This is a genomic window from Ruegeria sp. ANG-R, assembly GCF_000813985.1.
In the GTDB taxonomy this organism is placed as follows: domain Bacteria; phylum Pseudomonadota; class Alphaproteobacteria; order Rhodobacterales; family Rhodobacteraceae; genus Ruegeria.
Map to the genome: position 1 here is coordinate 168,382 of NZ_JWLJ01000006.1, position 57,671 is coordinate 226,052.

Here is a 57,671-nt window from a genome sequence, read left to right on the forward strand (position 1 = left end):
CATCCATCGCGAACATCGCTATGAAATCCCGCACCTCAAGGGTCAGGAAAGTCAGGCCAAGTATAAGCGTCGCCAGCAACCACAGCACCATGGTCCGCTGGCGCTGATTGTACTTCAAGACCAGCAGCGCCATGCCCGCAGTCAGAGAGCTTAACAGCAATGCACCGGTCTGAAGCGCCAGCGATGTGAAGTCGAACAGCTCTTTCGGTCCCGGCCCGTCCGCCGTTGCCCCGATCATAGTGATGTAGATGGCAAACATGAGCCCAAAGAAGACCATGTCGCTCATCAGGAAGATCCAGAACCCGAAAATGACCGTTGCGTTCTTGGGCACATGCACGTCAGAGTGCTGCGTCAGGTTCAGGCCCGGATGCTGGTTTACTTCAACTGCGTGCATCGTCAGCCCTCCAACTCGGTCTTGGCCAGGCCCTGATTGGATGGGTCCGCTTCGTGATCGCGATCCACCGGCTTGGTCAAACGTATTTGCTCCAGCCAGGCTTCATGGGCTTTGCGCACGTCGGCGGCCGGAATCACGTGTTCATTGTCAATGTCGAACGTCCACAGAATAACCGCCAGGATGATCAGCGCGGTAGCCAGAGCCGCCAGCCACCAGATCCACCAGACCAGCGCGAACATCCAGACCCCGCTGAGCACACATAAGACAAATCCGATGGGTGTGTTTTTAGGTACTTCAATGTCCTCATAATCGCCCTCGGCCGCATAGGCGCGACCTTCGATCTTGGCCATGGCGAACTCGTCGCGTTCGCGCACCTGCGGCAGCAGGGCAAAGTTGTATTCTGGCGGCGGGGCCGGGATCGACCACTCCAGCGTGCGCGCATCCCAAGGGTCTCCAATCGGAACCCGGTTCTGATCCCGTTCTTTGATCGAGACCTTAAGTTGCACGAGAATGGTGATCAGCGCCGAGAAGATGCAGAATGCACCCAAAACCGCGACGATCATATACGGCACGAAGGCCGGATCGGTATAGCTGAACGAGCGGCGCGGCATACCCATCAGGCCCACAAAATACAGCGGGAAGAAGGTCAGTGAGAACCCTGCGATCCACAGGAAAGCGGACCGGCGGCCCAGCCGTTCATTCAACCGGAAGCCGAAGGCTTTGGGGAACCAGTAATTATACCCCGCCAGCAGGCCGAACAGCACACCCGGGATCAACACGTTGTGGAAATGCGCCACCAGGAACAGAGAGTTGTGCACCTGATAGTCAATCGTGGGATTCGCCAGAATAACCCCGGTCAGGCCGCCAATGACGAACAGGACCAGAAAACCGATGCCATAGATCATCGGAACGGATATGCGGATACGCCCCCGATACATCGTCGCCATCCAGTCATAGACCTTCACCCCGGTCGGAATGGCGATCAGCATCGTGGCGATCCCGAAGGCGGCATTGATCAGAGCGCTTTGGCCCATGGTAAAGAAATGGTGCAGCCAAACCGTGAAGGACAGCACCGCAATCGACATCGTCGCAATCACCAACGAGGTGTACCCGTAAAGGCGCTTGGCCGAATAGGTGGCAAAGACTTCCGAGAACATGCCGTAGGCCGGCAACACCAGCAGATAGACCTCAGGGTGGCCAAACAGCCAGAACAGGTTGGCATAGTTCATCATGTTGCCGCCCAGGTCATTGGTGAAGAAGTGGAAGTCCAGATACCGGTCAAGCCCCAACAGCAAAGCCGCAACACTGAGCGGCGGCAGCGCAAAGACCATCAGGATCGACGAACACACAACCGTCCAGGTAAACAGCGGCATTCTGAAGAAGGTCATGCCCGGCGCCCGCATCTTGTAGATCGTCGTGGCAAAGTTGATCCCGCTCAGCGTGGTCCCGAGCCCCGACACGACGATGGCCCATATCCAGTAATCAGGCCCCACTCCGGGATTGAAGGCGGCCCCGGTATAGGGCGGATAAGCCGACCAGCCGCCGGTCGAGAACTTGCCCACCACCAACGACACCATCAGCATGACGCCGCTAGCCACGGTCAGCCCAAGGCTTATCTGGTTCATTACCGGAAAGGCCACATCGCGCGCACCGATCTGCAGGGGCATTACATAATTGATGAAGCCCGCCACAAACGGCATCGCCACAAAGAAGATCATGATCGTGCCATGGGTCGAAAACAGTTGCGCGAAATGATCGGGCTGCAGGAAGCCGCCATCCAGACCAAAGGCCTGTTGGGTCCGCATCACCACGCCTTCAATCACGCCGCGCGTCATCATCACCAACGAGAACACGATATACATGATACCGATCTTCTTGTGGTCCGTGCTGGTCAACCAGTCCCGCCAAAGCGGACCCCAAAGCCGGTACCTCGTCAACAGAAAAAGAACGGTCAAAGCGCCGACCACGACGATGCTGGCAGCTGTGCTGGCAACGGCTTCGTTTACGCTGGGCGCACGGATAAATGCGGTAAACGGCAGGGCATCCAGAGTGAGGCGGCCGAAAATATCCTGATATGTCATTGGGCGGCCTCTTGGGTGGCGGCTGAAAACTCGACCGTGCCGGGCTGTGCGGCCAGCGGCAACGGCTTGCCGGTGTGATACCGACCGACGATTTTATGAAACAGATGTATGTCAGGCAGGGTAAACCAGATTGCATCAGAAGGCATCGCCCCCGAGGCCAGGCCCTTATGCGCCTCTTCCTGGCTGCTTTGACGAGCCAGAACACCATAAGCCGCCTCATCCAGCGCGACGCCGTCCGACTTGACCTTTTGCACCCAGCCGTCAAAATCCGCCGTGTCCATTGCCCTGGTCATGAACTTCTGACCGACGAAGCCATTGCCGTTGTATTGCGTGTTCTCACCTTCGAAAGCACCCACTGTATCTGCCATCACATGCAGCTCTGTGGTCATGCCGGGCATGGCGTAAATCTGTCCAGCCAGAGACGAGATGATGAAGGACTGCATCACCGTATCAGTGGTCAGAGTCATCGCAACCGGCTGATCCACCGGGATCGCCAGTTCTCCAACGGATGCAATCCCCAGATCCGGGTAGATGAACAGCCATTTCCAATCGAGCCCGACCACCTGCACATTCACTGGCGGCCCAGCGCCTTCAATCGGCTTGTATGGGTCAAGTTTGTGTGTCGACTGCCACAGCGCCAGCGACAACACCCCCACCAGAAACAGAGGCACGCCCCACATCGTAATCTCCAGCGGCAGAGAATACTCCCATCTGGGTTTGTAAGTCGCGCCGGAACGACCGCGGCGGTACCGCAAAAGGATCAGTGGCAGCAGAACAAAGACCGGTATGACCGCAATCATCGTGATCCCCGTCACCCAAAGCAGGTGAGACCTCTGATCCGAAGCAATCTGACCTGCAGGTTCCAAGAAAGTATCCGCAAATAACGGGCAAGGTGCGACCATCAAAGCCGCAATGGTTACGCCTGACAAAGCCAGGCTCGAAAACTGTTTTCGGCCTATCACCCTGATTTACCCTCCAAACTCAACCGGTTCAAAACCGGTGCCGTCATGCGCTGGCCGCATCAGCGGACGTGCTGATTTTTGCACACCATTCCACATGACAACTCGGCAAATGATGCATCTTGTTCGGACCACATTGCCTCTGAAAGCCCATAGCGTCTTCAAAGCTATAATTCCACTTTATTTCTCATGCTGTTAGAGTGCTAACAGATAGAAAACAAAAGCTGTGCGTATCTGAGCGCGCTGAAAAAGACGCCCGAGAATACAACCACAATGGACCTAATTTCAAGACTGGCAGTCCGCACCGTTTCTTACAAAAGCGGACGCTTTTTGTTTCTGACCAACGAAGACGGAGCTAACATCTGTTTTATGCTATCGGGCGCGGCACGTGTGTTCCGAATGACGGAAGGCGGAGACGAAGTCACAATCGCCGTCAGGTCCTGCCAAAGTACCCCTATCCTGCTGAGCGCCTGCATCAAAGGTGTTGGCATTGAACTTCTGGAAGACAGCGTTCTGTGTTTCAAAGCGACTGACGACTACATCAAAGCTTCAAGCGATGACATTGAGTTGCGCCAGTATACAATTGCTCAATTCATGGAGTTTTTCGAATGCTGTCATCAGAGGATTGAGGATCTTGTCCTTCGCAGCGTCGAAGAGCGCGTTGCACGCCAACTCGTATTGTTGGCCGAGCGGCCTTCGGAACTCCAATCAAAATCGAGTGCAACAGTTCGGATCACGCAAGGTCAATTGGCAAGCCTCGTCGCAGCTTCCAGACCGAGCGTGAACATTGCGTTGCGAAAGCTACAGCAGCGGGGAATACTGACGACCACCTCCGGATTTATAAAGATCGCTTCAATTGACAAACTCCGAAATATGTCGGCGGTTTCGCTTTGATTAACAACCCGTTGGCGGGGATAGGCAGCAGCTTATCAAGCATCGTTGCTTTGATCATGCAGTTTGACCTCATCGCGCAAAAACTATTTGGGATCACGGCATTTCTCGCATCGGATATTTTGGCGAGCGGTGTTCTGATGGTTCTTTTGGGATTAACGAGGTCACGCAAAGTACAGTTTTCGCTGCGCGACGGCCCAATTCAGACCGCTTTGCAGATTTCTGCACCGGGCCTTTTTCGATTTGGCCCGGTGTTTTAAGTTAGGTGGTTTGGGGTGTCAGAAGTTGTTTGCTGATGCGCGCTCCCAGTCAGCTGCAAATTCTTCGGGGACGTTTTCCCCAAGCAATGCGCCGTCCTCAAGGAAGGTATAAATTTCAGCGATGGATTTCTCCCGTTCGTTCGCGACGCGGCGGCGCACGTCGCCGGGATGCAAATCGCTGACCTTTTCTCGGCCCATCGCGCCGAGGATCTCGCGGAAGCTTTCAAGCGTTGCGTCATGATACCGATGAACACGCTGGCGCTTCTGTGGTACGTTTACGGCGCGCGCGCGCGCTTTGTCCTGCGTCGCGATACCTGTCGGACACATGTTGGTGTTGCAGTGTAGGGATTGGATACACCCAACCGCAAACAGCATCGCCCGCGCCGAGTTGCACATGTCCGCTCCCAGAGCGAATTTCTCGATCATGTCATAGCCAGTCGCGACTTTACCGGAACTGATGATCCGGATCTTGTCGCGCAGGCCGACGCCTTTCAGGCAGTTATGCACAAAGATCAACGCCTCGTTCAGAGGTACGCCCAGCCGGTTGGTGAACTCAACGGGTGCTGCACCCGTACCGCCTTCGGCCCCGTCCACGGTGATGAAGTCGGGCAGAATACCTGTCTCAAGCATTGCCTTGCAGATCGCCATGAACTCGTGCCGGTTGCCGATACAAAGCTTGAAACCGATGGGTTTGCCGCCCGACATCTCACGCAGGTGCTGAACGTAATGCATCAGCCCGGTCGGCCCATCGAAAGCCGAGTGCGCCGGAGGAGAGATCACATCTTTATGCGGCTCCACCCCGCGGATTTCGGCAATCTCTTCGTCGACCTTGACAGCGGGCAGCACCCCCCCGTGGGAGGGTTTGGCCCCTTGGCTCAGCTTGATCTCGATCGCCTTGACCACGTCCTTCTGGGCCTTTTCAGCGAACTTGTCCTTGTCGAACCCGCCCTCGGGCGTACGACAGCCAAAATACCCGGTGCCGATCTGCCAGATGATATCGCCGCCTTCGGCAAGGTGATACGGGGACAGACCGCCCTCGCCCGTGTTATGGGCAAAGCCACCATCTTTGGCCCCGCCATTGAGCGCACGAATAGCCGTATGACTCAGCGCACCAAAGCTCATGGCCGAAACGTTCAGGCGCGACGCGTTATAGGGTTTGTCGCATTGCGGGCCACCCAGCATGATCCGCTCTTCCGACTCGTCGACAATCTTGGGCGCGAGCGAGTGGTTCGACCGCAGATACCCCACCTCATCCAGATCATATTGCGTACCAAAGGCCTGTGTGTCCTGCTGACCCTTGGCCCGGGAATAGACCAGCGCCCGCGTAATCCGGTTGAACGGCCGCCCGCTTGCGTTGGTTTCAACAAAATACTGACGGATTTCTGGACTGACAAATTCCAGCATATAGCGAAAGTGGCCCAGCACCGGGTAGTTGTTCAACACGTTATGGCGGGTGGTGGTGATGTCATAGAACCCGATCAGAATATACGGGATCACGATCACCAGCAGCCAATAGGCGGGCGACCAGAGCCAGCCCAGAAGCAATGTCAGCGGCAGGCCGAGGAATACGACGGCGTAATAAATCTTGCGAACCATTTAGTCAGGTCTCCTGAGTTTCAGTGGCCCGGGGCCGGCGCGTGTCCGGCCCGGGTGCCTATTCAGTTCTTGGTGGTTCCGTATCCGAATACCCGGAACACAGCGACGGTCGTGAGGCCAAAAAGAATGTGCCCGAACAGTGAGGCATAGGTCAGCTTGGACCAACCCATGAACGCCGGCATCCCAGCCACAAGATGCGCCATCACATAAAAGCCAAACACGAAAAGCCCCATACCGAACCCGATGCCAACGATCCACCAGGGCAGAAAGGGTGTGATCGTGCGCGCGATGGGGCGCGCAAAAAAGGCATATCCGATCGGATAGGCAATGATACCTGTCGTCATATGTATCCCGTTCAGGATCGGCACCGATTTGATACCGAACACCGCCCGGATCAGATCATCGGGGTTCAGCGTGATCCCGGTAATGAGGGGGGACAGGGTTCCGGCCCAAAAGTCCCACGAAGCGATCGAGGCAGCCCCGGCCAGCAGGATGGCAGCAATCAGATGTCCACCGCTATGAATGTCACGTGTCATACGTTGACCCTTTTCTTACAGGTGCGCCTTAAGCTCTTTCACCCAGTTATCCCACTGGGCGTGATCACCCTTGGCAAGCAGGATGCCCTCTTTCAGCTTGGACATGCCAAAGCCCCAGGCCATCTTGGTTTCGATATGCGGCGGCATGACCAGTTCACCGGGTGACACCATAGCCTCGATGATAAACGGCTTGGTGCTTGCCTTGGCCTGTGCGATGGCATCCTTGATTTCCGAGGCGTGTTCGACCCGCACGCCGTCGCCGCCACAGACTTTGGCGTATTCGGCAAAGTTCGGGTTCACCAGATCGGTAGCCATCGGATTGACCGCATATCCGGCCACCTCCATCTCCATCTTCACAAAGCCTAGCGTCTGGTTGTTGAAGACGATCACCTTGATGGGCCAGTCATACCGCACGGCAGTCACGAAATCCTGCATCGACATGCCGAAACCACCGTCACCGCAGAAGGTCCAGACCTCGCGCGATGGGTCCAGCGCCGCCGCCCCAAGCGCCGAGGGCAGGCCCGAGCCCAATGACGAGTGGTTGAACGAGCCGACCATCCGACGCCCATCCTTCATCCGTGTCTGACGCGCCACCCAAACGGTGCATTCGCCGATATCCATGGCAAAAACCGCATCGTCCGAGGCCTGATCAGAAATCTCGCGCGCAAACAGCTGCGGATGCAACGGTTCTGAATCCCGATCAAGGCTGGCTTCTTTGTCCTGTTGTTTTAGCCATTTGGTACACAGCTTGATCTGATGGTCGGCAAATTTGCGGTCATCCTTGGCTTCGATCTTAGGCAGCAAAAGGTCCAACGTCGCGCCCACGTCACCCAGCAGGCCCGAGGCAATGGGTGCCCGGCGGCCCAAATGCTCGACACTGCGGTCGATCTGAATGATCTTTGCCTTTTCCGGCAGAAACCACTCATAGGGGAAATCGGTTCCCACCATCAGCAGAACGTCGCAATCACGCACGGCGTGATATCCACCCGGATTGCCGATCAGACCCGTCATGCCGACCACGTTCGGATCATCATAATCAAAGATGTCCTTGCCCTTCAGCGAATGGGCAATCGGCGCATTCAGGCGCTCGGACAGCGCAATCACCTGATCTTTCGCATCCCGGCAACCGACACCTGCAAAGATGGCAACTTTCTTGCCCTCATTGATAATCTCAGCTGCGCGCGCAATTTCTTCCTTTGGCGGGATCAAGGTGGAAGGATGCTTTAAGATTGGATGGAACTGGTGCAGGCTGGGCACCGTCTGCTCCGACACATCAATTGGCAGCTCGATCCGCACCACTTCGCGATTGATCAGCGCACGCTGCACCGCAATCTGCGCCAGCCGCGGCATCTGTTCGGGGGTATGGATGACCGCCTGATAGCCGCAGACATCCTCGTACACCTTCTCAAGATTGACCTCCTGATGATAACCGGTGCCGCGCTCGCGATGCGCCACCTGCCCGGTGATCGCGACCACGCCCGCCCCTTCGCGGCGGGCGTTATACAGCCCATTGATCAGATGCAGGGCACCAGGCCCAACAGTGCCGGCACAAATGCCAATCCCACCGGTCAGATGCGACTGCGCATAGGCCGCATAAGCCGCATTCTCTTCGTGTCGCATCCCGATCCACTCAAAGCGCCTGTCATCGCGCATCGCCTCGAGAAATGGGTTCAGAGCATCCCCCGTGACCCCAAAAATCTGCCGCCCACCCGCGTCAGCCAAAATATCAAGCAGTACATCAACTACGCTCTTTGCCATTGTCATTCCTCTTTTGACTTTCGGGTTTTACGGTGACTTCCGCGCGCCTGACGTCCACGTCGACGCCGGCAATCATGTTCGTTTAACTCGTAAAATAAACCCATGATAACGCGCTTGTCAGACATTGTGCTGAGACTGTCGCAGAGGGTTAACCTCCATTTTCGGCCCGGCATTCAGAACACTATCCATTCAGACCAAGAACCTCAGCTGTTTCAGATCGGATACGGCGTGTGAACGCAGCATCTTCCGACAGGTCCACCCCATAGGACGGAATCATGTGCTTCAGTTTTTCGGGCCATCCCTCGTGCAGCAGATTTCCCAGACTGTGTTCCAGTACTTCGACCATGATCGCCACCGCAGTCGAAGCGCCCGGCGATGCTCCTAGCAGAGCTGTCATTCTGCCGTCCGAAGAATGCACAACTTCTGTCCCAAACTGCAGGCGGCCATGATATGGCCTGTCCCTGTGAACGATCTGGACCCTCTGCCCGGCCACGGACAACTCCCAATCATCGACCTCCATTTGCGGATAGTATTCCTTCAACGCCTCCAGCCTATGAGCCTGTGTCTGCAAGACCTGCCCAACCAGATATTCCTCAAGCGGGAAATTGTCGTGGGCGACTGCCAGCAAAGGCACGAAGTTGGAGGGGCGGAGTGAAGCGGGAAGATCCAGCAAAGACCCGTGTTTCAAAAAGCGGGTGGTGAACCCGGCATAGGGGCCGAACAACACCCATTTCTCGCCATCGATGATCCGCGTATCAAGATGAGGCACCGACATCGGCGGCGCGCCAGTGGCAGCCATGCCGTACACCTTGGCCATATGACGGTTCACCACCTCCGGGTTCGAGCACCGCAGCCATTGACCACTGACCGGGAAACCGGCGTATCCCTTTGACTCGGGGATATGAGATTTCTGCAGCAACGACAGCGCCCCGCCCCCAGCGCCCAGAAAGACGTAACCAGCCTCAACCTGATGGGTTTCGCCAGACTTCTGATCCCGCAGGGTCAGGGCCCAACGGCCATTGTCCAAACGACTCAGATGCTCGAGCTTTTGACAGAACCGCGCGCTGAACCCATCCATCTGGCTCAGGTAATCCATATAGGCCGCCGTCAGCGCACCGTAGTTCACATCCGACCCGTTCATCATCCGTGTTGCCGCCACCGGCTGTGCAGGGTCACGCCCGGTCATGACCAATGGAATCCAATCGGCAAGCTGAGCGGCATCTTCGCTGTATTCCATCCCCTGATAGGCATGATGCTCTGACATTGTGGCGTGGCGCTTCTTCAGAAAGGCCTGATGCGCGTCGCCCGTAACGAAACTCATATGCGGGACGGCGTGAATAAATTGATCCGGTGTTGCGATTGCACCGCTGGACACAAGGTAGGACCAGAACTGACGTGACAGATCGAACTGTCCGTTGACCTTCAGCGCCTTGGTCAGATCGATCTTCCCATCCGCCCCTTCGGTCGTATAGTTCAATTCGCAATTTGCGGCGTGACCGGTGCCGGCATTGTTCCACGCGGCCGAGCTTTCTTGCGCAGCGCCTTCAAGCTGCTCGAACAGGACGATATTCAGATCCGGCTGCAGTTCTTTCACAAGCACCGCGAGGGTCGTGCTCATGATACCTGCGCCGATCAAGGCGATATCGATCTCTTTGCACGCGTTCATCCTGTTCGCTCCGACCTTGTGATTTGTGATATCAGCCCGCGACGAAAGGCACTGCCGCACCCGTTTCCAACACCACGTAAACCCGCCGCCAGGGATCATCATCGACAAGTTTCCAGGTGTGACCGCCCCCAGCTGTATCTTCGGCCAAGAGGATGTCGCCGGGCGCGATGGTAAAGGTCTTGCCTTCACGGGTCGCGAACTCGAGCGTGCCGCTCAGCGTTATAACCAGTTGCCGGACCGGAGCGTTGTGCCAGCTGAATGTTCCACCCACAGCAGTTTCCTGCATCGCCGCGATATTCACGTTCATGTCCGCGCTGCGCAATTTGCCATCGCTTCGACCGCTCAGATCGATCTTGCCCTCTTCAAAGTGGGATTGCCCGTCCTTGCCGGTCCAAATACGCACGCATCTGATCATGTTCGCGTTCCCTTCGCCAAGAAACTTTCACGGTTCATCCTGATTGGCCCGATCAGCCATCTAACAAGACTTATACCTCGTCAAAAAAGACTTCTGTTAGCAAGTTAACATCGCCTGCCCGCGAATCATGAAAGTCTCATATATATTAAACTGAAACGACACGGCGGAAGTCATGAGCAAGCATAGAGCGGAAACCGACAGTCTGGGAAGCGTTCAGGTGGCGTGCGACCGGTACTGGGGCGCTCAGACCCAGCGCTCGCTAGAGCATTTCTCGATCGCGAAAGACCTGATTCCCATCGAGGTCATTCATGCGCTTGCCACCCTTAAAAAAGCCGCAGCGCTGAGCAATCGGGAAATCGGAACGCTGGACCAGATGCGCAGCAACCTGATCATCGCTGCAGCAGAAGAGGTGATCGCAGGCAAGCTGGATGATCATTTTCCATTGCATGTCTGGCAGACCGGCAGCGGCACTCAATCCAACATGAATGTGAACGAGGTGATCTCGAATCGCGCCATCGAAATGGCTGGCGGCGTGATGGGATCGAAGGACCCGGTGCATCCCAACGATCATGTCAACCGCTCGCAATCTTCGAATGACACGTTTCCAACCGCGATGCACATCGCGGCGGCGTCGATACTGGTAGAAAATGTTCTCCCGAATGTGCACGCCCTGCGTGACGCTCTTGCAGCGCGGGCACGCGATTTCCGCGACATCATCAAAACGGGACGAACGCATCTGCAGGATGCTGTCCCGCTGACCCTGGGGCAGGAGTTTTCGGGATATGTCGCGCAGCTGGATGCGGGGATCGACCGGGTCGAGGCTGCTTTGCCCGATCTCTATCAGCTCGCGGTCGGAGGAACCGCCGTCGGCACCGGTCTGAACGCGCCTGCGGGCTTTGGGAACCTGTGTGCAAGGCACATCGCCGAACTCACGGGGTTGCCCTTTGTTTCAGCACCAAACAAATTTGCGGCGCTGGCCGCGCATGATGCTGTGGTTGCGGCCTCGGGTGCTCTGCGGGGGCTTGCCGTGTCGCTGATGAAAATTGCCAACGATATTCGCTGGGCAGGGTCCGGTCCACGCTGCGGGCTGGGTGAGTTGAAGCTACCTGCGAACGAACCCGGGTCCTCGATCATGCCGGGTAAGGTAAACCCAACTCAATGCGAAGCTATGACCATGGTGGCGGTGCAGGTGATGGGAAATGACACCGCAATCGGATTCGCCGGATCGCAAGGCAATTTCGAGCTGAACGTGTTCAAGCCGGTCATGGCCCACAACCTTCTGCATTCCACACATCTGATCGCCGACAGTTGTGACAGTTTCCGCCGTTTTCTGGTCGATGGCCTGACCGCGAACCGCGATCACATTGCGGAAAAGGTCGGCCAGTCTCTGATGCTGGTGACAGCACTGTCGCCCAAGATCGGTTACGACCATGCATCGGAAATCGCCCATAAAGCCGAGGCCGAAGGCACCACTTTGAAAGAAGCCGCCGTCGCGCTTGGCCTTCTGACAGCGGAAGAATTTGATCAGGCACTCAATCTGGACCGCATGGTCCACCCCCATGCGGAGGGCGAGCATTGAACCCAATCACCCTGTACCACAGCATTCTGGGCAAAAAGATCATCATGGCCGTCACCGGCAGTTTCATGCTGCTGTTCCTGTTGCTGCATGTGGGCGGAAACCTCAAGGTCTTTCTGCCCGACCCACAGCCCGGCATGGCCGATATCAATGTCTATGCCAGATTTCTGCGCACCATGGGCGAGCCTCTTTTGCCTTACGGGTTCGCTCTGTGGGGCGTGAGGATCATCCTGATCGTCTCGGTCCTGCTGCACATCACATGCGCAATACAGCTGGCCCACCGCAATGCCAGAGCACGCCCGGTGAAATACAAACACGCCGCCTATCGCGAGACCAGCTATCCGGCACGCTGGATGCTGATCTCGGGGCTGCTGATGCTGTGCTATATCATCTTACATTTGGCACAGTTCACCTTTGGCTGGATCAACCCGGCCGCCTTCAACACGCCGGACGTGTTCGGCGATCTGTCGCGGGCCTTTCACCGGCCTTTCTATATCGTGATCTATCTGGGCGCGATGGGCCTGCTGGGCCTGCACCTGTTTCACGGGGCGTGGAGCCTGTTCCAGACGCTGGGGCTGGACAACCCGGATCGCAACCGGGGCCTGCGCCTGTTGGCGATGGTGATTTCCATCGGATTGCCTGCAACCTTCGCGCTGGTGCCTTTGTCCTTTGCCGTAGGCGCGCTTGGGCCTGCAATCCCGGAAGCGACCTCAGCCGCCATGACCGGGGGGAACTAAGATGAAACTTGATGCGCAAATCCCCGCTGGAGACGTTGCTGGCGCATGGGCCCGCCACAAGGAACATATGCGGCTGGTTGGGCCGACGAACCGGCACCATTACCGGGTGATCGTTGTCGGAACCGGGTTGGCCGGAGCATCGGCGGCCAGTTCGATGGCAGCGATGGGATACAAGGTTGACTGTTTCTGCTTTCAGGACAGCCCGCGCCGGGCGCATTCGATCGCGGCGCAGGGGGGCATCAACGCGGCAAAGAACTATCGCAACGATGGCGATTCCGTCTATCGGCTGTTCTATGATACGCAGAAAGGCGGCGATTACCGCTCGCGCGAGGCCAATGTCTGGCGGTTGGCAGAGCTGTCTGCCGGGATCATCGATCAGGCGGTGGCGCAAGGCGTGCCCTTTGCCCGCGAATATGGCGGGATGCTGGCCAACCGGTCCTTCGGGGGCGTTCTGGTCGAACGCACTTTCTATTGCCGGGGCGAGACAGGGCAGCAATTGCTGCTTGGGGCGAACTCAGCGCTGGCGCGGCAAATCCATGATGGCCATGTCACTATGCATACCCGATGCGAGATGGAGGATATCGTCACCGTCGACGGCCGCACCCATGGTATCGTGGTGCGCAATCTGGTGACGGGCGAAATCTCGTCCTATGCGGCGGACGCGGTGGTGCTGGCTACGGGCGGTTATGGCAATGTGTTCAACCTGTCGACCAATGCGCGGGGCAGCAATGTCTCGGCCACCTGGCGGGCGCATAAACGCGGTGCGGGCTTTGCCAACCCCTCTTACGTGCAAATTCACCCAACCTGCATTCCTGCCTCGGGCGATCATCAGTCGAAGCTGACCCTGATGAGCGAAAGCTTACGCAATGACGGGCGCATCTGGGTCCCGAAGAAAGCCGGAGACGACCGCAAACCTTCGGACATCCCCGAAGAGGACCGCTTCTACTACCTTGAAGACCGCTATCCCCGATTTGGCAATCTGGTGCCCCGCGACGTGGCCTCGCGCAATGCCAAAGAGGTCTGTGATGAAGGGTTGGGGGTCGGCCCCGGCGGGCGCGGTGTTTATCTGGACCTGCGCGACGCCATCAAGGAACAGGGCCATGACGCGATCCGCGACAAGTACCTGAATCTGTTCGAGATGTATGAGCGCATCACCGGCGAAAGCCCATGGGAGCAGCCGATGCGCATCTACCCTGCCGTGCACTATGCGATGGGCGGGCTGTGGGTGGATTACAACCTGATGACAACCAAGCCGGGTCTTTTTGCCATCGGAGAATCGAATTTCTCGGACCACGGGGCGAACCGGCTGGGGGCCAGTTCGATGATGCAGTGCCTTGCGGATGGCTATTTCGTGATCCCGCTGACCATCGGCGATTACCTCAGCCGTCACCCTTACGGCGATGTCACCACCGATCATCCAGCCTTTGCCGAGGCCGAGCAGGAGGCCCGCGACCGGATCGAGGGCTTTTTCGCCATCGGCGGCAACACCACCGCCCTGACCATTCACCGCGAACTGGGAAAGATCATGTGGAACCACTGTGGCATCGCCCGCAATGAGGCGGGGCTGAAAGAAGGGCTGAAACTGATCCCCGAACTGCGCGACCGTTTCTGGAGCGATCTGCGATTGGAGGGCACCAGCAAAGGCATCAACCAGTCGCTGGAACATGCCGGGCGATTGGCGGATTTCCTGGAGCTGGGCGAGTTGATGTGCCGCGACGCGCTGGAGCGTGATGAAAGCTGCGGTTGTCATTTCCGAGAAGAGCACCAGACCGAGGATGGTGAGGCGCTGCGCAACGATTCCGAATTCGCCCATGTGAGTGTCTGGGAACATATGGGCAAGGGCAATCCCGAGGTGATGCACAAGGAAGCCCTGGAGTTCGAGGCGCTGCCGCTGGCACAAAGGAACTACAAGACATGAAGTTCACTCTTGAAATCTGGCGTCAGGATGGCCCGGGCCACATAGGCGATTTCGCCCATTATGAGATCGCGGACGTCTCACCCGACATGTCGTTTCTGGAAATGATGGATGTACTGAACGAGCAAATCAGTGAAGCGGATCAGGTGCCCGTGGCCTTTGACAGCGATTGTCGTGAAGGGATTTGTGGCATGTGTTCCATGGTGATCAACGGCAGCCCCCACGGCCCTATTCCCGGCACAACCACCTGCCAGCTTTACATGCGTCATTTCTCGGATGGCGAGACCATCACGATCGAACCCTGGCGCTCGGCCGCATTTCCGGTGTTGAAAGATCTGATCGTCGACCGCTCGGCCTTTGACCGGGTGTTGCAGGCGGGCGGTTATGTGACGGTGCATTCGGGACCCAAGCCCGACCCGAATTCGGTGCCGATTGATCCGCATGTCTCGGAAGAGGCGCTGGATGCGGCCAGTTGCATTGGCTGTGGCGCCTGTGTGGCTGCGTGCCCGAACGGGGCCGCGATGCTCTATACGGCGGCCAAGGTCTCGCATCTCAGCCTGATGCCGCAAGGCCAGCCGGAACGCGAAAGCCGCGTTCTGAATATGGTGCATCAGATGGAGGCCGAGGATTTCGGCGCTTGCGGCAATCATGCGGAATGTCAGGCCCATTGCCCCAAAGGGATCAGCATAAACTTTATCGGCATGATGAACCGTGAATACAGGCGCGCGCTGTCGGCACCCAAAGACCGGCGTGGCCATATGGATTCGCAATAGGAGGGGACGGAGATGCGGCAACCGGAACCGATTTCGCAACGGGATGTGGCACATGTGCTCGACCATGCGGTGACGCACCGTCTGCGTGGCGAGGATGACATCGCCGAAAGCATGTGCCTCGATGTTCTTGAGGCTGAGCCCGGCAATCAGGCGGCTCTCGAGATCATGTTGCGCATTCTGGCTGGCCGGATCGCCCGGGGCAACAAACCGGCGCTTGGCGCCGCCACACTTTTGCTCGAACAGGTCCGGGACCCAGGAACCCGCGCGTTCTGCAGTGCCTTGATCCACGAGGCTCAGGCGCGCCGCCTCTTGGCGCGCGCTGATCAGCCGGCAGCACAGGCGGCACAGGATTTCCTTCAATTTGCCCTAGAGCAATTTGATATCTCGGCTCAGAAATCAGAGGACCCGTTGGAGTCCCGTTTACGTGCCAACGCCTGCCTGCGCGCACAGTCAAAGATATTGAATGGGCATTCGACCCCCGACCGTGAACCGGAACACCCAATCGAATAGCAAAACCCCATGACCCGAAATGTCTGCGAGGAGATTCCGGAACTCTGACCGACGTCGGGGGGACGCAGATATTCGGGGGGGACGGGGGATGCGCTTAACGCTCTGGTCGATGCGATCCGGCGGGATAGCCGTATACGCTGGATCGAGGTCCACCGTGAAGAAACAGCGGTTTATGCTGCAGCGGCTTTCAGTCAGATCACTGGCAGTCTTGGGTTTTGCGCAGGAACGGTGGAGCCGGGCGCGTTTCACCCGCTAAACGGGTTGCACAAGGCCACCAAGGAGCCTGCACTGGTTCTTCGCAGATGTTTGCGTCTTTCAGCAAACTATCACATCGCCGGATCGGATGCCACGGCTGGTACAACAGGCGCAATAGAACGCGCGGCCACGCGCCGGCGTGGTCAGGATTTCGGTGCTTACCAAGGAGAGCTTATCGTTCAAATCGGCTTTGATGAGGCCACCGAGACAGACGATATCGGCACTGCCAGTTTCGAACATCTGTCGGTTGTCCTGCGCGATAGTGATGAAACCTAACTGGTCGGTGCCTTCTCCAAGATGAAATTGATCCGGTTCGCCGTCTTCAATCCAGTGTAGGTCCTTGTCTCCGCCGGAATCAGATCACTCGCCTGAAGGGGAAGCAGGGCAGCGGGTTCGATATAGACCGGGTTTCCGTGACTTTTATTATCCAAATGCGCAAGCCTACTGATCCCGAAGGCGCCCTGCGAGACGGATAAAGGAACAGTTCCCTGCACCTCCTCATAGAGACGTCAAAGGAGTCAGTGCGCGTTTTCTCTTGCCGGAAAGGGCTGTTCTCGCACCAGGGCCAGTCCGGCCATTACTCCCTCAGTCGTTCAGGTGCACCGCTTCACCGGTGTCTATCGCCCGTTGCGCAGCTTGACCCATTCTAACGGCCCAGAGACCGTCATTTAGACTCACGTCCGGTTGTGCCTTTTCGCCACGAACCAAAGCCAGAAAGCTCTTATGCTGATAGTAGGTTGACCCGTTGTGATCCCCAGCAGCCAATAGGTCCGGTTCCACTGGAACGTCCACTGACACAGGCCCTTTCGGATTGCGTGGACTAACGATCACCTTCGGCGTTGGTGCGTCTCCCAGGTGATCCGGCCAGAAGCGTCCTGGTCCAGGCACCAGAGCTTCGATTTTGGCGTCCGGCCCAACAGCGGATATTTCTTCTTGATAGCGAGATCCTTCGGCGAACATGCAGAGCTCCAGCATCGCGCGCGCACCCGAAGCAAACTCGACAATAACATAGCCGTGGTCGAGAATATCCGGAGTTTCGCCGTCGTAACTCTCGTCCAGATGGTTGACGGCCTGGCCCCCGCTAGCGGTGATACGCACCGGGTCGGATTTCAGTATCAGGCGCATGAGATCGAAGAAATGGCAGCATTTTTCTACAAAAGTGCCACCGGTATTGCGGTTGAATCGATTCCAGTTCCCGACTTTTTCAAGAAATGGAAAGCGATGTTCGCGGATCGATAGCATTTTTATGCCACCGGTCGCGTCAACCTTTTCGATCAGAGCTGCAATAGGAGGCATATACCGGTATTCCATCGCAACCCAGATCGGGCACGGGTAATCACGCCGTACCTGCTCCAGCCGATCCAAATCCTTTGAATCCGTGAACAGAGGCTTCTCTACCAACAACGGCAGCGGGCGTGTGTCAGCAACTTCGCAGATCTGATCCACATGCAGATGGTTCGGGCTAGCAATGACGAAACAATCCAGTTCTTTGATCGCCAGAAGCTCCTGCATGGAACCTACCATGATTGCGGTCGGTGCAATTGCCGCTGCCGCAGCGGCCATTTCTGGATCAGGTTCAAATATTGCCGTTACACGAGCACCTTCCAACAAGTCGATATTGTGAAGGTGCTCCTGCCCCATCATGCCGCATCCAATCAGCCCGTAATTGATGGTCCGGGTCATGCGTGCTTCCTTTTTACTTTAAACGTTGGACGTAGTTGGCCCGATCCGGATCGAACCATGTTTTTGAGAACTCAACGGGTTCAGCGCTTTCCGACCAGCTGAATCGTTCAATATAGCCGACTGCTTCGCCTGACTGTTTAGTGAAGTTGGGTGGCGTCCAATCCGGCAATGGTTGGACTGAAACTCTGTCTTCGGCCCTTGCGATCCAAAAACCCAATTGGCGCTGATAATAGCGGTAGAGAGAGTCCGAAAGCAGGCTCTGGTCGATCAATCCCGCTGATTCGTCGAGCCAGATTTCTTCGACTGCAATGATTGTATCATTCAGGTAGCGCATCCGGCGTACCCTTGAGCTTGCATCAGAAGCTCCGAATCTTGGCAGATCGGCTGGCTTTTTCAGATAATCGACCGACAGGATATCTGCGCGCGGCAGGCCGCCCCCTTCAGGTAACTCAAGCCTGAACATCGCGTAGACACTGTCTTGTGTTCCGGTCTCGCGAATATAGTTGCCCGAACCTTGAATACGCTCCAACATCCCTTTTTTTTCCAGCTCAGCGAGCGATTTTCGCAACGTCCCAACGGAGACTTTCAATTCCGCTGCCATCTCACGTTCAGGCGACAATCGTTCACCATCAATCAGGCGGCCCGCTGCGATATCGCGGATCAGCAGTTCCGCGATCTGTATGTAAACCGGCAGTGCGTTCGGATTTCTGTCGGATGCGTTCATGCAGGGCGCTTCACTCGGTCGCAGGAAAAATTGATACACTATTGATCTACATCAATGCGCTTGCTACGCAAGAGGAAAGTCAAAGATGTACGGAGCGTGAATCAAATGACCATCGTCCCCATCACATCCCCCGACCTGGATGCGGCCGAGGTTTCGTGGTTTGCAGCGCTCTGCTCGGATGACTACCAGTTTCTGGGTGTGCCTGATGGTGATCTGCGATCCAGTTGGGAGCATTGTTCAGGCATCGTCAAAGAAGCCGAAGCACAAGGGTTTCGCAACATCCTTTGCCCCTCGTCTTATCAGGTCGGACAGGACACCCTGAGCTTTGTCGCAGGCTGCGCGCCAATCACCGAAAAAATCAACCTGCTGGCCGCCGTGCGCTGTGGTGAGATGCAGCCCATCATGCTGGCCCGCACCATCGCGACGCTGGACCACATGCTGAAGGGGCGGCTGACGGTCAACATCATCTCGTCCGATTTCCCGGGCGAGAAAGCCGACAGTGCGTTTCGCTATCAGCGTTCGCGCGAAGTGGTTGAGATTCTGAAACAGGCCTGGACGCAGGATGAGATCAACCATGCGGGCGAGGTCTACAATTTTTCGAGCCTGACGACGGACCCGGCCCGGCCTTACCAGGCTGGTGGCCCACTTCTGTATTTTGGCGGCTACTCCCCGTCTGCTTTGGACCTGTGCGGCGAGCATTGCGATGTCTATCTGATGTGGCCAGAAACCAAGGATCAGTTGGCAGAGCGAATGAAAGCCGTTCACGCGGTTGCCGAGGATTACAATCGTACTCTGGATTACGGCCTGCGCGTTCACATGATCGTGCGGGATACCGAAGCTGAAGCGCAAGAATATGCTGACTACATCGTTTCGAAACTGGATGACGAATACGGTCGCGCGATCCGCGAGAGGGCGTTGGATGCGACCTCGCTGGGCGTGGCGCATCAGTCCAAGAACCGCGATCTGGCCGACGAATATGGCTATGTCGAACCCGGACTTTGGACAGGTGTCGGACGCGCCCGCTCGGGTTGTGGTGCAGCGCTGGTCGGATCGACCGATCAAGTTATGTCCAAGATCGAAGAGTATCAGAAGATGGGCATCCGCGCCTTCATCTTCTCGGGCTATCCGCACATGGATGAGGCCAAGCATTTTGGCGCCCGCGTGATGCCCAACCTGAAAACCTGCTCGCTTCCCGAAGCCTACGGGCGCGTGCCAGCAACCACCCCGGCGACCCCGCTGGGCAACGGAGTTCGTCGCTGATGCAACGTGTGAAACTATCTGACACTCTGGAAATGAGCCGCCTTGTCTATGGCATGTGGCGCTTGGGTGATGACAGTGACACCTCGACAGCGCATGTCGAGGCCAAGATTCAGACATGTCTGGATCAGGGGATCACCACCTTCGACCAGGCCGATATTTATGGCGGATACGCGGCCGAGGCCGTTCTGGGCAATGCCTTGCGCGCCAATCCCAGCCTGCGCCAGAAGATGGAGATCGTCACCAAATGTGACATCGTTGCGCCGATGGGGCGCTATGCCGAGGCCAAGGTCAAATACTACGACACGTCACGCGCGCATATTCTAAAATCGGTCGATACGTCTCTTTCGGAAATGGCGATTGACCACATCGACCTGCTACTGATCCACCGCCCTGATCCAATGATGGACCACAATGAAACCGGTGCGGCGCTGGATGAGGTGGTAGCCAGTGGCAAGGTCGGCGCGGTTGGCGTGTCAAACTTCCGCCCTTGGGACTGGTCTCTGCTACAGTCGGCAATGAAAACCCAGTTGGTCACAAATCAGATTGAAATCTCGCTTGGGGAGATCAGCCCGTTTACCAATGGCGATCTAGCGTTCCATCAACAGCATGGTCACCCGCTTATGGCGTGGTCCCCGCTTGGCGGGGGCCTTTTGATGGCCGGGAACCCTCCGGTCGGTGTTGTAGCGGATGAGATCGCCGCAGAATTCGGTGTGGATCGCGCCGCTGTGGCCGTTGCTTTCCTGCTCGCGCATCCGGCGAACATTCTGCCGGTTCTGGGCACAAATAATCTGGGCCGCATCAAGCGCGCCTCGGATGCGTTGAAAGTCAAGCTGGATCGTGAAAGCTGGTACCGCCTGTATGAGGCGGCGCTGGGACATGAGGTGCCCTGATGAATGCAATCTCGCGCGATATGAACCATACATTTATCCCGCATAAAGACGACACGCGCACCCTACGCGATGCCTTTGGTCGCTTTGCCACCGGCGTTACCGTCGTGACCTGCGATAGTGAGGATGGGCCGATCTGCATAACGGCCAACAGCTTTTCGTCCCTGTCGCTGGACCCACCGCTGGTAATGTGGGCCGGCGACCGCAATTCGCGCCGGTTCCGCTATTTTCACGCGGCGCGTCACTTCAGCGTGCATGTTCTGTCTGCTGAACAGGCTGAACTGTGTTTTGGCTGTTCAAAAGATGCCCATGCGTTGCGTGAAATCGAACATGACCGTTGTGAAAACGGCACCCCGTTGTTGCCGGGCAGTCTTGCCCGGTTCGAATGCGAGCAGCACGCTTATCACGATGCAGGCGATCATGTGATCGTGGTGGGCAAAGTTCTGAAGGTCAGCATGGCGGATGGAGATGCGCTGACTTTCTTTGCCGGAAAACTCGGCCAATTCGCGAAAGCCTAAGCGCGATATGATGATTGCGGGGCAAACCCGCGGCTGACCAAGGGAGGATCCGCATGGGCGGACTGGCATCGGCGTTAGCGCCGATTGCATTCGTGAACGAAACCGTGCTGCGATTGGGCCGCGCGGTTGGCGTCGTTGCGATTGCATTCATGGTAATCGCAATCCTGATTCAGGTATTCTTTCGATACGTTCTGGGCAATGCCCTGCCATGGCCGGATGAAGCTGCGCGGTTCTGTATGCTCTGGATGACCGGCCTGATGGCGCCCACCGCTTTCCGACGCGGAGGGTTCGTCGCCATCGACATGCTTGCGCGCTTCCTGCCGCGTGTATTGGGCCTGTCGCTCAATCTATTCCTGCTGCTGATATCGCTGGCCGTCCTGCTGGTTGCGGTCAATATCGGCTGGTCCGAAGTGACGGGATTTGGTGGCCGGTTCGCTACTGCGGCGTTGTACCTGCCCACCTCTTTCGCCTTTGACGAATGGTACCGCATTCCACGCAGTTGGATGATGGCCTCGCTGCTGGTTGGGATCATCCTCCTGATCTCAGTCAATATCGAGCTGATCTTGCGGTCCGTCGTGACCATACTGGGTGGAGCACATCTTTTGCCTGAAATTCCCGAAGCTGCGGTGGGGGCTGAATAAATGCTGATTTGGTTCCTGCCCACCTTCCTGATTTTCCTGCTGATCGGCCTGCCGGTGTTTTTCGCACTGCTGGCTGCGCCCGGCATTCTGCTATGGCTCAGCGGTCAGACCAACGACATCACGCTGCTTTATCGAAATGTCTATAACGGCATGGACAGCTTCCCGCTGATGGCGATTCCGTTCTTCATGCTGGCCGGAGAACTCATGAACCGTGGCGGCATCACCATCCGCCTCGTCGAGTTCAGCCAGGCCTTGATGGGCCACCTGCGGGGCGGCCTTGCGCATGTGAACGTCCTCAGCTCGATCCTGTTTGCGGGTCTGTCCGGCTCTGCAGTCGCTGACACCTCGGCGCTTGGGTCAATGCTGATCCCGGCGATGGAGAAGCAGGGCTATACCCGCAAATTCGCCGCTGCGATCACGGCGGCCAGTTCGGTGATTGGCCCGATCATCCCACCCTCGGGCATCATGATCATCTATGCCTATGTCATGGGCGAAAGTGTGGCGGCGCTCTTCCTTGCAGGTATCGTGCCCGGTGTGATGGTTGGCGTTGGACTGATGCTGATGATCAAAGTCATGGCTGATCGCTATGATTTTCCCGTCGCAAGCCGCAAATACACCTGGCCCGAACGCCGTCAGGCCAGCCTCAAGGCCTTCTTTCCGCTGATGACGCCTGTGATCATTCTGGGTGGTATTCTGGGTGGCATTTTCACCCCGACCGAAGCCGCTGCTGTGGCCGTGGGATACGCTTTCATTATCGGTTTCTTCGTCCTGCGCACCCTTACCTTGAAGGAAGTGCCAGAAATCCTCAGCAACGCGGGTATGACCTCGGCGGTCGTATTGCTGTTGGTCGGCGCGGCGATGGCGTTCAAGACGGTCGTTAGTCTTAGCCATGCGCCGGAACAGTTGGCCTCGCTAATCCTCAGCCTATCGGAAAACCCGCTGATCCTGCTGTTCCTGATCAACCTGCTGCTGTTCATCGTTGGCATGTTTCTGGACGCAGGCCCGGCGATCATCATCCTTGGCCCGATCCTTGGTCCGATCTTCACCAGTCTTGGTGTCGACCCGATCCATTTCGCCATCATCATGAGCGTCAACCTGACCGTTGGTCTGGCAACACCACCAATGGGGCTGGTCCTGTTCGTAGCCGCCGCAGTGTCGCGGGAGCGGGTAGAAACAATCGCCAAAGCCATCCTGCCGTTTCTGGCAGTCGAAATCATTGTGATCTTCCTGATCACATACATCCCCGCACTATCCATGACGATCCCGAGGATAACGGGATTTGCAAACTAACTGAGACCCATAGGGAGGAAACGCATGCTCAGAGATTTCTTTAAAACCGCAGCGGTGGCCACATCGCTGGTGGCCGCATCGGCGATTGCGGCAACGGCGGCCGATTTTACGTTGCGCGCCACGGCCAACTCGAACGAAAACGACGAGGATTACGATGGCCTTGTCGTCTTCAAGAACTATGTTGAGGCGGCATCAAACGGCGCTATCGAGGTCGAACTGTTCATCGGCACGCAGCTGTGTTCGAACGGCGCGGAATGCCTGCAGGGCGTAGCGGATGGCACCATCGACATCTACATCTCCACCTCGGGCGGTGCTTCTGGCATCTTCCCGTATGTGCAGGTTCTGGACCTGCCCTACCTGATGGCTGATGACCGCATTGCCGAACACGTGTTGTCAGGCGATTTCACCCGGCAAATGCGTGACATGGCGTTGGAGGATTCCGGCGGCGCAATCCGTCTGATGACCATCGGCAACACAGGCGGCTGGCGCAACTTTGCCAACACCCAACGCCGTGTGGCGGAACCTGCCGATATGGAAGGTCTGAAAATCCGCACAGTTGTGGCCGACCTGCCGCAGGAATTGGTCAAGGCTCTGGGTGCATCACCAACCCCGATCCCATGGCCGGAACTGTTCACCAGCTTCCAGACTGGCGTTGTCGAAGGCTCCAAAAACGGCATCACCGACATCATGGGCATGAAATTCCCCGATGCGGGCCTGCAATACGTCACGCTGGACGGCCATGCCTACATGGGTGCGCTGTGGTGGATGAACAACGCCAAGTTCCAGGAAATGCCCGAGGATTTGCGCCGCGTGGTGGTGGATGGATTCTACGCGCTGCAGCAGGCCACATTTGCGTCGCCCAAGCGCAAATCGATCCAAGCATACGAAGATTTCGTTGCGGGCGGAGGTGATCTTTACGTACCTACACCCGAGCAGAAAGCCGCGTTCAAAGAGGCTGCAACACCGGTTTATGCCTGGTTCCAGTCCAACGTGGCGCGTGGTGACGAAGTGTTTAACGCATTGACCGAGGCCGTTGCTGCGGCTGAGGCGGATGTAAACGCCTCGCGTGATGCAGACCTGAACTAAATTGTTGGGTCGGGCCTTTGGGCCCGGCCTTTACCGAAACGGGTACATCCACACTTTGTAGTCGTTGACCAGAACATGCGCCCTTTCGATCTGCTCCGGCGACATCTTCTTGACCACTTCCTCAAGGCTGATCGCCGCATCGGGATCGCCGCCAATCGCGCTGAGCGTGTACCACATGTAGGCTCGCACCAAATCAGGCGCGGGCATACCCAGACCCAGCTCATAGTACCAGCCGATGCCGGATTGCGCGCCCGGATGCCCCTTCATCGAGGCGCGCAGATACCATTCGAACGCCCGCTCATAGTCCTGTTCGACCCCGAGCCCCAGCCCGTACATCACACCGATCAACTCTTCGGCTTCTGCATTGCCGGATCGCGCCGCTGGCAACAGTTCTTCGCGCGCGGCCTTAAACTCTCCGGCTTCCATCAAATCACGCGCCTGTTCCAACTCGGCCAGCGCCGGAGTCGCAAGCATATAAAGGGCAAATACAAACTGACGCATGGGGTTACTTTCCTCTTGGCCGGGGCCGCGGCGGCTCAGGATTTGCCGCGGCCACTGACCGATGATGACTTCATTCCCTTTGATATGGAACAGGCCGCTATCGGCCATCAACTGTTTTACGACCCGATCCTGTCGGGCAATCAGAACATTGCGTGCGCCCATTGCCATCACCCTGATTTTGGCACGTCGGATGGGCTGTCCCTAGGCATCGGAGAAGGCGGCGAAGGCCTTGGCCCCGACCGCACGCCGGGGATCGGCGCGAACAAGATCCGCAAACGCATCCCCCGCAATTCCCCGGGTCTGTGGAATCTCGGCGCCAAAGACATCCATACAGTGTTTCATGACGGGCGCCTGAGTATCTCGGATGTCTACGGCAACGGCTTCAATTCACCTGCGCAAGAATGGTTGCCCGACGGGCTGAACTCTCTGCTAGCTGCACAGGCCTTGTTTCCTCTGACCTCGCAGTTCGAAATGGCAGGCAACGTTGCCGAAAACGAGGTGACTGGAGCTGTCCATGATCGCATTGACAAGGGTTGGTCGATTTTGGCGAAACGTATCCGTACTAGTTCATACTACGGTTCCGCTATGGTTGCTGCCTTTGATGAAATCGAGACCGCCGAAGAAATCACCATTACCCAGATCGCCAACGCGCTGGCAGCATTTATGGCAATCGAATGGCGGAGCACGGACAGTGCGTTCGATCAATATCTGGCCGGCAACACCGATGCCCTGACGGTCACCCAAAAAAGCGGCATGGACCTATTCTATGGAAAGGCTCAGTGTTCCTCTTGTCATTCCGGCTCGTTGATGACCGATCAGAAGTTTTATGCGTTGGGCCTGCCACCCTTCGGTCCAGGCCGAACCCGGCAATGGGACCCGTATGCCCGGGACGTCGGTCGCATGGGTGAAAGCAATCGCCTGGAAGATGCATATAGGTTCCGGACGCCTATGTTGCGCAACATTGTCCTGACCGCACCATACGGTCACAATGGTGCCTTTCCCGATTTAGAGAGCATCATTCGCCATCACTTAAACCCTCGTACAAGCCAAGAGAATTGGACACCTCAAATGGCTGCTCTACCAAAGATTCCCTGGTTGCAGAAAACTGACTTTTTAGTTTGGGAAGACCGCTTTGAAATGGAACGTCAATTCAACAAGATCGACATAGATGCAATTCAACTTTCGGAGCTGGAAGTCCAAAGCCTAATATCTTTTTTGCATTCCTTGACAGGTTTCAGCGTGAATTCACCAAAATTTGGTGTTCCCGAGGGATTTATTCCTTAGGGTCAGGGCTTGTTCTTTTTTCATAGCCAGAACATGACGGTTGCGACGAGGACGATTGCGGACAGAAAGACCTTGGGCACCTGTCGCGGCGTGTTGCCACCCGCCGGCAATCCTTAAGCCTTCCGAACACGATCTCGATCCTGCTGCGATGTTTGAGAAGGCGCTTTGAAGTGTCCGTATCCTCCCGCCGCAAAGCTCGAAGACGCGCCAAGACTTGCGACGTCCCACACAGGTTCGGTGTGGCCACGGCCGCACGCAAGAGTTGTTTTTGTTATAAACACACCCCAATAGCCGAGATCCGTACCGGAAACATATCCGAGCTTTCTGACATCTCCAACTTCAAGGTCGGAGTTTTCGAAGATGAAGCTCCGCACCTCGATATACCGGCCAAGGATGTCACCGGTTGGATCAAAGGACAAAAGCAGAAAGAGACTTTGAGATCGCGCATGGCGAAAGTGAGCGCCTTTTGCACGATATTCTTCCCATGACTGTGGCTGACAGGTTAAAGGCCGGAGAAGATCAGATCGCAGATGAACATCCACGTGTTGCCGTCATCTTTGTCGATATCGTCGGCTTTACCGAAATGAGCCGAGACCAGCCACCAGCAAAGATCGTCGAGTTCCTGAACAAATTCTTCGTTGCAGTTGATGATCTCATCGAACAATATGACGCCGAGAAGATTAAGACCATCGGTGATGCGATAATGATCACCGTCGCTGCACCAATACCTTATCCCACCCCGGAAGACGGGGCCATGGAACTTGCGCGCGACATACTAGCTGCTTCAAAACACTTTGACTGACCTGACACAGGAATCCCCCTTGTCGTCCGGATCGGATTGCATTCTTGCCCTGCCGTTGCAGGCGTTATCGGAAAGGCAAAACTTGCATACGATATTTGGGGCGAAACAGTGAATATAGCAGCGAGAATGGAGAGTTCCGGTGTTCCCGGTACAGCTCAGGTTTCCGAGGTCTTTGCGTCACGTTTGGCCAAAACTATCGAATTTGAGAAGCGGCGAAGTGTCACCGTTGCCAGTAGCAGTATCGGTGCCTGCATATTCCGGCTCGAATAGCGACTCAGATTAGAATTCGCTTCTGATTCGAAAGATGTTTTCACGGAATCCCGAAGCCGATGTTTGTTATCAATTGGCTGCTCGGGGACCGTGGATACGTCGCCGACTGGTTCAGAGAAGCATTGAAAGACCAGGGGATAGGATTCTGGAAAAACTGCCGATTGTCAGAACGCGATCCAAACCATCCAGTGACGCCAGACGCGGGGAAGGATCGGGGTCGAAGTCAGAAAAGATAGCATCTTCCACGATCCGTAAGTCGCGAGTGGGTTCACGGCAAAGCAAGCAGAATCAAAAACCACGCTGAAATCAGATGCTCAAGTTAGCGTTCGCTTAATGTCAGCATTCAACGCTAAAGAAGCTTCGCTACACCGCAAATCAGTTCATCGCGTATGTCTGCCTAAGATAGAGCTCCAAAGACTGTAAGTCTGAGACGCGAATTCGTGCATAGCTTCGTTCAATCGCTCCGGCGACTTCCAGCGTGCGCAGGCATTTGTTTGCCGTGTTTCGTGTCAGCCCCGTCATTTGCCCGATTTCTTCATTGGTCAGATTGAAAACGCTGTGCCTTGGGTTCAGTTTTTTGAGGCTGATCAACATCGTGATCACCCGGCCCACAGGGTCCCGGTTGAGCGCGGCTTCGGTTAGGGTCAGATAGCTGTCTATTTGGAAAAGCACGTTCATGGAAATGTGACGCCAAACGTCCGGATGGCGCTCGTTTACCTTTTCGACGTGGGTCGCCGGCACCAAGAGTATTGCGCAATCGGTTCGCGCGACACCTGTACCCCGATGCCGCTCGCCAGTGATAACAGCGGCGTCGCCAAACCAGTTTCCCTCTTCGTATAGCAAAACCAGCCGTGTTTCATCGTGATGATAGCTGAGATATGCACCTACTGAGCCGCTCGCGAGGCCAACCATAAAGCGCGGATCATCCTCGACTTCAAAGATGCGCTCACCTTTGGAAATCTGGTGAAACCGCGCCCCGCTTAGCCAATCCTGCTGTACAGCATCCGGCAAACGTGAAAGCCACCCGTTTTGCCGCAAAAAGTGAACCGCCTCGTCCCGATCCATGTTTGCCCTCAAATGCACGTTGACGTGCAGTTTAGGTAGGTGGCTCTCGGTATCATACCCCTAATTTGATGATCCGAACCGTGGATGAGCGGCGGATGTTATTGTTGGGGAGTACCAAAATCATGCTTAAGCAAGTCCTAAAGTATACCTGTTCGTTTGCCGCGATTTGCGGCGCATCACTTGCCATGGCGCAAGACAGTCCAGAATACGCAGCGAATGTACCAGATAGCATCATTGTGCCCGATAGTTTTGAGACGCGGCTGGGAACACTGGAGTACTTTGACGGTCTCCCGACCCCGGAAACAGCCGCAGTTGCCTATGATGCGCTGAACCTCGCGCGGGGGATCACTGCTTTCACGGACGGGATGCCCGCCGCGTCGACCTACGCGATGTGCCTTGGACTTACTGAATCCGGAGCTGTTGCGGGAAGTTTCGGGATTTTTCAGGATCTCTACAACGCCCGATCCTTGCTGCTGACGCCGAACACAACAACAATTTACGTGATGGGATGTACCGACCTGTCGAATGGCCCAGTGGTTCTCGAATTGCCTTCAGGCATTCTGGGGCTGATCGACGATGTCTACATGCGCTACGTCGGTGACGTCGGGAACGCGGGGCCGGACCAGGGAAAAGGCGGAAAATACCTGATCGTGCCCGATGACTACGATGGCGATCTGCCCGAGGATGGGTACTACATCCTGAAGACCCCAAGCTACATGAACTGGCTCGCGCTTCGGGCATTCCCAGGCGCAGATGGGCCAGCAGCCGAAGCCACCCGTGTCAAAGAGAACTTGCGCATTTACCCCTGGTCCGAGCGTGACAATCCGCCTGAAACCGGGTTTGTCGATATGACGGATGTGCAGGTCAATACCATCCACGCCAACGACTTTTCGTTTTTCGAAGAAATGAAAGCCGTTGTCGATGCCGAACCCGAAGGCGCTTTGCCTGCGGAGCTATTGGGCGATCTGTTCACGCTAGGCATTCGCAAGGGGCAACCGTTTGAGCCTGATGAGCGTTTGAAACAAACTCTCACCGAAGCCGTCGCCATCGGAACCGCCGCTGCGCGTTCTCTAATCTATGCGCCCCGTACAAGGGCTCCCTTCTTGTATGAAACCGGCTACTGGAAAACCCCATTTGTTGGCGGTGATCACGAATTCCAGGCTGGCGATGCAAAGCTTGTCGATGCCCGCACGCTGTTTCACTACTATGCCACCGGCATCACCCCCGCGATGGTGGCCAAAAATGTCGGCGTCGGCTCGCAATATGCGATGATCAACCGTGACAGCGAAGGGAGCTATCTCGACGGTAGCAAAATCTATTCGGTCACCGTTCCAGCCGACGTGCCGGTGAACAACTATTGGTCTTTCGTGGTCTATAGTACTCAGACACGATCCCTGCTGGAAACGGATCAGAAACTGGCGGGTGTCGACAGCACGTTGCCCACCCTCAAACCCAATGACGATGGCAGCTATACTGTCTGGTTTGCCCCCCAAGCGCCGGAGGGCAAAGAGGGTAATTGGATTCAGACCATGCCGGGCAAGTCGTGGTCGACCATACTGCGCCTCTATGGCCCGCTTGAGCCATGGTTTGATGGCACCTGGCGCCCCGGTGAGATTGAGCTGGTCGAATGATCATTCGCGACGCCACAACAAATTCAGGAGTTTTGAAAATGAAATCCCCACTCCTTCTGACCGCAACACTCTTGGTGACAACATCGCCGGCGCAGGCCGAAACAGTTGCCGTCACGGCAGATAACTTTGCCCAAGCCGAAACTGCCTGGAACTTTGCCAATTGGGCACGCAGGGGGGCAGACCAAGATATTCTGCACCTGCGCGAAGTGTCGCCTGTTGGCGCAGATGCCCCCACGGTGCGCATGAACTGGGATACGCTGTATTCCATTCAAATTATAGACGTGTCGGATGATCACGAATTCACGGTCACCATTCCGGACTCTGACCTGTATGTCTCCGTGCAGATAATGGATGAAGATGGGTTTTCACCCTACTTCATTGTTGAGCCGGGTGAACACAAGCTGACAGTATTGACTGATTACGCATTTGTCATGTTTCGGACAGAGCTCAAGGACCGCACCGACGCCGACGCGTTGGATCATCTTCACAACGTACAGGATATGATCGCTGTTTCGGCCTATGTTGAAAACAGTCCCTATGTTTCGGAAGATTATGATCAGGAGCAGCTCGAAGCGCTGCGTGTTGCCTATAAGAAAGAGTTCTTGAAGGCTGGCGTTGATTACACCTATGCCAAGGCACCCGGCGCGGCCGACCAGCATCTGCTCGACATATCACATGCCGCAGGCTGGGGCGGGTATCCGCCAGAGTTGGGTGTCTCGAATGCGTATTCCAGCTCGCCTGCATTGCCCGGAGACGAATGCCTTGGCGTCACTTTTAACGATCCCAAGAACAAGTTCTTCACGTCCTTCACGCTCTATGATGTTGAGGGCTATCTGATGGCCGGGAACACGCATATCAACTCGAATATGTGGGAACCAAATGCGGATGGGACCATCACCGTGCATTTCAACTGCGGGGAAAACGCGATCAATTCCCTGTCGTCTGGTGGTGAACCGTTCAATTACAGCGTAAGGAACTATGGGGTCAGCCAAGCCGTACTGAATGGTGATTTTCGACCAATCAACCCCAAACCTCCTGAGAACTGACGCGACGTTTGATCTGCGGATGAGCTTTCGAAACTCCCGGCGACGGGGTGTCGAGATTTGGTCTGCCGGTGTCATTCTTAGAAAGTGCAGAAGCCTTGAGCGTGGGCGCACGCCGAGCATTGGGTGCGACACGGCATCTGGTTCATACCGGAGCCACAATCCGGTGGTTCACAGCCCAATTCAGTCTTTCAAGCAGAGCCCTTCCGCTGCAGCGCATCACTCTATACGCGACTTCACGGACCCGAAGTCAAATTTGGCGCCTGCAAAATGAATGCAAATCCTCAGCCACCTGCGTTGCACGCCGTTTTGTTGTAGGTTGTGCGATCATGTTTGGTGACGACTAAATACAACTCCGTTGATGGTATGGTGTTGCTTACTTCAAGACCTTGTTTACCCAGTTGTCGCTTTTCCATTTCAATACTCCATAATTGCTTGATCGTTGTTGACCATATGGGCGTGGAGCAGGGAGCGTCCCTGCCTGATTATGTGCAATCATTGCCTATTTCTGTCACAGCATTGACTTTTCAAAGGTAGACCGCCTTATTCCTTGAATGAAGCAGCTGCCCGATCTCAAAGAGCTTGCGTTGAAACATGCAGGCTCAACTGCGGTTCCTGATTTGGAAATTTATAAGCTGGACCAGCCGACTGAGCTGATCCCGCTTATGTATGAGCCAAGCGTTTACCTGATCTTACAGGGTGAAAAGCGCACCATCATCGGCGATAAGGTGCTGGACTATTCGGGTGGTTCTTGCCTGGGTATAGCTGCAGAATTGTCGGCGCTCGGACAAGTCACCCGCGCATCTGTCCGCGAACCTTTTCTGGCGCTTGCCTTAACGATCAATACAACCAAACTCGCCGACGCGATGCGAAAAGCCCCGATATCTGAGCACTCGGGCGATCAGAGTTTTGGGTTACAGTCAGCTTCTGAATTGCTGATTGAAACATGGGGCAGACTGTTAGGCATACTCGACCGCCCAAATGAAATACAAGCGTTGGACCTCTTTATGAGCAGGAGCTTCTATACAGGCTTCTCGTTGGACCAATGGGGCCATTCTTGGGCCAGATTGGCACCGCGGATTCCGATCTATCCCGCATTCGAAAGACGATGGAATTCATGCGTCAACATCACGCCGAACGCTTAGAGGTCCGTGAAATGGCCGAATTGGCGGGTATGAGCCTTACGACCTTCCACCGTCGCTTTAAGAAAGTCACAGGTGTCAGCCCGCTCCAATACCAAAAGCAGTTCCGGCTACATGAAGCAAAGCGCTACCTGGTTGCCCGTGAAGGTAACGCTGCGTCGGTGGCTTACCGTGTTGGCTATGAAAGCGCGTCCCAATTCAGCCGCGAGTATCGACGACTATTCGGCTTGCCTCCGCTTCAAGATGCTGCTGCGGCTCGAGAATTGGCGAAGGTTGTTTCGACATTCTGAGACCAAAGATTTCACCTGTTGACGTTCGCAAGTTCGTCGCGTGTGAAGCGTCGGAAAACCGGACACAGTGTTTCTACTAGCAGCTTTTCCCACCTAAGACCGGTTGCAACCCAGAACAGTCATTCGACAAGTAGGGGTTACAGGTACTGTTGCCCTAGAACCTACTGCGCGGACTGGCCTTTACAAGTGTCTGTTTATCTGACGACCAATATGGGAAATGGCCAGACTTTAACCGAGCGTACACTATCAGGCTTTTCGCCGTGCTACTTTTGGGGTTAGCCGTTCTTTACTTGCTTGTGCCGTGGAACAGCCTTTTTTGTGGGCGATGCGTGAACAACGTGCGTTTCAGAATGCGATTGCGGGACCTCTGCGGGCTATTCATTCAGGTGACAACCTAGCCATCTTGGCGCTATGCAGCGCTACCGCTGCCTATGGTTTTGTCCATGCGCTTGGCCCCGGTCATGGAAAGGTGCTTTTAGGTGGCACAGCCCTGACGAGCGGAGCCGCGATGCGCCGAATGGCCCTGCTGATACTGGTTTCAAGCCTAGCGCAGGCAGCTAGTGCAATTGGTTTGGTGGTTGTAGCTGCGCTTGTTCTGGGCTGTTCACATTGCCGGTGGCGCTCTTATCACGCTGGTCAGTTTTGGCTTGGCGTTGACCTATCTGGACAGTCCGGTTGTTTTTTTCTAGAAATGTGATGTTATTACATATATGAACACACGATGTTTATGACCCACACCTCGAAGACCCAGCCCGACCCCACTGAGGACCTGCGCGTCCCGGTGACTTTGCTCACAGGGTTTTTGGGTGCGGGTAAAACGACTTTGCTCAATCAGGTGCTTTCGGCCTCATCTTCAGGACCCATTGCCGTCATTGTAAATGAATTTGGTGAGGCAGGTCTGGATCATGACCTGATTGAAACAGTGGACGGCGATGTCATGTTGATGCCTTCAGGCTGCTTGTGCTGTTCCATCCGCGGTGATCTTTCAGACACGTTCGTCAAGCTACTTGCGCGGAAAGACGAAGGCATCCTCAATTTTGATCGCGTGGTGATTGAAACGACAGGGCTGGCTGATCCGGGTCCGATTCTTCAAACGCTGCTGGTAGATCCATATCTTGGTCGAAATACTCGAATGGACGGTGTTGTCACGGTTGTGGATGCGGTAAATGGGCCTGCGACTTTGGATGCCCAATTCGAGGCCGTGTCTCAAGTTGTGATGGCCGATCTGATTGTCTTGAGCAAAACAGACCTTGTTTCCAAAACTTCTGTCAAAGCTGTTACCGAAAGACTGCGCGCTCTGAACCCAACGGCCGACATCATTCGCCCTTCAGACCGTGAGTTCGAGCCGAAAAGGCTTTGGAGCCTGACGAGCTTGCGGGAAGACGCTCGGCAACAAGATGCCCTTGCGTGGACGACGCCCAAGGTTGCTGAAGATCCCTTGGGAAATCTCTCCGGTCTAAAACCGACCTCCACGATGAGTTCGGCGACGACGTCCGAGTTTCGTCGTCATGACACTGACATAGCGTCTATTTCGATTGTTTTGGACGAAGCGCTGGACGATGACGTGTTCGATAGATGGTTCGACACCCTGATCGCTTACAAGGGCCAGGACATCCTGCGCGTAAAAGGCATCTTGTTTCTTGATGGTATCGACACGCCGTTTGCGTTCCATGGTGTCCAGCACATTTTCGATCCGCCAGTCCCGTTGAAGAATTGGACAGGCGAAGACCGGCGCACCCGCATCGTATTGATCGGCCGCAATTTGGAGCGGTCAGAGATCCAGCGCAGCCTTGATCTGTTGCGCAAAACCCAACCTACACAAACCCAAAACTCGACGGAGTTGCAAGGCAATGACTGATACTCGACTACCCGTAACTGTCCTGTCCGGATTTCTTGGTGCCGGCAAAACCACATTGCTCAATCGCGTTTTGAACAATCGTGAAGGTCGTCGTGTGGCCGTCATCGTCAACGACATGTCTGAGGTCAATATCGACGCCGATCTTGTGCGCGCGGATACGGAGCTGTCGCGTACCGATGAGACTTTGGTCGAAATGTCAAATGGTTGTATCTGCTGCACACTTCGCGATGACCTGTTGCAAGAGGTGCGCCGTCTGGCAGAAGATGGCCGCTTTGACTATCTGTTGATCGAGTCTACCGGCATCTCCGAACCTCTTCCTGTTGCAGCAACTTTCGATTTTCGGGATGAGCTAGGCGAGAGCCTTTCTGATGTGTCTCGATTGGACACGATGGTAACTGTCGTCGATGCCGTAAATCTGTTGCAAGACTACTCCAGCCACGACTTTCTTAAGGATCGGGGTGAAACTCTGGGTGAAGAAGATGACCGCACCTTAGTCAATTTGCTTGTGGAGCAGATCGAATTTGCCGATGTGGTCATTCTGAACAAGGTCGCTGACGCAGGCCCGGAATGTACCGATGCCGCACGCAAAATCGTCCGCAGCCTGAACGCGGATGCTCGCATCATCGAAACCAACCATTCAGATGTAGCTGCCGAGGCGATTCTCGATACGGGCATGTTTGACTTCGAAAAAGCACATGAGCACCCGATGTGGGCGAAGGAGCTTTATGGCTTTGCCGACCACGTGCCCGAAACCGAGGAATACGGTGTTGCCAGCTATGTCTACCGCGCACGGCAACCGTTTGAGCCTGAGAAGATTCTGAAAGTACTGAATGGGGATTTGCCCGGTGTCATCCGCGCGAAAGGACATTTCTGGCTGGCGACGCGCCCCAATTGGGTTGCCGAATTCTCGATGGCCGGGGCTCTGTCTTCCGTCAGGCCATTGGGCACATGGTGGGCTTCGGTGCCCAAGGAGCGCTGGCCGGACCACGAAAGTACACGGGAATACATGCAGGCGCATTGGTCCGAGCCGTGGGGCGACCGTCGGCAAGAGATCGTATTCATCGGCTCTGGTATCGATTGGCCGGCGCTAAAAAGGCGACTGGACGCCTGCCTAGTCCCCGAGAGCGTTGCCGCAGGCCCGGATGCGCTGCCGCTGGACCTTCCGGACCCGTTCCCCGGCTGGCGGCGTGAAGGAGAGGCGGCGTGACCTTCGCACAAACGGAGGTCAGGGATGCTGCAATCGGCGTTGGCATTGCGGATAAGCCCAGCGATTTGGCGGCAATCTACAAACCGGGATGCGCCGCTACGATCTGGCGCCGACAACCGCCCAAAGGGTTTCAGGACTGGATTGATGGGCTGCACCCAGATCAGTTACCGACGACCCGCACGGTTCTGCGCGGAGAGGCGGTAGGAGAGGCTGTTCAACATATTTGCGATATCGCAGGAATGGATGAATGCACGGAACGCACGTGGCTTGTAGAAGATATCGCTGACCTGTCGGTTCGGTTCGCGGAAATCATGCGGTCACCTTACTTGCGTTTGCGCCTTGGTGTCGTCAACACGAACGCATGCCGAAAGTTCCACATCGATGCGATTATGGCGCGCCTGATCTGCACCTATCGGGGCACTGGAACGCAATACGGTGTATCGACCGATGGCAAGGAGCCGAAAAAGGTTTTTACGGTTGCTACTGGGACTCCGATGGTCATGCGCGGAACACTTTGGCCGGAGAGTCCTGCTTCTGGTTTACTGCACCGCTCACCACCCATCGAAGGCTCAGGAGAAACGCGTTTGGTTCTGGTGCTGGACCCTGTCTTCGACATGGACGACGCTTAGAGACCGCAATTTCCTTATCGAGCAGGCGTGCCTGGCGGCGGTAGTGACCCGGAAAGGTCATTGCCGCCGGTTTTTTTCAGTAAATGAGAATTCCCGCTTATTCGGCTCTGCACAGATCCCCGGCTATTCCACAGCCTCGCTAACATCCGCAATTGTCGTGTCGGCCAATCGTTGTAATAAGCTGCGTTCGACATCCTGCATGATTTGGGAAACACGGTCGTGCAGCGCGTGTTCAAGAGAACACTGGTGCTGATCAGTATCGGCACTTACAGAAATGCGCCGCTCATCGAATGCAAGATACACGTCTGCCAGTGCGATGCTGTGCGGCGCACGGGCAAATCGCAACCCACCTGAATGCCCTCTTTCCGAGGTCAACAAACCCGCTTCACGACGCTTGCCCAAAACGCGCCGGACAACCACTGGGTTGGTGCCCGCATGTGCTACAATTTTGCTGAGGTTTGCGCGGGTTCGGCGTCGTATGCCATGTGGCCGAGCGCGTACAGAGCGAGAGAGAGCCGGGAGTTACGTTTCATGTTTTATCCCAGCCGCAATACGAAAGTATGTAACAACTTGTGTTTCGAGAATCTCGTAACTCACATAGTTTCATTTTGTCTGCCTACTTTCATATTCCCACGGTTCTGACTTATGCGACTCAAACCTGCTCGTTTCTTTGGCCGATCACTCCAGCCGGCACAGTGGCATGTCCGAGCCCACCAGCCGCCAACGATGATATTCAACGGCGCGCCCCTAAAATGACAGTTGCGCAAGAGATCGGAAAGAGCACGCCTGCCGAAGTGTTTGTTGTCCAAACACCAAAGTCTTTGACACAGCTTTTCGCTCCAGGTTGCGCAGCAGCGATCTGGGAAAGACAGCCTTTAAAAGTCCTTTCAATATTGGCTCGACAATCTGGACCCCGAGCAACTTCCGAATGCAAGACTGATACTTAGCGCTACGGCCGTTCAAGACGCCATGCGCCATCGCTTTAAGCTTCCGGGTGGGCACCTGAGTTCACGTCTGTGATCTTTTCGGTTCAGCCAAAAAGGAAGCGAGCAACAGGTTCGTCCGTTCCCAAACAACTCCAAAGTCTATTTTAGAACGTCCGGTTCAGGCTGGAGTGGGTTCACTCCCTGGAGTGCGGAGATGGACGGTTCTGAACCCTGCGTGAAGTCAACTATCCTTCTGCTGTTTCTATCTTCCAAGCCTCTAGCAGCCTCGGAAGCGCAACATTCCAATCCATAACACCTGTCCGTTTGACCCAGTCGTTGTATTGGCTAATCAAGTCTGCCTCCAAGTCGGCGTTGCTCCCTCTCAAATCAGTCAACTCTGTGCGATCCGCTTCGATGTCATAGAGTTCCCAGTCTTGCCCATGCTGTCTGACGAGTTTGAACTGACCCAACCGCACCGCCGAATTTCCCTCATGTTCGAAAAAGATAGGTTCTTCCCGTGCCCAGTCCTTGCCACGGAACAGATCCATCAATGACTGCCCTTGCATGGGCTGAATTTCGTGACCACCAACCTCACTTTGGTACTGACATCCCGTTGCCTCCAAAATAGTCGGTAAAACATCAACGACATGACAGGCAGTGTGCGCGTTTGCCTTGGAGGCAAACCCCTTGGGCCAATGCGCTATGAGCGGAGTCGAAATACCGCCTTCATGGACGTAGTGCTTGAACAATCGAAATGGCGCATTCGAGACGTTTGCCCACGGTTTGTCGTAACTTTGGTATGTCTGGGCATCGCCTGGCATCACGTCGGGGCGGTTTCCCATTTCAATGGGGCGACCGTCATTAGTGGTGTCCGGGAAGAATTTTGCCCACCCGTCTTCCGCCATGAATTCAGCGCAGCCGCCATTGTCGGACAGGAACAAAATCAACGTGTCTTCAAATTGACCCAGACGCTTTAGCGCAGCAATAAGTCTACCGATAGATTGGTCCATCCGGTCCACCATCGCAGCATAGGTGGCCATCTTTCGTGCCTCCCAATCGGTATTCCGTTCGGCCTCCCAGGGGTGAACAGCAACATCACGCGGAGATATTTCCCAGTTCTTCTGAAACAGGTTCATGCTGTTCATGGTTTCGTGTCGTGCGGTACGGATTGTGTCCCAACCACCTGAATATATCCCGTCATAGCGGGCGATGTCCTCGGGATGGGCATGCAGCGGCCAATGCGGTGCAGTATGTGCGAGATAAAGAAAAAATGGCTGATCGTCAGGCGTTTCTTCGATCATTCCAATCGCTTTGTCCGTGATCGCATCCGTGAAATAGAAGTCATCAGGGAATGTCATAACACGGCTGTCATCTTCGAGCATGTAATGCGGCGAGAAGAAATGCGTCACGCCATCGACGATCCCATAGAAGCGATCAAAACCGCGCTGTCTCGGCGTCGGATGCTCAACATCTCCGACCCGCCAACTGTCAACTTCGCGTGCCATGAAATCTCCGGCGACATGCCATTTGCCGGACATCAAGGTCCGATAGCCACCTGCACGTAGGTGCTCCGCTATGGTGGCGCTGTCATTGCGTAAAAACCCTTGGTACGCGAGCGTACCCAGATCGGCCCCCATGTGACCCACGCCGGCGTTGTGCGGGTACAACCCGGTCAAAAGAGATGCCCGCGTAGGACAACAGCGGGCACAGTTATACATTGCCGTAAGCAGCACACCATCCCTTGCAAGGCTATCGATATTTGGAGTGCGTATTTCCGATCCGGTGGCACCCAAATCTGCAAAACCCAGATCATCAGCCAAGATCAGTATCACATTCGGTCGTTTTCTTGTCGGCATTCAGAGGCTCCATTGCTGCACTGATGAGCTTACCTCACTATCGAAGATGATCTTGTCCCCAAGCGACACGACAACAGAGGGGGGGAGCCAAGGTTCTTTGATCATCTTGTCCAAACGACTAGTTTGAGAACATGGCCTCCGTAGCACAACTAACCAACTGGATGATTACCGAAGGGCGCCGCTCAGGCGACCCGGTGAAGGTAGTTTCTCATTTCTGCTCGTCCTTAATTGAGCAAGGTGTACCGCTCTGGCGGGTCAATATCGGTCAGCGTTTCGCCAATCCTTTACTCATAGCATGGGGGGTCGTTTGGACTCCTGACGGGACCGACAGCTACGACGTAACTCATGAAACGATGTTGACAGAAGGGTATGTTGGCAGCTCGTTTGAGTACATTCTGGAGCACAGAAAGCCGCTTCACAAAAACCTGCGACAACTGAACCCAAAGACTGAGCATTCATCGTATCTTGAATTCGCTGAGCTAGGTGGCACAGATTACTATGCGACTCTGATGTATTATGGCGATGGATCACTACACGGCTGCACGTTTGTCACGCAGGAACCAAACGGCTTTTCACCGCAACATCTGAAATTGATTGAGACCGCACTGCCTGCTCTGTCTTGCGCTTTGGAACCTGTCACGATGCGCAAGTCAGCCAAAGGGCTACTACGAACATATCTTGGCGATGGGCCCTCCGATGCCGTGTGGAACGGGCGGATCAAGCGAGGCGAACGAACGACCCTTGATGCAGTCGTCATGTTTTCTGACTTACGAGGTTTCACGGCACTTTCAGAAGTCGCACCCGAGGAAGATGTTTTTGACGCACTGAGTGGCTATTTTGATCTGGTCGTTCAATCTGTGGAAGAGAACGGTGGCGACGTTCTCAAGTTTATGGGGGATGGAATTCTCTCGATCTTCACCATCGAAACTCAGAGTGATCACGCCGACCGATGCCGACAGGCTGCGCAAGCCGCACAAAGTATATTGGCCGGTTTGGCGACGCTCAACCGTCGCCGTATCGAGGCCAAAAAATTGTCTTTGGATGTTGGGATAGGGATCAACGTTGGGCAAGTCAGCTATGGCAACATCGGCAGTCCAGGAAGGCTTGATTTCACGGTTCTCGGGAGCGCAGTGAATGTTGCCAGTCGAATTGAGGGTTTGACCAAATCTATTGGCCACAGAGTGCTGGCGACATCAGCGATTGCTGGCGCCTCACCTGATCTGTTTTTGCCTTGTGGGTTTCATGAAGTTCGTGGCCTTGCTCGTCCAATCGAGTTGTTTTCTCTCGCCGAAGGAAAGCTTTGATAAGGTGTTGCATTTTTTGGGCTGCACCGCAAAGAGCAGGAACCAGGTACTGGGCGCCAAGTGTAAAAGGCTGGTTCGTCCCGCATTTCGGGGTTTGCAAAGCCTGACGATGAAGGTCCGGTTTTGGCTGCAAACGATCTTAGAAGCGAAGCAGGCGGACGGTTCACGATGTGGGTTGTGTAGTTCGACAAAACCTTGAGTGCCGTCCCGGCGATGACCTCAAGAACGGTCTGCTTTGAATATCCGGCCTCGATCAGAGCATCGACCTGCTCAACACTGGCCCATCCCCGCGATTCGTTGATGGTTTCAGCAAAAATATGGAGCGCTTCGAGTCTGGCGTCCGCGATTGGTGTACCCGCGCGCAATGCCGTGATCACACTATCATCCACTCCTGCCATCTCCGATACGGCCGTGTGCGCCGCCATGCAATAGGTGCAACCGTTCAGACGGTTAACCACCACTAAGAAATCCCTCAAGTTGTGATCAAAAATCGCTGGTTTTGCCCTGACCATCATACCGCAACGGCCTTCAACAAGCCCCGGGGCTGTCAGAAATGAAAGTCCAGCGGAACCGTTCGCGGGTAAGTACTTGGTTCGCAACCGATAAGGTCGAAATGACAGAGGATACCTCGAGATCCGAAAACTCATTTTGGACAAAAAAACTTCAAAAATTACCGGTGGCTTGTCCGAGCAATGTGGAAGCGACAATGCGGAGTGTGTGTTTAGCCGTACCACTTGAAATCTCTTACATTTGGTTAAATGGAATCACGCTGTTTTCGCCCACGGGAATTGGAAAGCGTTTCGATTTGCTTTCAGCGGGGTTTAGCAAGTCTTTGCTCTCGGTAGGTTCTGGGCGTTTCTCCGAAGCGGGTTTTAAACCAGCGCGAAAAGTGGCTGCTGTCTGAAAAGCCGCATTCATACGCGATCTGGGTTACGGTTCGTTTCGAGTTCATCAGCCGCCATCTGGCGTGTTGCAGACGCATGTCGCGCCAAACTTCTTGTGGCGTCGCTTTGGCGTGCTTGAGAAACACGCGGTTTAGTTGGCGCACAGTTGAACCAAGCATTGCGGCGAGATGTTCCGTCGTGTCAGGTTCCCGAAGCTTTTGGCGCATAATTTTTATGGCTTGCTCAACCCGCCAGTTCCCGCATTCTTCCAGATCCTGAAACGGAAGCCTGCCCACTTCGTGAGCCATACGGTGTTCGTCGACAACCAGAGCAGTAAGGCCTTTCATCCCTCTGGACCTTCCACAACGCTCAATTAGAATTTCAACTGCGAGGTCAATTGCTGCCGTGCCACCGGGACAGGTCAGAATCCCGTCGTCGCTAACGTAAAGTTCGTTTTCAATCGGAATACTTTCCGGAAACATGGCCATAAATTCTGGTCGGTGGTGAGCATGAATCGCCGCTCTTTTTCCGCCCAGCAATCCAGCCTTTGCAATCGCGAAACTACCGGTGCAAAGACCGACCAGTTTTGTGCCAAGTGCATGCTGCTTCTGTAAAAACTCAAAGGTATCGGCATGGATGCCATCTAGTTGATCGATCAGTCCGCCAACGACGACAATATAGTCATATTCCCCAGCTTCATCGTACGTTTTCCAAGGAGCGATAGAAAGTCCGGAGCTGGAGCAAACGGGCTCCTTATCGTGTGAAAGCACGTCCCAATGGCAAAATACCTGCCTGCTGCGATCTGCTTCATCCGACGAATGCCTGACTGCATCGATAAACCCGGCCAAAGGTAAGATCGTGAAGGCCGGGGTCAAAATGAAGGCAAATCGAACGTCTGGGTCGATCTGTTCGTTTGCATTGGTTGTTAGCAAGTCAGACATTGCTTTTCATCGTCACACAAAATGTCTCATTTGTTCTATTATCAGTCTGCCATGTACCTCAAATGAATACAAAGACTCAAGGAGGGATCATGCGTTGGAATCGAACCGTGACGGTTATTGGGGCACATGCCGAAGGTGAAGTTGGAAGAGTCGTTACAGGTGGAGTGTTGAATATCCCCGGCAATTCAACATTGGAGAAACTTGAATATCTTCAGGCGAACGACGACTTGCGGAAGTTTGTAAACCAAGAGCCACGAGGGTGCGCGCAGATGACAACAAACCTGCTGTTGCCCGCAAGCGACGCGTCGGCTGACGCTGCATTTATTCCCATGCAGGCTGACGGATCACACGCAATGTCAGGCTCAAACGCCATGTGTGTCACAACTGTGCTGCTCGAAACCGGTATTATCCCTATGAAGGAGCCGGAAACCGAGGTGGTATTAGATACTGCTGCCGGGCTTGTAACTGCGAAAGCGTCTTGCCGAGATGGTCGCGTGGAGAGGGTCACGTTAGACTTTTTTCCCGCATACGTGGAGCTGTTGGACGCAAAGCTCGAAGTGGCAGGGATTGGGACCATATCCGTGGACGTTGCTTTTGGCGGAGTGTTCTATGTCATGCCCAATGTCGAACAACTTGGTTTTCAGATTGGTCCGGATGTCGCGCAGGATATGGTCAGGCTGGGCAACGACATTAAGAAGGCAGCTCAAGAGCAGTTTAATGTACAGCATCCGGAGATCGAACAGTTCAACTCAATCGAGTTCTTGATGTTCACAGGTAAAGAAAAGCCTGCTGCGAAGGTCTTTCGGAATGCGACAATCATGCCGCCAGGGCGTGTCGACCGCTCACCATGTGGCACGGGTTCGGCGGCTCGAATGGCGGCGATGTACGCAAAGGGTGAGATATCGATCGGCGAAGCGCTTGATATGCGTTCGACAATCAATTCAAGCTTTTTGACATCCGTTGTTGGCGAAACAACGGTCGGCGGGCGAAAAGCAATCCTCCCGCAAATTTCTGGACGCGCATGGATATATGGAACAATGCAACTCGGGTCTGATCCCACTGATCCCTATCAACTAGGGTACACCTTGGCCGACACTTGGGGAACGGGCATTGACCACGAAATTCCAGGGTTGAACTAAACAGCGACCAGCGACCACAGGCTCGGATGCAAAAGCAACCGGGCCTTTCAGTTCGTATCAAAACAATGGTGATCAGGCGAATAGGCAATGTCCGTTTCGTTATAAAAATGGACCATCATATTCAATTTGATCCCTGATTCCATTCCTATCCTGACTCCCACTAATTGCTCTGTCGCTGAGGGCATGAGGATCAAATCAAATGGGAGGATCTCCAATGACAATCAAACTCACCCGTCGTGCCGTATTGGCCGCGGCAACAGCAGTATCAATGGGGCTGACAGCTTTCGCTGCTTCGGCTGCGGATACTACGCTTCGCCTTTCTCACCTTTCGCCGCCCGACTCCGATATGGATGTATGGGCTAACGAGTTCGCATCTCGCGTTGCTGAAGCTACAGAGGGTCGCGTAGAGGTGCGGGTATTTCCGGCAAGCCAGCTGGGTGACTGGGAAGAGGTTTACGAACAGTTGGCCCAAGGTTCTGTTGATCTAGCCATTCAGTCCGTTTCGACCAAGTTTGATTCCCGTCTGGCCCTGACCTGGTTCCCCTACACCGCTGTGGACTATGACAGCGCAAAAGAGGCCTGGAACACCGGCGGCTTCCTGTTCAATATCGTAGATGGACTGGTCGAGCCACAGGGTATCGAACTCCTTGCGCCCTATGCATTCGGACTGGGTGGCGTTGCTGTTGGCAAACCGGTTGCTGACCCCAAAAACCCGGACGCGGATCACAGCGACCTGAAAATCCGCGTTTGGCCGTCGGGTGTGGGCACCCACAAACCTCTACTGGAACGGCTCGGTTATTCAACCACGACCATGCCCTGGGCTGAACTGTACACCGGCGTTCAGACCGGTGTTATTGATGGAATGGTCGGCGGCGTACCTGAGAATGCGGTGCGTGACTGGAACGGTGTTGTGGACACATGGCTGCAACTCAATGACCACTTTGAAATCAACTGGCTTCTCACCTCGGCCTTCTCGATGGCAAACCTCCCGGAAGAGGATGTTGCTGCAATCTCCGGTATAGCTGCTGAAATGGCGACGGAACGTTTCGATGCTGTTCAAGCTGCCGACGAGGGTTACCTCCAGCAACTGCGTGATGACGGTGTAACCGTTGTGACCTACACGAAACCCGAGATCGAAGCGATGGCCGCCGCTGTCCGTGCAGACGCATGGCCGCTCATGAAGCCTGAAATCGGCGACGAGCTCTATGAACTGATCCAGAACCACTACGGGAACTAATCCCCCGAGCTGGGGGCGTGGCGAAAGCCATGCCCCTCGTTTTTCAACTTGGGAGGAAGAAATGCTTGAAGAACGTCAAACCCAGATAAAAAATCCAATTTGGGTGTTTACCCTGAAAGCGCAGCGCTTTGTGATGTTTGTTTCGAGCATTGCCTTCACCGCAGCTGTCTTTCTTCAGGTCGTTACCCGGTATCTCTTCAACTACTCGCTATTTGGTATTGAGGAATTCGCCAGTTTTGCCGGGATCATCATGTACTTCATTGGCGCTGCTTATGCGACGCACGAGCGAAGCCATATATCCGCAAGTCTGGTCGATACCATTTTTGGCGAAGGGCGCATCACAGCTGGCGTGCATACGTTTACACGCTTTCTGGCAGCTTTGCTGACGATCTACATTCTCGTCGCCTTGTGGGATCTGCTGGTCTTCACCGAACGGATGAACACCAAATCGACCGAACTGCGCGTGCCAATGATCTTCATCTACGGCACGATGTTCGTCGGCCTGGTTCTGACCGCCTTCTATTTTCTTCTCGAAACCTACGACAGCCTGCGAGCCACGATTTCGCACACTTCCGCTGAGGAGACCGACAAATGAGTTCTATAATTTTGATGGATGTCGCTCTTCTCGTTACCTTGATGGTGTTGGGCGTTCCTGTTGCTATGACCTTTGTGGCCGCCGCCGCTTTCCTGATTATCTTTGGTGATTACAATTCAACCACGTTCCTGATCACCTCTGGCTACTCCAAGGTCTCGTCGGTCGTTCTGCTTGCCATTCCTCTTTATATTCTTGCTGGTGGCATCATGACCCAGGGTGGAATTGCGAAACGCCTTTTGGATTTGGCTGACAGCATTCTCGGTCGCTATCGCTCTGGTCTGGGCGTGGTGACTGTCATCACCACTGCTATTTTTGGCGCGATTTCGGGCATGGCCTCATCGGCTGTGGCCGCGATTGGTTCGATTGCGATCCCGAAAATGGTCGAACAAGGTTATGATCGTGGATACGCAACCTCGCTGGTCAGCTGTTCAGCTGTATTGGCGCTGCTGATCCCACCAAGCGCGACGATGATCCTCTACGGATGGGTTACTGGCACTTCGATTGCGGCCTGCTTCCTTGCGCCGCTCCTGCCGGCTTGCCTTCTGATCGCGCTCTTTTCGTTCTGGAACATGGTTCTCACGAAAAAGATGGACATTGAGGTTGCAGACCCCCAACCGTTCAAGGTTCAGATGAAAACCGTGTTTCAGAGGTCTCGTGAGGCAGGTTTTGGCCTTGCCATGCCGCTGATCATTCTGGGTTTCATCTACGGCGGAATCACCACACCGACCGAAGCCGCCGCTGTTGCCGTTGTCTACGCTCTGCCGGTTGCCTTCCTGATCTACCGTGAGCTGACCTTCAAATCATTCTATGATGTGGTCTGGAAATCCGCGCAGGTGACTTCGGTTCTGATGCTGGTCATCTTCACTGCGAACATGCTGGCGCGGGTTCTGACCCTTGAAGAGGTTCCTCAGCAGATTCTGGAATCTATGCTGGCCATCTCAAGCAACCCGGTCGTGCTGCTGTTGCTGGTCAATGCTTTCCTGCTGATGATCGGCATGTTCATGGAAGATATCTCGGGTATCCTGCTGGCTGCACCGCTTTTGCTGCCGGTCGTGACCGAAGCTGGTGTGCACCCGGTTCACTTCGCAGCGATCATCGGGACTAACCTTGGCATGGGTCTGATTACACCGCCTACGGCTCCGATCCTGTACTTCGGAACGCTTATTGGCCAGACAACCCTTGCAAAGGTCGTGAAACCCACTCTGGTGTTCGTCTTCCTGGCCTATTTCCCGGTTGTTCTGATCACCACATTCCTGCCCGAGCTGTCGCTGTGGCTGCCACGGCTTGTGACCGGGCTCTAAGGGGAGAAACGCTCATGAAACTCCGTGTACTTGTTCCCGTTGATGTGGAAGACGAACGCTCCTGGACCAATGTGTTGCCGCTTTTGCGGCAACACGCCAAGGGCAACGACGTTGAAGTATCAGTGGTCACCGTTGTCCCGGAATTGGGGACAGTGATTGCTCAGGCCGCGCAAGCTGCCCCGTTCACTTCGTTCGTACCTTCGGAACTGAAAGACAAGGCCCTCGCCCTCGCAGGCGACCGGCTGAGAGAAATTGTGGGCACTGATGAATTTGGAGAGATCCGGCATATTGTTCGGTCGGGTTCGATCTATTCAGAAGTTCTTCAAACCGCAGAGGACATTTCCGCGAACCTTATCGTGGTGATGTCTCATATCCCTGACTTTGGCGATTACCTCTTGGGGCCAAACGCCGCCAAGATCGTTCGTCACGCAAAGTGTTCTGTGCTGGTCGTTCGACCAGAATAGACAAGGTTTCAAAATGGCTAAATCGAAAGAAATGCTCGATAAACTTCGAGCTGACAAGTTATCTGTGGCAGTGATCATGACGGGCGGGACCATCGCCAAAAGTTATGATCCTTCAGAAGCAAAGCTGTACAACTTTGAACCGAAAGTCAAAGACCTCATCGGCGAGCTGCGCATTGACGACCTTGACTTGACTTTCGTCGATCTGATGCATCGGGACTCGCTGGAAATCGGCGACGACGAACGCAAGGAAATCATCGGTAAGATCAGCGAAACAGCCAAATGCTTCGATGCTGTTCTCGTGACTCACGGAACCGACACACTTCCCGATACAGCGGAAGAGCTTTGCCATTCTAACGAAAAACTCAATGTCCCGGTGGTGTTTACCGGGGCAATGATCCCCCACACAGTCAAAGGATCTGACGCCGCGCAAAACGTGACCGAGGCGTTACTCGCGCTGCGGATTTTATCCGCAGGCGTCTACATCGTGTTCCACAACCGCATCCTGTCTTTGCCTGGAGTTCGCAAAGATTATGAAAACCTCACATTCGAGAAGGTAAACTGATGTCGCGCTTCGAAACAGACAGCATCGGTCAACGTGAGCTGCCTGACGATGCTCTTTTTGGTGTAAATACGCTGCGAGGCGCAGAGAACTTTGACATCTCGCCTCTGAAAATCGGGCGTGAGCCGGCTTTTGTGCGTGCGCTTGCCTTCATCAAAATGGCAGCCGCAAAAGCCAACGGTGAAATCGGGGCTATCAGCCCGGATCAGAGCGCAGCTATCGTCGCAGCATGTGAAGAAATCGTAGCCGGAAAACACCACGACCAGTTTGTGGTTGATCTGTTGGAAGGCTCCGGCGGTACATCCATAAACATGAACGCGAACGAGGTCATAGCCAACCGCGCTCTGCAGATCATGGGTCACAAAGCAGGTGACTATCAGCACCTCAATCCAAATGATCACGTCAACAACGGGCAATCAACCAACGACGTTGTACCTTCGGCGGTGAAGCTGGCTGTGCTTGAGAAATCTTCTGCGCTGATTCAATCTTTGGGTCTTCTCGCAGACGCGCTCAAAGCCAAATCTGAGGATCTGGCGCACGTCCTGAAAATCGGCCGAACCTGTATGCAGGCTGCTCAACCGATGACGCTTGGGCAGGAGTTTGGTGGCTATGCAGCAGCGATGTATCGCGCTCAGTTCAAGTCTGCCGAAGTTGTAAAAGATCTAACCACGTTGCCCCTCGGCGGAACTGCAATCGGGACTGGTCTGGGTGCGAAGCCCGGATACAAAGAAGCGGTCTATCGTCATTTGTCGGCGGATATTGGTCTCTCCTTCAAACCCGCCGAAGACATGTTTGATGGGATGCAAAACTCGGACACGTTTGCACGTGTTTCGTCTGAATTCCGCATTGCTGCCGAGGTTATCGGCAAGATCAGCCTTGACTTGATCATCCTGTCTTCCGGCAACAAATCCGGGATTGGTGAGATTATTCTGCCCGCAGTTCAACCGGGTTCTTCAATCATGCCAGGCAAGATAAACCCGGTTCTGCCCATGATGATGCAGCAGGTGGCTTATGCTGTGGTTGGAAACGACGCCGCCGTCTCTTTGGCATCACTCGGTGGACAGCTTGAAATCAACCACTTTGAGCCGGTTATCGCATCGCGTTTGTTCGACACGATGGATCTCCTTGCCCGAGGCAGTTGGATCTTTGCCGAAAAATGCATCGCCGGTATCGAGGCAAACCAAGAACAGGCGTTGGAGAACCTACTTGGCTCGTCAGCGCTAGCCACCGTGTTTGTTCCCGCACTTGGTTACGCCAAAGTTTCTCAAATCGTCAAAGAAGCTGAAGCCAAGGGCCAGCTCTTTGTAGATGTCATAGTCGATTTGGGCCTGATGACGAAAGAGGATGTCATTGACGCGCTAAAAGCAGCGACAGGTTCCGACTTTTCCAAAGCAACCACTCCAGAACAAGAACAATAATGACCAAGTATTCAGCCTTGTCGGTGTTCCGCCACGCCTTAAGCGGAAACAAGAACTGGGGTCGCGCATGGCGCGATCCTGAACCCAAATCATCCTATGATGTCGTCATCGTTGGTGGCGGCGGGCATGGGCTTGCCACGGCGTATTATCTCGCCAAAGAACACGGCATCACAAATGTCGCCGTCGTCGAGCAGGGATGGCTCGGCGGCGGCAATACGGGTCGCAACACGACGATTGTGCGTTCGAACTACATGATGCCCGGCAACACCATGTTCTACGAGCGCTCTATGCAGCTTTGGGAAAACCTGAGCCAGGATCTGAACTACAATGTGATGATCTCGCAACGGGGACAGTACAACCTCTGCCATTCTCCCGGGCAGATGGATGCGGCACGGCGACGCGGTAATATCATGCGTGCAAACGGAATTGACGCTGAATTGTTTGATCGCGAAGAGGTTAAGCGCCGCCTGCCGTATCTCGATTACTCAGAAAACGCCCGCTTCCCGATCCACGGTGCGATTTATCAGAGCCGGGCTGGAACAGCGCGCCATGATGCCGTGGCATGGGGATACGCACGCGGCGCGGACCAACGCGGGGTGGACATCCTTCAGCAGCGCGAAGTCACAGGCTATCTCTGGGACGGCGGCAAGATTGTAGGCGTTCAAACTAATCGCGGAGACATTCGCGCCCAAAAGGTTGCCTTGTGCGTGGCCGGTCATTCAGGTCACCTCGCACATATGGCAGGTCTGCGGCTGCCAGTTGAAACGCATTCTCTTCAGGCTTACGTCACCGAGCCCTACAAGCCTTTGGTAGACACGGTCATCAGTTTTGGCGCAGCGCATTTCTACATCAGCCAATCTGACAAAGGTGGTCTTGTTCTGGGCGGCGATCTGGACATGTACAACTCTTATGCGCAGCGCGGCGGGTTGCCGATTGTTGAACACACGCTTGCCAGCGCGAAAGCCCTGATGCCTTGCGTTTCAAGGCTCAAACTGCTGCGTCACTGGGCCGGGGTGATGGACATGTCAATGGACGGCTCGCCCTTCATCACAAAAACCCCTGTCGACGGCCTCTATCTGAACGGTGGTTGGTGTTACGGCGGCTTCAAAGCAACTCCTGCGTCCGGATGGTGTTTTGCCCACACAATCGCCAAAGATGAACCCCACGAGGACAACGCAGAGTTCACACTGGATCGGTTCAACCGCGGCTACCAAATCGACGAAAAGGGCATGGGCCCACAGCCAAACGCGCATTGAGGTGACAGTATGATCAGGATCAAATGCCCGATCTGCGGGCTTCGCAACGAAACAGAATTCACCTACGGGGCGGACGCAACCGTCAAACGCCCCGAAATGGGTGAACAGGAACAACAGCCCTGGGTGGATTATGTGTTCAACCGCGACAACCCACGCGGATGGCACAAGGAATATTGGCACCATGTTCAGGGGTGCCGCCAATGGGTTGTTCTGGAAAGAAACACCCTCACTCACGAAATCGGCGAATGCAAACTGGCACGGGAGGTCGAGCAATGAAGCGTCTGGATACCGGCGGTCGCATCGACCGTTCCAAGCCACTTTCGGTCACGTTTGACGGCACCGCACTGCCCGCCTACCACGGCGATACACTGGCATCTGCGATGCTGGCTGGCGACACGATGGTAGTTGGTCGGAGCTTTAAATATCACCGGCCACGCGGAGTTTATTCCGCCGGTGTAGAAGAACCGGGCGCGATGGTTCACCTGCGCGACGGAAACCGACATGAACCGAATGCACGCGCAACCGTTGTTGAAGCGTTTGATGGCTTGGTATCATCCGGCCAAAACGCCTGGCCCAATGTTCGGTTTGACGTTGGGGCTGTAAACGGCCTGTTCTCGCCGTTTTTGAGTGCTGGCTTTTACTATAAAACCTTCATTGGCCCGTTCAAAAACACCACAAAGTTCTGGATGATGTGCGAAGCCTTCATCCGGAAAGCGGCCGGAATGGGCCGTGGGACCTATCTCGAAGATCCCGATCACTACGAAAAACGCAACGCATTCTGTGACGTATTGGTGATTGGCGGCGGTGTCGCTGGGCTGTCCGCAGCTTTGGCAGCTGGTCGATCTGGAGCAAAGGTCATCCTCGCGGAACAAGATTTTGAGCTGGGTGGCGCGGTTCTGAGTGAACCGATTGGTGGAGAAGACGAAGCGTGGGTGGAAGCTGTTTTGACAGAGCTTCAATCCATGGAAAACGTCCGAATTCTCACGCGAACGACCGCCTTTGGCGCTTATGATGGGGACGTCTATGGCTTGGTCGAGCGGGTTTCGGATCACTTGAAGGCCCCAGAAAACCATCAGGTTCGTCAACGCTATTGGATGGTGCACGCTGAGCGCTCGATCCTGGCGACCGGTGCTATCGAACGTCCGCTGGTTTTTGGCGGCAATGACAAACCCGGTGTGATGCTGGCGAATGCAGCCAGAACTTACCTGAACCGGTTCGCCATTTTGCCCGGAGAGAGTGTTGTCGTCTGCACGAATAATGACAGTGCATACGAAACAGCTGCGGAGCTTGCACGGGCTGGCGCAACCGTAACTCTCGCTGAAATGAGGGCTTCTGTTCCCTCCAGCCTGACCCACGAAGCCACCGAAGCGGGCGTTTCAATTTTGATTGGCCACGCGGTTTTGGAGGCACGCGGAAAGTCGCGCGTTGCGTCCGCAGTTGTGGTTCCAATTGATGCATCGGGACAGGCCTCGGGTGCGCCGAAAACGATACCGGCAGATCTGATCGCAACATCGGGCGGATGGTCTCCGGCCGTTCACCTGTGGAGCCATCTCTTCGGCAAGCCGATCTACAATGAAGATGCTGCATGTTTTATTCCGCGTTCGGAAGAAAACCACAAGATGCAGGCAGCAGGCACGGCGATGGCTACAACGTCTCTGTCCGAAACAATCGAGCAGGGATTTGATCAGGGCGTAAAAGCTGCACAGGCCACAGGCCACGCAAAAGAATGCGGTGCGCGACCTGATCACTTCATGACCGGTGCATACTGGCAAAGGGGCATCGAACCGATCTGGGCAGTCGTCCGCACCAATGGAAAATGTCAGGGCAAAGCCTTTGTCGATTTCCAGCATGACGTCAAAATCAGCGACATCGATCAGGCCCACCTCGAAGGCTATGTATCGGTTGAACACCTGAAACGGTACACAACGACGGGGATGGCAACCGACCAGGGCAAGCTTTCTAACGTCAATGCGCTGGCGCGTATGTCAGAGCTTCGAGGTATGAAAATACCGGAAGTCGGAACAACGACCTTCCGACCCCCGTTCACGCCAATCTCAATGGCCTCTTTGGTTGGCCACGAACATGGAAAGCATTTCCGACCAACGCGGCTTTCGCCAATACACCACTGGCACGTCGAGAATGGCGCGAAGATGACCGAAGCCGGAGCCTGGATGCGGCCTTGGTACTACGCTGAAGCAGGCGAAGGTCTCGACGAGGCCTATATTCGCGAAGCAGCTCATGTGCGTGAGCATGTTGGGATGGTTGATGTCTCGACCCTCGGCAAAATCGCGATTCAAGGCCCCGACGCCGCTGAATTCCTGAACCGGATGTATGTCAACGGTTGGAAAACGCTGCAGGTCGGCCGCTTGCGTTACGGTGTGATGTTGCGTGAAGACGGTTTTGTCATGGACGATGGGGCCACCGCGCGTTTGGGAGAACATGATTACTTCATGTCGACCACGACGGCGAATGCCGCAAAGGTTCTGGCTTTTTCTGAACATCTTCTGCAAACCGCATGGAAAGACCTGAAAGTTCATGTGACCACTGTAACGGATCAATGGGCTGCCATCGCTGTGGCAGGTCCAAAAGCCCGCGACTTGTTATCGAACGTCTTTAAGGGTGCTGATCTGAGCCGCGAAGCACTGCCCAACAATCACTTTACTTATGCCAAGCTCGATGGGGTCGCGGTCCGAATTCACCGGATGTCGTATTCTGGTGAGCTGGCTTATGAGGTGTATATCCCGTCGGGCTATGCCCGCGCAGTTTGGGAAACTCTTCACGAACAAGGCCAGAAGTATCGGATCAAGCCTTACGGCACGGAATCTATGAGCACGCTCAGGATCGAAAAAGGACACGTTGCCGGGCCCGAACTTGAAGGCCGGACAACGATGAAGGATCTCGGCCTCGAAGCGTTTGCCTCCTCCAAGAAACCCTTTGTCGGTTCGGTGTTGCGGAAGCGACCAGTCTTGGAAGATCCGGAACGTCCAACCCTGGTTGGTCTTGAAATCGACGGTGCCACGGGTGCCAAATCCGGTTCCATTCTCTTCCCGAAGACGGGAGAGACAAAGGGGCATGGCGATGGGTGGGTCTCTTCCACCACCTACTCGCCTGCTCTCGGAAAGAACATCGCCCTTGCCCTGTTAAAAAACGGCTCATCCCGGAAAGGTGAAACCGTCCGCGTGGTGAACTTCATCGGCAATGAGACACTGACTGCAAAGGTGGTGTCACACCATTTCTTTGATCCGAAAGGAGAGCGGCAAAATGCTTGAGCTTTGTTCCCCCCTCAACTCCAAGCTTCAAGCTGGCCGCTTCGGCGCACAGGGCGAGACCGGCATTGCGCTGGGCGGACGTCCTGTGCGCGATCTCTGGCAGATCGCCGGGTGGGGTGATTTTGAGGCGGCTGCCATCGAGGTCCTTTCGGATCTCGGGCTTTGTGGGCTTGGAAGCTATTCTCTTGCGTCAAGGGCAAAGGGCCGGACCGCATGGCGAATTGCGCCCGACAAAATCCTCATCGAAAATGCCGGCAATTTGTCTGACTACATGTCTGCAAATCTCGCCACGCTTGATCTATCGCACGCTCGGACGGTGATTTTGCTATCGGGGACTCAGGCACGTGACGTTCTTTCGCAACTAATAGCGATTGACGTGACAGAGACTGCGTTTCCTGAAGGGCGATTTTTGCAAACCGGCATCCATCACGTGGGCGTGCTCATCCAGTGTATGGGGCAAAATGCGTTCGAAATCTATGCCCCTGTCACATGGGCCGAGACTGTCTGGGAAGTTATTTGCGAAAACGCGAAGCCCTTCGGTGTAGAGATTGTCGCCGATTAATGTTGGTGCGCGGTTTTCTGGAGTGCCACGGCTCTGTTGTACGAAACGGGTGAAGATCGAGCTTCCCCTTTCCTCGGAGGTACTTATCCTACGGGCTCTGTGACGGGTATGCCAAGAGCTGTGTAGCGGTTGAGAACCGCGATCCGGACCTGCAGCTCAGCAACTTGCCGACCGAAGTCTCTCGCCATGAGGCCTTGGCCAAGTCGTTTGACGCAATTCATCTTTGCCTCTGCGCGGCTCCGGCGGTGATAGCCGGTCAGCTTTCGCCATAGGACCGGTCCGAGATACTTGCAGGCTCTCACGGCTTCGTTACGCGCGACGGCACCTTCTGTGGTTGGCTTCCAAGGTTGGGCAATTTTGCGTGGCGGAATGATGGCGGCGGCTCCCCGAGCGGCGATCACGTTGTGGCGCCTGCGTGTGTCATAAGCCCCATCGGCCGTGACTGTGGCAATCTCCTGATCGGGTGGGATCTGTTCCAGCAGATCGGGCAGCATTGGCGCGTCGCCGACGTTGCTTGTCGGGACCCCAACCGCGCGGATCTCCAGTGTTTCCTCGTCCATTCCAAGATGGAGCTTGCGTCAAAGGCGTTTCTTTGGCCCGCCATGCTTGCGGGCGTTCCACTCACCTTCACCTTCCGCCTTGATCCCGGTCGCACCGATCAGCAGATGGAGCGGCCCGGACCCACCACGGCAAGGAATAGCGACGTTCAGTGTCTTCTGGCGGCGGCACAGAGTGCTGAAGTTCGGCACTTTCCAGTCGATCCCCGCCAGACGCAGCAGGCTCTCGACAAAACCGGTCGTCTGCCGAAGGGGCATGCCGAAAAGCACCTTCATCGTCAGGCAAACCTGAATTGCAGCATCGCTGAACTCGGGCTGGCGACCGCGCTTGCCGGTCGGGGCCGCCTGCCAGGGCATCGCAGGATCAAACCAAATCGATAGCGAACCACGCTGCTTCCGCGCCGTGTTATACGACCGCCAGTTCTTTGTCTTGTACTTCGTGGGAAACCAGCTGCTCATGACCATCAGCTACCACCCTGGATGCAAACAGTGAATCCCTCACGCCTTTTGTGCAACAAAGCCCATGAATACCGTGAACAACTGAAGGCAGAGAAAGACGAGCGCGCCCGTGCCATGGCCGAGATGACAAAGTCCGGATACGTCTATGTCATTTCTAATGTCGGTTCATTTGGGGAGGACTTGGTCAAAATCGGCCTGACCCGGCACCTTGATCCCAACGATCGGGTTCGCGAGCTGGGTGATGCCAGCGTACCATTCGGTTTCGACACGCATGCGATGATCTATTCTGAAGGGGCACCTGCACTGGAAGCGGCGCTCCACAAGGAGTTTGCGGAGCAACGCGTGAACATGGCGAACATGAGAAAAGAGTTCTTTCGTGTTTCGCTTGATGAGGTCGAAGACGCTATGGCAAGACTCGCACCCGATGCTGAATTCTTCAAAGATCGCGAAGCTCAGGAATGGCATGAAACCATGGCGCGACGGAAGGAGAAGCTGATGAAAGTCAACAACTCAGAGACAGACGAGCTGCCTGCCGAGATATAACTTCAAGGTTCCCGGCAGCCTGTGAAACTGTCCTGGCTATGGGCTGTGAGTGGGCATCCGATCGGTCCGATAAATGCTGAGCAACTTGTTCAGACCGGAGCAATCGGTGACCGCAATTTAAGACTTAGGGTCAATTTTCTGGCCTTGAGCTACATACTGGTGGCCTTACCCGCGAAACGATCGGTCAAAAAATCAACTAAGGACCGAACCCGCCGCGGCAGGAAGCGCATTTCCGGGCGCAAAATGAAGATTCCACCACCCGCGTCCGGTTCCACATGATCGGGCAACACCGGGAGCAAGCAACCTGTATGCAAGTCATGGGAGATAAGAAACTCCGGCAGCCATGCTATGCCGCGTCCCGCGCGGCACGCCGCATGGAGCGCGTCAAGACTGTTGCAGGAAAATCCTGGACCAAGCCGCGACAAACCCCCAACAGGTCGTATGAAGCCCCAATCCGAAATCTGTTTTTCCTGCCCCAGGCGCAGACATCTGTGTGATGTGAGTTCCTCCGGTTGTCGAGGAACACCATGTTGTTCGAGATAGACGGGCGCGGCGCAGGGAATCCGCCGATTGTTCATCAGCTTTCGCGAGATGAGGGATGAGTCAGGCAACACGCCACTTCGAACCGCGACATCGAAGCCCTCTCCGACCAGGTCAACGATCTTGTCCGTCAGCAGCAGTTCGACTTCCACCTCAGGATTGAGTTCCATGAATTCGATCACCAGTGGGACCACATGTAGCTGACCAAGGGCCGCTGAACTTGTCACACGGATCACGCCGCGCAGGTTACCGACATCATCAGCAATATCCTCTTCTAATGCTGTCAGGCGGTTAAGAAGGTCCCGTGCTTCCTCCGCATATCGCCGGCCCGCCTCCGTCAAGGTCATGCGTCGAGTCGAGCGGACAAGTAGAGGCACCCGCAACCGCTGCTCTAACTGATGCACCCGCTTGCCCACGGCAGATGGGGTGTATCCCAAAACCCGCGCAGCGGCCGAAAAACTACCGTGATCAATCACGGCCATCAGGATTTCCAGTTCCGTCTTCTGTGACATCTGTTCCTAAAACTATCAAACCTTTATCCAAATAACCCAGTTATCGCACAGGGTTTTCCAAATTATCTAAGGTCGAGACTGAAAAACCAAGGAGAATCGCGTTGTCCACCGCTTCAAACATCTCCCTCTTCACCCCCCTTACTCTGCCGAACGGGCGTGTGTTGAAGAACCGGATCATAAAATCGGCCATGTCAGATTCACTGGCGAATGGTCAGGGCAACCCGACCGCTGCACAGATACGGCTCTATGAACGCTGGGCTGAGGGTGGTCTGGCAGCGTCAATCATCGGTGAGGTGCAGGGAGATTCGCGTTACCCTGAAAAACCCGGCAATCTGGTGCTCGATGATTCTGCTGACATGGTAGCATTCCGTGAACTTGCGCGGCGCGGGTCGGTTAACTCGGCGCAGCTCTGGCTACAGCTTGGTCATGCCGGAGCTCTGGCGCATCGTCCGCTCAGCCAACCCAAAGGGCCGAGCGCCATCGACTTTCCTGATTTCCGAAGCGAAGCCATGTCACTTGCCGAGATCAAGGCCATTCCAGATCGTTTTGCCAACACAGCCCGTCTTGCAGCCGAGTTGGGATTTGGCGGCGTCCAGGTTCATGCCGCGCACGGTTTTCTTTTGAGCCAGTTCCTCTCCCCGCTCTTCAATCACCGGACGGATGCCTATGGTGGGTCGATCCTGGCGCGGATGCGCCTGCTGATCGAAACGGTCGAAGCCGTCCGCGCCGCGGTGCCGCCCGACTTTGCGGTTGCGGTTAAATTGAACGCCACCGACCAGCTTGACGGTGGGCTAACGGAAGAAGACGCGCTCAGAGTGGTTGCAGGGCTAGAAGGCAAAGGTGTCGATCTATTGGACGTCAGCGGCGGAACCTATTTTCCCGGCGCGCCATCAAGTTCCGAACGCGCGACCAAAGGCCCGTATTTTCTGGACTTCGCCCGGGCGGCGCGTGCGTTGATCTCGACCCCGCTCATGGTCACCGGAGGGTTCAAACATTACCAAGAGGCCGAGGCTGCGATCCTTTCAGGGAATGTGGATGCGGTGGGTATCGCGCGCGGGCTCGTCCTCGATCCACATTTGCCCAAGACATGGCGGATCGGAAAAGGCGATCCTGTTTTCCCTCGCTTCGCCACTCTGCCGCCGGGAGGGATGACGGCATGGTTCACCATGAGAATGACGGATCTCGGGGAAGATCAGGAAGGAGCGGTAGATCGGGA

At 55.3% G+C, this 57,671-nt stretch carries 53 protein-coding genes and 3 pseudogenes (2 of these 56 only partly in view); 37 read left to right on the forward strand and 19 right to left on the reverse strand.

Features of this window, described 5'->3' with window-relative positions; all coding sequences use genetic code 11:
- The 3 genes in view from RA27_RS15305 to RA27_RS15315 are tightly spaced (at most 2 nt apart) and all read right to left on the reverse strand, a layout consistent with a single transcriptional unit that may run on beyond the window.
- Positions 1-394: the 5' portion of a cytochrome c oxidase subunit 3 gene (locus tag RA27_RS15305; RefSeq protein ID WP_039540847.1), read on the reverse strand. Its footprint begins 239 nt before the window's first position; the window shows 394 of its 633 coding nt (coding positions 1-394); it begins with the start codon at positions 392-394; its stop codon lies beyond the left edge, outside the window.
- Positions 395-396: 2 nt separating this feature from the next.
- A complete protein-coding gene (locus RA27_RS15310) occupies positions 397-2,475 on the reverse strand; it encodes a cbb3-type cytochrome c oxidase subunit I (protein WP_082025146.1) in 2,079 nt (692 codons plus the stop codon).
- Positions 2,472-3,341 carry a cytochrome ubiquinol oxidase subunit II gene (locus RA27_RS15315; protein WP_241484083.1) on the reverse strand — a complete coding sequence of 290 codons (870 nt, stop codon included), beginning with the start codon at positions 3,339-3,341 and terminating at the stop codon, positions 2,472-2,474. The genes RA27_RS15310 and RA27_RS15315 overlap by 4 nt, the downstream gene beginning before the upstream one ends.
- A gap of 366 nt (positions 3,342-3,707) precedes the next feature.
- Here RA27_RS15315 and RA27_RS15320 point away from each other — a divergent pair, with 366 nt between their 5' ends.
- Both RA27_RS15320 and RA27_RS15325 read left to right on the forward strand, forming a co-directional pair.
- Entirely contained in the window at positions 3,708-4,328 is a 621-nt protein-coding gene (locus RA27_RS15320) for a Crp/Fnr family transcriptional regulator (RefSeq protein WP_039540850.1), read from the forward strand.
- The gene (locus RA27_RS15325; RefSeq protein WP_039540853.1) at positions 4,325-4,585 is read left to right on the forward strand and encodes a hypothetical protein; all 261 of its coding nucleotides are present in this window, start codon (positions 4,325-4,327) and stop codon (positions 4,583-4,585) included. Before RA27_RS15320 ends, RA27_RS15325 begins: the two co-directional genes overlap by 4 nt.
- 18 nt (positions 4,586-4,603) lie before the next feature.
- On the opposite strand, the gene RA27_RS15330 is transcribed toward RA27_RS15325, so the two are convergent.
- The 5 genes from RA27_RS15330 to RA27_RS15350 form a co-directional block, all read right to left on the reverse strand.
- Positions 4,604-6,181 carry an FMN-binding glutamate synthase family protein gene (locus tag RA27_RS15330; protein WP_039540857.1) on the reverse strand — a complete coding sequence of 526 codons (1,578 nt, stop codon included), beginning with the start codon at positions 6,179-6,181 and terminating at the stop codon, positions 4,604-4,606.
- 62 nt (positions 6,182-6,243) lie between these two features.
- A complete protein-coding gene (locus tag RA27_RS15335; protein WP_052265307.1) occupies positions 6,244-6,717 on the reverse strand; it encodes a hypothetical protein in 474 nt (157 codons plus the stop codon).
- A gap of 15 nt (positions 6,718-6,732) precedes the next feature.
- Positions 6,733-8,475, reverse strand: a complete 1,743-nt coding sequence (locus tag RA27_RS15340; RefSeq protein ID WP_039541290.1) for a thiamine pyrophosphate-dependent enzyme — start codon at positions 8,473-8,475, stop codon at positions 6,733-6,735.
- Between the two features lie 181 nt (positions 8,476-8,656).
- Positions 8,657-10,243 (reverse strand): malate dehydrogenase (quinone), encoded by a 1,587-nt coding sequence (gene mqo, locus RA27_RS15345; RefSeq protein WP_343294161.1) that lies wholly within the window; start codon positions 10,241-10,243, stop codon positions 8,657-8,659.
- Positions 10,173-10,544 (reverse strand): hypothetical protein, encoded by a 372-nt coding sequence (locus tag RA27_RS15350; protein WP_206539995.1) that lies wholly within the window; start codon positions 10,542-10,544, stop codon positions 10,173-10,175. Before RA27_RS15350 ends, mqo begins: the two co-directional genes overlap by 71 nt.
- Before the next feature lie 184 nt (positions 10,545-10,728).
- Here RA27_RS15350 and fumC point away from each other — a divergent pair, with 184 nt between their 5' ends.
- The 6 genes from fumC (at position 10,729) to RA27_RS24735 (ending at position 16,598) form a co-directional block, all read left to right on the forward strand.
- On the forward strand, positions 10,729-12,135 hold the full coding sequence (gene fumC / locus RA27_RS15355) for a class II fumarate hydratase (RefSeq protein ID WP_039540864.1): 1,407 nt from the start codon (positions 10,729-10,731) through the stop codon (positions 12,133-12,135).
- Positions 12,132-12,869 carry a succinate dehydrogenase cytochrome b subunit gene (locus RA27_RS15360; RefSeq protein WP_052265309.1) on the forward strand — a complete coding sequence of 246 codons (738 nt, stop codon included), beginning with the start codon at positions 12,132-12,134 and terminating at the stop codon, positions 12,867-12,869. Before fumC ends, RA27_RS15360 begins: the two co-directional genes overlap by 4 nt.
- A 1-nt stretch (position 12,870) precedes the next feature.
- Positions 12,871-14,787: a fumarate reductase/succinate dehydrogenase flavoprotein subunit gene (locus tag RA27_RS15365; RefSeq protein ID WP_039540867.1), complete on the forward strand. Its 1,917-nt coding sequence runs from the start codon at positions 12,871-12,873 to the stop codon at positions 14,785-14,787.
- On the forward strand, positions 14,784-15,557 hold the full coding sequence (locus tag RA27_RS15370; RefSeq protein ID WP_039540870.1) for a succinate dehydrogenase/fumarate reductase iron-sulfur subunit: 774 nt from the start codon (positions 14,784-14,786) through the stop codon (positions 15,555-15,557). The genes RA27_RS15365 and RA27_RS15370 overlap by 4 nt, the downstream gene beginning before the upstream one ends.
- Positions 15,558-15,569: 12 nt before the next feature.
- The gene (locus tag RA27_RS15375; protein ID WP_039540873.1) at positions 15,570-16,067 is read left to right on the forward strand and encodes a hypothetical protein; all 498 of its coding nucleotides are present in this window, start codon (positions 15,570-15,572) and stop codon (positions 16,065-16,067) included.
- Between the two features lie 306 nt (positions 16,068-16,373).
- Entirely contained in the window at positions 16,374-16,598 is a 225-nt protein-coding gene (locus RA27_RS24735) for a hypothetical protein (protein ID WP_241484084.1), read from the forward strand.
- A gap of 309 nt (positions 16,599-16,907) precedes the next feature.
- On the opposite strand, the gene RA27_RS15390 is transcribed toward RA27_RS24735, so the two are convergent.
- Positions 16,908-18,005: a Gfo/Idh/MocA family oxidoreductase gene (locus tag RA27_RS15390; RefSeq protein ID WP_039540882.1), complete on the reverse strand. Its 1,098-nt coding sequence runs from the start codon at positions 18,003-18,005 to the stop codon at positions 16,908-16,910.
- A 13-nt stretch (positions 18,006-18,018) separates the two neighbouring features.
- On the reverse strand, positions 18,019-18,729 hold the full coding sequence (locus RA27_RS15395) for a GntR family transcriptional regulator (RefSeq protein WP_039540884.1): 711 nt from the start codon (positions 18,727-18,729) through the stop codon (positions 18,019-18,021).
- 105 nt (positions 18,730-18,834) lie between these two features.
- On the opposite strand from RA27_RS15395, the gene RA27_RS15400 reads away from it, so the two are divergent.
- From RA27_RS15400 to dctP (RA27_RS15425), 6 genes are read left to right on the forward strand one after another with little or no spacing between them, the layout of a single operon-like run.
- Positions 18,835-19,989: an LLM class flavin-dependent oxidoreductase gene (locus RA27_RS15400; protein ID WP_039540887.1), complete on the forward strand. Its 1,155-nt coding sequence runs from the start codon at positions 18,835-18,837 to the stop codon at positions 19,987-19,989.
- Entirely contained in the window at positions 19,989-20,879 is an 891-nt protein-coding gene (locus RA27_RS15405) for an aldo/keto reductase (RefSeq protein ID WP_039540890.1), read from the forward strand. Before RA27_RS15400 ends, RA27_RS15405 begins: the two co-directional genes overlap by 1 nt.
- Positions 20,879-21,394: a flavin reductase family protein gene (locus RA27_RS15410; RefSeq protein ID WP_039540893.1), complete on the forward strand. Its 516-nt coding sequence runs from the start codon at positions 20,879-20,881 to the stop codon at positions 21,392-21,394. Before RA27_RS15405 ends, RA27_RS15410 begins: the two co-directional genes overlap by 1 nt.
- Positions 21,395-21,447: 53 nt before the next feature.
- Positions 21,448-22,035 (forward strand): TRAP transporter small permease subunit, encoded by a 588-nt coding sequence (locus tag RA27_RS15415; RefSeq protein ID WP_039540896.1) that lies wholly within the window; start codon positions 21,448-21,450, stop codon positions 22,033-22,035.
- Positions 22,036-23,325 carry a TRAP transporter large permease gene (locus RA27_RS15420; RefSeq protein WP_039540899.1) on the forward strand — a complete coding sequence of 430 codons (1,290 nt, stop codon included), beginning with the start codon at positions 22,036-22,038 and terminating at the stop codon, positions 23,323-23,325. It begins immediately after the preceding gene.
- 24 nt (positions 23,326-23,349) lie between these two features.
- Entirely contained in the window at positions 23,350-24,411 is a 1,062-nt protein-coding gene (gene dctP / locus RA27_RS15425; protein ID WP_039540901.1) for a TRAP transporter substrate-binding protein DctP, read from the forward strand.
- 30 nt (positions 24,412-24,441) lie between these two features.
- On the opposite strand, the gene RA27_RS15430 is transcribed toward dctP (RA27_RS15425), so the two are convergent.
- Entirely contained in the window at positions 24,442-24,912 is a 471-nt protein-coding gene (locus RA27_RS15430) for a tetratricopeptide repeat protein (protein WP_039540903.1), read from the reverse strand.
- 15 nt (positions 24,913-24,927) lie between these two features.
- On the opposite strand from RA27_RS15430, the gene RA27_RS15435 reads away from it, so the two are divergent.
- Entirely contained in the window at positions 24,928-26,196 is a 1,269-nt protein-coding gene (locus RA27_RS15435; RefSeq protein ID WP_039540905.1) for a cytochrome c peroxidase, read from the forward strand.
- 20 nt (positions 26,197-26,216) lie between these two features.
- Here the strand turns inward: RA27_RS15435 and RA27_RS23740 are convergent.
- A pseudogene (locus RA27_RS23740) lies at positions 26,217-26,362 on the reverse strand (transposase); the annotation flags it as partial.
- Positions 26,363-26,680: 318 nt separating this feature from the next.
- Here RA27_RS23740 and RA27_RS24740 point away from each other — a divergent pair.
- Positions 26,681-27,268, forward strand: a pseudogene (locus RA27_RS24740) (adenylate/guanylate cyclase domain-containing protein).
- Positions 27,269-27,643: 375 nt separating this feature from the next.
- Here RA27_RS24740 and RA27_RS15445 read toward each other — a convergent pair.
- Positions 27,644-28,333 carry a Crp/Fnr family transcriptional regulator gene (locus tag RA27_RS15445; protein ID WP_039540907.1) on the reverse strand — a complete coding sequence of 230 codons (690 nt, stop codon included), beginning with the start codon at positions 28,331-28,333 and terminating at the stop codon, positions 27,644-27,646.
- Between the two features lie 122 nt (positions 28,334-28,455).
- Here RA27_RS15445 and RA27_RS15450 point away from each other — a divergent pair, with 122 nt between their 5' ends.
- The 7 genes from RA27_RS15450 (at position 28,456) to RA27_RS15475 (ending at position 36,133) form a co-directional block, all read left to right on the forward strand.
- A complete protein-coding gene (locus RA27_RS15450; protein WP_039541295.1) occupies positions 28,456-29,964 on the forward strand; it encodes a DUF1254 domain-containing protein in 1,509 nt (502 codons plus the stop codon).
- Between the two features lie 38 nt (positions 29,965-30,002).
- A complete protein-coding gene (locus tag RA27_RS15455; RefSeq protein ID WP_193746527.1) occupies positions 30,003-31,010 on the forward strand; it encodes a DUF1254 domain-containing protein in 1,008 nt (335 codons plus the stop codon).
- 551 nt (positions 31,011-31,561) lie between these two features.
- Entirely contained in the window at positions 31,562-32,152 is a 591-nt protein-coding gene (locus RA27_RS15460) for an AraC family transcriptional regulator (RefSeq protein WP_052265313.1), read from the forward strand.
- The gene (locus RA27_RS23205) at positions 32,125-32,439 is read left to right on the forward strand and encodes an AraC family transcriptional regulator (RefSeq protein ID WP_193746528.1); all 315 of its coding nucleotides are present in this window, start codon (positions 32,125-32,127) and stop codon (positions 32,437-32,439) included. The genes RA27_RS15460 and RA27_RS23205 overlap by 28 nt, the downstream gene beginning before the upstream one ends.
- A 721-nt stretch (positions 32,440-33,160) precedes the next feature.
- Positions 33,161-34,297 (forward strand): GTP-binding protein, encoded by a 1,137-nt coding sequence (locus tag RA27_RS15465; RefSeq protein WP_241484085.1) that lies wholly within the window; start codon positions 33,161-33,163, stop codon positions 34,295-34,297.
- The gene (locus RA27_RS15470; protein ID WP_039540910.1) at positions 34,290-35,504 is read left to right on the forward strand and encodes a GTP-binding protein; all 1,215 of its coding nucleotides are present in this window, start codon (positions 34,290-34,292) and stop codon (positions 35,502-35,504) included. Before RA27_RS15465 ends, RA27_RS15470 begins: the two co-directional genes overlap by 8 nt.
- Positions 35,501-36,133 carry a DUF1826 domain-containing protein gene (locus RA27_RS15475; protein ID WP_039540913.1) on the forward strand — a complete coding sequence of 211 codons (633 nt, stop codon included), beginning with the start codon at positions 35,501-35,503 and terminating at the stop codon, positions 36,131-36,133. The genes RA27_RS15470 and RA27_RS15475 overlap by 4 nt, the downstream gene beginning before the upstream one ends.
- 123 nt (positions 36,134-36,256) lie before the next feature.
- Here RA27_RS15475 and RA27_RS15480 read toward each other — a convergent pair whose 3' ends face one another.
- Positions 36,257-36,553 carry an Rrf2 family transcriptional regulator gene (locus RA27_RS15480; RefSeq protein ID WP_343294162.1) on the reverse strand — a complete coding sequence of 99 codons (297 nt, stop codon included), beginning with the start codon at positions 36,551-36,553 and terminating at the stop codon, positions 36,257-36,259.
- Positions 36,554-37,304: 751 nt separating this feature from the next.
- Positions 37,305-38,915, reverse strand: coding sequence for an arylsulfatase (locus RA27_RS15485; protein ID WP_039540917.1), 1,611 nt, complete (start codon positions 38,913-38,915; stop codon positions 37,305-37,307).
- 131 nt (positions 38,916-39,046) lie between these two features.
- Here RA27_RS15485 and RA27_RS15490 point away from each other — a divergent pair, with 131 nt between their 5' ends.
- Entirely contained in the window at positions 39,047-40,219 is a 1,173-nt protein-coding gene (locus RA27_RS15490) for an adenylate/guanylate cyclase domain-containing protein (RefSeq protein WP_039540921.1), read from the forward strand.
- On the opposite strand, the gene RA27_RS24090 is transcribed toward RA27_RS15490, so the two are convergent.
- Positions 40,156-40,734 (reverse strand): carboxymuconolactone decarboxylase family protein, encoded by a 579-nt coding sequence (locus RA27_RS24090; protein ID WP_152610711.1) that lies wholly within the window; start codon positions 40,732-40,734, stop codon positions 40,156-40,158. The genes RA27_RS15490 and RA27_RS24090 overlap by 64 nt on opposite strands.
- Before the next feature lie 296 nt (positions 40,735-41,030).
- Positions 41,031-42,044, reverse strand: coding sequence for a GlxA family transcriptional regulator (locus RA27_RS15495; protein ID WP_039540924.1), 1,014 nt, complete (start codon positions 42,042-42,044; stop codon positions 41,031-41,033).
- An 89-nt stretch (positions 42,045-42,133) separates the two neighbouring features.
- Between RA27_RS15495 and RA27_RS15500 the strand changes: the two genes are divergently transcribed.
- The 11 genes from RA27_RS15500 to RA27_RS23215 all read left to right on the forward strand — a co-directional run bounded on the left by RA27_RS15500 (position 42,134) and on the right by RA27_RS23215 (position 53,844).
- On the forward strand, positions 42,134-43,183 hold the full coding sequence (locus tag RA27_RS15500) for a proline racemase family protein (protein WP_039540927.1): 1,050 nt from the start codon (positions 42,134-42,136) through the stop codon (positions 43,181-43,183).
- A gap of 214 nt (positions 43,184-43,397) precedes the next feature.
- Positions 43,398-44,420, forward strand: a complete 1,023-nt coding sequence (gene dctP, locus RA27_RS15505) for a TRAP transporter substrate-binding protein DctP (RefSeq protein WP_039540930.1) — start codon at positions 43,398-43,400, stop codon at positions 44,418-44,420.
- A gap of 61 nt (positions 44,421-44,481) precedes the next feature.
- Entirely contained in the window at positions 44,482-45,015 is a 534-nt protein-coding gene (locus RA27_RS15510) for a TRAP transporter small permease subunit (protein WP_039540933.1), read from the forward strand.
- A complete protein-coding gene (locus RA27_RS15515) occupies positions 45,012-46,316 on the forward strand; it encodes a TRAP transporter large permease (protein WP_039540936.1) in 1,305 nt (434 codons plus the stop codon). The genes RA27_RS15510 and RA27_RS15515 overlap by 4 nt, the downstream gene beginning before the upstream one ends.
- A gap of 14 nt (positions 46,317-46,330) precedes the next feature.
- Positions 46,331-46,780: a universal stress protein gene (locus RA27_RS23210; RefSeq protein ID WP_052265315.1), complete on the forward strand. Its 450-nt coding sequence runs from the start codon at positions 46,331-46,333 to the stop codon at positions 46,778-46,780.
- A gap of 13 nt (positions 46,781-46,793) precedes the next feature.
- Positions 46,794-47,342: an asparaginase domain-containing protein gene (locus RA27_RS15525; RefSeq protein ID WP_082025153.1), complete on the forward strand. Its 549-nt coding sequence runs from the start codon at positions 46,794-46,796 to the stop codon at positions 47,340-47,342.
- Complete coding sequence (locus RA27_RS15530; RefSeq protein WP_052265316.1) at positions 47,342-48,757, forward strand: aspartate ammonia-lyase; 1,416 nt, start codon at positions 47,342-47,344, stop codon at positions 48,755-48,757. The genes RA27_RS15525 and RA27_RS15530 overlap by 1 nt, the downstream gene beginning before the upstream one ends.
- The gene (locus RA27_RS15535) at positions 48,757-50,013 is read left to right on the forward strand and encodes a sarcosine oxidase subunit beta family protein (protein ID WP_039540942.1); all 1,257 of its coding nucleotides are present in this window, start codon (positions 48,757-48,759) and stop codon (positions 50,011-50,013) included. Before RA27_RS15530 ends, RA27_RS15535 begins: the two co-directional genes overlap by 1 nt.
- Before the next feature lie 9 nt (positions 50,014-50,022).
- Positions 50,023-50,289, forward strand: a complete 267-nt coding sequence (locus tag RA27_RS15540; RefSeq protein ID WP_039540945.1) for a sarcosine oxidase subunit delta — start codon at positions 50,023-50,025, stop codon at positions 50,287-50,289.
- Positions 50,286-53,282, forward strand: coding sequence for a sarcosine oxidase subunit alpha family protein (locus tag RA27_RS15545; RefSeq protein ID WP_039540949.1), 2,997 nt, complete (start codon positions 50,286-50,288; stop codon positions 53,280-53,282). The genes RA27_RS15540 and RA27_RS15545 overlap by 4 nt, the downstream gene beginning before the upstream one ends.
- Complete coding sequence (locus RA27_RS23215) at positions 53,275-53,844, forward strand: hypothetical protein (protein WP_052265317.1); 570 nt, start codon at positions 53,275-53,277, stop codon at positions 53,842-53,844. The genes RA27_RS15545 and RA27_RS23215 overlap by 8 nt, the downstream gene beginning before the upstream one ends.
- 83 nt (positions 53,845-53,927) lie before the next feature.
- Here the strand turns inward: RA27_RS23215 and RA27_RS15555 are convergent.
- Positions 53,928-54,860 (reverse strand): annotated as a pseudogene (locus tag RA27_RS15555) (IS5 family transposase).
- A 30-nt stretch (positions 54,861-54,890) separates the two neighbouring features.
- On the opposite strand from RA27_RS15555, the gene RA27_RS15560 reads away from it, so the two are divergent.
- A complete protein-coding gene (locus RA27_RS15560) occupies positions 54,891-55,403 on the forward strand; it encodes a GIY-YIG nuclease family protein (RefSeq protein WP_241484087.1) in 513 nt (170 codons plus the stop codon).
- Positions 55,404-55,552: 149 nt separating this feature from the next.
- On the opposite strand, the gene RA27_RS15565 is transcribed toward RA27_RS15560, so the two are convergent.
- Positions 55,553-56,455, reverse strand: a complete 903-nt coding sequence (locus tag RA27_RS15565; RefSeq protein WP_039540952.1) for a LysR family transcriptional regulator — start codon at positions 56,453-56,455, stop codon at positions 55,553-55,555.
- Positions 56,456-56,556: 101 nt separating this feature from the next.
- On the opposite strand from RA27_RS15565, the gene RA27_RS15570 reads away from it, so the two are divergent.
- Positions 56,557-57,671: the 5' portion of an NADH:flavin oxidoreductase/NADH oxidase family protein gene (locus RA27_RS15570; RefSeq protein WP_039540955.1), read on the forward strand. The gene runs 82 nt beyond the window's last position; 1,115 of the gene's 1,197 nt are visible here — the first part of the coding sequence; its start codon is at positions 56,557-56,559; its stop codon lies beyond the right edge, outside the window.

What these genes read in the sequence shown, in the direction of transcription:
- RA27_RS15540 (WP_039540945.1), top strand. Translation starts at nt 50,023, where the DNA reads ATGATCAGGATCAAATGCCCGATCTGCGGGCTTCGCAACGAAACAGAA.
- RA27_RS23205 (WP_193746528.1), top strand. Translation starts at nt 32,125, where the DNA reads ATGCGTCAACATCACGCCGAACGCTTAGAGGTCCGTGAAATGGCCGAA.
- RA27_RS15340 (WP_039541290.1), bottom strand. Translation starts at nt 8,475, where the DNA reads ATGGCAAAGAGCGTAGTTGATGTACTGCTTGATATTTTGGCTGACGCG.
- RA27_RS15415 (WP_039540896.1), top strand. Translation starts at nt 21,448, where the DNA reads ATGGGCGGACTGGCATCGGCGTTAGCGCCGATTGCATTCGTGAACGAA.
- RA27_RS15510 (WP_039540933.1), top strand. Translation starts at nt 44,482, where the DNA reads ATGCTTGAAGAACGTCAAACCCAGATAAAAAATCCAATTTGGGTGTTT.
- RA27_RS15470 (WP_039540910.1), top strand. Translation starts at nt 34,290, where the DNA reads ATGACTGATACTCGACTACCCGTAACTGTCCTGTCCGGATTTCTTGGT.
- RA27_RS15460 (WP_052265313.1), top strand. Translation starts at nt 31,562, where the DNA reads ATGAAGCAGCTGCCCGATCTCAAAGAGCTTGCGTTGAAACATGCAGGC.
- RA27_RS15400 (WP_039540887.1), top strand. Translation starts at nt 18,835, where the DNA reads ATGACCATCGTCCCCATCACATCCCCCGACCTGGATGCGGCCGAGGTT.
- RA27_RS15395 (WP_039540884.1), bottom strand. Translation starts at nt 18,729, where the DNA reads ATGAACGCATCCGACAGAAATCCGAACGCACTGCCGGTTTACATACAG.
- RA27_RS15485 (WP_039540917.1), bottom strand. Translation starts at nt 38,915, where the DNA reads ATGCCGACAAGAAAACGACCGAATGTGATACTGATCTTGGCTGATGAT.
- RA27_RS15375 (WP_039540873.1), top strand. Translation starts at nt 15,570, where the DNA reads ATGCGGCAACCGGAACCGATTTCGCAACGGGATGTGGCACATGTGCTC.
- RA27_RS15420 (WP_039540899.1), top strand. Translation starts at nt 22,036, where the DNA reads ATGCTGATTTGGTTCCTGCCCACCTTCCTGATTTTCCTGCTGATCGGC.
- RA27_RS15465 (WP_241484085.1), top strand. Translation starts at nt 33,161, where the DNA reads ATGTTTATGACCCACACCTCGAAGACCCAGCCCGACCCCACTGAGGAC.
- RA27_RS23210 (WP_052265315.1), top strand. Translation starts at nt 46,331, where the DNA reads ATGAAACTCCGTGTACTTGTTCCCGTTGATGTGGAAGACGAACGCTCC.
- RA27_RS15430 (WP_039540903.1), bottom strand. Translation starts at nt 24,912, where the DNA reads ATGCGTCAGTTTGTATTTGCCCTTTATATGCTTGCGACTCCGGCGCTG.
- RA27_RS15330 (WP_039540857.1), bottom strand. Translation starts at nt 6,181, where the DNA reads ATGGTTCGCAAGATTTATTACGCCGTCGTATTCCTCGGCCTGCCGCTG.
- RA27_RS15525 (WP_082025153.1), top strand. Translation starts at nt 46,794, where the DNA reads ATGGCTAAATCGAAAGAAATGCTCGATAAACTTCGAGCTGACAAGTTA.
- RA27_RS15530 (WP_052265316.1), top strand. Translation starts at nt 47,342, where the DNA reads ATGTCGCGCTTCGAAACAGACAGCATCGGTCAACGTGAGCTGCCTGAC.
- RA27_RS15455 (WP_193746527.1), top strand. Translation starts at nt 30,003, where the DNA reads ATGAAATCCCCACTCCTTCTGACCGCAACACTCTTGGTGACAACATCG.
- RA27_RS15445 (WP_039540907.1), bottom strand. Translation starts at nt 28,333, where the DNA reads ATGGATCGGGACGAGGCGGTTCACTTTTTGCGGCAAAACGGGTGGCTT.
- RA27_RS15405 (WP_039540890.1), top strand. Translation starts at nt 19,989, where the DNA reads ATGCAACGTGTGAAACTATCTGACACTCTGGAAATGAGCCGCCTTGTC.
- RA27_RS15515 (WP_039540936.1), top strand. Translation starts at nt 45,012, where the DNA reads ATGAGTTCTATAATTTTGATGGATGTCGCTCTTCTCGTTACCTTGATG.
- dctP (WP_039540901.1), top strand. Translation starts at nt 23,350, where the DNA reads ATGCTCAGAGATTTCTTTAAAACCGCAGCGGTGGCCACATCGCTGGTG.
- fumC (WP_039540864.1), top strand. Translation starts at nt 10,729, where the DNA reads ATGAGCAAGCATAGAGCGGAAACCGACAGTCTGGGAAGCGTTCAGGTG.
- RA27_RS23215 (WP_052265317.1), top strand. Translation starts at nt 53,275, where the DNA reads ATGCTTGAGCTTTGTTCCCCCCTCAACTCCAAGCTTCAAGCTGGCCGC.
- RA27_RS15410 (WP_039540893.1), top strand. Translation starts at nt 20,879, where the DNA reads ATGAATGCAATCTCGCGCGATATGAACCATACATTTATCCCGCATAAA.
- RA27_RS15565 (WP_039540952.1), bottom strand. Translation starts at nt 56,455, where the DNA reads ATGTCACAGAAGACGGAACTGGAAATCCTGATGGCCGTGATTGATCAC.
- RA27_RS15310 (WP_082025146.1), bottom strand. Translation starts at nt 2,475, where the DNA reads ATGACATATCAGGATATTTTCGGCCGCCTCACTCTGGATGCCCTGCCG.
- RA27_RS15320 (WP_039540850.1), top strand. Translation starts at nt 3,708, where the DNA reads ATGGACCTAATTTCAAGACTGGCAGTCCGCACCGTTTCTTACAAAAGC.
- RA27_RS15335 (WP_052265307.1), bottom strand. Translation starts at nt 6,717, where the DNA reads ATGACACGTGACATTCATAGCGGTGGACATCTGATTGCTGCCATCCTG.
- RA27_RS15450 (WP_039541295.1), top strand. Translation starts at nt 28,456, where the DNA reads ATGCTTAAGCAAGTCCTAAAGTATACCTGTTCGTTTGCCGCGATTTGC.
- RA27_RS15535 (WP_039540942.1), top strand. Translation starts at nt 48,757, where the DNA reads ATGACCAAGTATTCAGCCTTGTCGGTGTTCCGCCACGCCTTAAGCGGA.
- RA27_RS24090 (WP_152610711.1), bottom strand. Translation starts at nt 40,734, where the DNA reads ATGATGGTCAGGGCAAAACCAGCGATTTTTGATCACAACTTGAGGGAT.
- RA27_RS15365 (WP_039540867.1), top strand. Translation starts at nt 12,871, where the DNA reads ATGAAACTTGATGCGCAAATCCCCGCTGGAGACGTTGCTGGCGCATGG.
- RA27_RS15495 (WP_039540924.1), bottom strand. Translation starts at nt 42,044, where the DNA reads ATGTCTGACTTGCTAACAACCAATGCAAACGAACAGATCGACCCAGAC.
- RA27_RS15390 (WP_039540882.1), bottom strand. Translation starts at nt 18,005, where the DNA reads ATGACCCGGACCATCAATTACGGGCTGATTGGATGCGGCATGATGGGG.
- RA27_RS15500 (WP_039540927.1), top strand. Translation starts at nt 42,134, where the DNA reads ATGCGTTGGAATCGAACCGTGACGGTTATTGGGGCACATGCCGAAGGT.
- RA27_RS15545 (WP_039540949.1), top strand. Translation starts at nt 50,286, where the DNA reads ATGAAGCGTCTGGATACCGGCGGTCGCATCGACCGTTCCAAGCCACTT.
- RA27_RS15490 (WP_039540921.1), top strand. Translation starts at nt 39,047, where the DNA reads ATGGCCTCCGTAGCACAACTAACCAACTGGATGATTACCGAAGGGCGC.
- mqo (WP_343294161.1), bottom strand. Translation starts at nt 10,243, where the DNA reads ATGATGATCCCTGGCGGCGGGTTTACGTGGTGTTGGAAACGGGTGCGG.
- RA27_RS15370 (WP_039540870.1), top strand. Translation starts at nt 14,784, where the DNA reads ATGAAGTTCACTCTTGAAATCTGGCGTCAGGATGGCCCGGGCCACATA.
- dctP (WP_039540930.1), top strand. Translation starts at nt 43,398, where the DNA reads ATGACAATCAAACTCACCCGTCGTGCCGTATTGGCCGCGGCAACAGCA.